General features: G+C 74.4%; 45 protein-coding genes and 1 pseudogene (2 of these 46 running past the window's edge). 23 read left to right on the top strand and 23 right to left on the bottom strand.

Annotation, left to right across the window (positions count from 1 at the left end):
* The 6 genes from WDV06_RS05045 to WDV06_RS05070 all read right to left on the bottom strand — a co-directional run.
* Positions 1–1,217: the 5' portion of an ABC transporter ATP-binding protein gene (locus WDV06_RS05045; protein WP_395508396.1), read on the bottom strand. The gene continues 688 nt to the left of window position 1, outside the view; 1,217 of the gene's 1,905 nt are visible here — the first part of the coding sequence; its start codon is at positions 1,215–1,217; its stop codon lies off the left edge, out of view.
* A complete protein-coding gene (locus tag WDV06_RS05050; protein ID WP_395508397.1) occupies positions 1,214–2,905 on the bottom strand; it encodes an ABC transporter transmembrane domain-containing protein in 1,692 nt (563 codons plus the stop codon). The genes WDV06_RS05045 and WDV06_RS05050 overlap by 4 nt, the downstream gene beginning before the upstream one ends.
* Positions 2,902–4,410 (bottom strand): AMP-binding protein, encoded by a 1,509-nt coding sequence (locus WDV06_RS05055; protein ID WP_395508398.1) that lies wholly within the window; start codon positions 4,408–4,410, stop codon positions 2,902–2,904. Before WDV06_RS05055 ends, WDV06_RS05050 begins: the two co-directional genes overlap by 4 nt.
* Before the next feature lie 32 nt (positions 4,411–4,442).
* Positions 4,443–6,224 (bottom strand): condensation domain-containing protein, encoded by a 1,782-nt coding sequence (locus WDV06_RS05060; protein WP_395508399.1) that lies wholly within the window; start codon positions 6,222–6,224, stop codon positions 4,443–4,445.
* Entirely contained in the window at positions 6,221–7,954 is a 1,734-nt protein-coding gene (locus WDV06_RS05065; protein ID WP_395508400.1) for a carbamoyltransferase family protein, read from the bottom strand. Before WDV06_RS05065 ends, WDV06_RS05060 begins: the two co-directional genes overlap by 4 nt.
* 70 nt (positions 7,955–8,024) lie before the next feature.
* Entirely contained in the window at positions 8,025–8,708 is a 684-nt protein-coding gene (locus WDV06_RS05070) for a helix-turn-helix domain-containing protein (protein WP_395508401.1), read from the bottom strand.
* Between the two features lie 516 nt (positions 8,709–9,224).
* Here WDV06_RS05070 and WDV06_RS05075 point away from each other — a divergent pair.
* The 9 genes from WDV06_RS05075 (at position 9,225) to WDV06_RS05115 (ending at position 20,688) form a co-directional block, all read left to right on the top strand.
* The gene (locus WDV06_RS05075) at positions 9,225–10,616 is read left to right on the top strand and encodes a KamA family radical SAM protein (protein ID WP_395508402.1); all 1,392 of its coding nucleotides are present in this window, start codon (positions 9,225–9,227) and stop codon (positions 10,614–10,616) included.
* A 22-nt stretch (positions 10,617–10,638) separates the two neighbouring features.
* Complete coding sequence (vioD, locus tag WDV06_RS05080; protein ID WP_395508403.1) at positions 10,639–11,799, top strand: capreomycidine synthase; 1,161 nt, start codon at positions 10,639–10,641, stop codon at positions 11,797–11,799.
* Entirely contained in the window at positions 11,796–13,640 is a 1,845-nt protein-coding gene (locus WDV06_RS05085; protein ID WP_395508404.1) for an amino acid adenylation domain-containing protein, read from the top strand. Before vioD ends, WDV06_RS05085 begins: the two co-directional genes overlap by 4 nt.
* Positions 13,641–13,736: 96 nt before the next feature.
* Positions 13,737–14,771: an arginine beta-hydroxylase, Fe(II)/alpha-ketoglutarate-dependent gene (gene vioC / locus WDV06_RS05090; RefSeq protein ID WP_395508405.1), complete on the top strand. Its 1,035-nt coding sequence runs from the start codon at positions 13,737–13,739 to the stop codon at positions 14,769–14,771.
* 7 nt (positions 14,772–14,778) lie between these two features.
* Positions 14,779–15,528, top strand: coding sequence for a hypothetical protein (locus WDV06_RS05095; protein ID WP_395508406.1), 750 nt, complete (start codon positions 14,779–14,781; stop codon positions 15,526–15,528).
* 70 nt (positions 15,529–15,598) lie between these two features.
* Positions 15,599–17,629: an NAD-dependent epimerase/dehydratase family protein gene (locus WDV06_RS05100; RefSeq protein WP_395508407.1), complete on the top strand. Its 2,031-nt coding sequence runs from the start codon at positions 15,599–15,601 to the stop codon at positions 17,627–17,629.
* Entirely contained in the window at positions 17,626–18,327 is a 702-nt protein-coding gene (locus WDV06_RS05105; protein WP_395508408.1) for a PIG-L deacetylase family protein, read from the top strand. Before WDV06_RS05100 ends, WDV06_RS05105 begins: the two co-directional genes overlap by 4 nt.
* Positions 18,320–19,552, top strand: a complete 1,233-nt coding sequence (locus WDV06_RS05110) for an ATP-grasp domain-containing protein (RefSeq protein ID WP_395508409.1) — start codon at positions 18,320–18,322, stop codon at positions 19,550–19,552. Before WDV06_RS05105 ends, WDV06_RS05110 begins: the two co-directional genes overlap by 8 nt.
* Positions 19,553–19,608: 56 nt before the next feature.
* Positions 19,609–20,688 carry a glycosyltransferase family 2 protein gene (locus WDV06_RS05115; RefSeq protein WP_395508410.1) on the top strand — a complete coding sequence of 360 codons (1,080 nt, stop codon included), beginning with the start codon at positions 19,609–19,611 and terminating at the stop codon, positions 20,686–20,688.
* On the opposite strand, the gene WDV06_RS05120 is transcribed toward WDV06_RS05115, so the two are convergent.
* A complete protein-coding gene (locus WDV06_RS05120) occupies positions 20,653–22,272 on the bottom strand; it encodes a CocE/NonD family hydrolase (RefSeq protein ID WP_395508411.1) in 1,620 nt (539 codons plus the stop codon). The two genes, WDV06_RS05115 and WDV06_RS05120, sit on opposite strands and share 36 nt — an antisense overlap.
* A gap of 34 nt (positions 22,273–22,306) precedes the next feature.
* Here WDV06_RS05120 and WDV06_RS05125 point away from each other — a divergent pair, with 34 nt between their 5' ends.
* From WDV06_RS05125 to WDV06_RS05140, 4 genes are all read left to right on the top strand, one after another.
* A complete protein-coding gene (locus WDV06_RS05125; protein ID WP_395508412.1) occupies positions 22,307–23,827 on the top strand; it encodes an AMP-binding protein in 1,521 nt (506 codons plus the stop codon).
* Between the two features lie 170 nt (positions 23,828–23,997).
* A complete protein-coding gene (locus tag WDV06_RS05130; RefSeq protein ID WP_395508413.1) occupies positions 23,998–24,891 on the top strand; it encodes a macrolide 2'-phosphotransferase in 894 nt (297 codons plus the stop codon).
* Positions 24,888–25,754, top strand: coding sequence for an alpha/beta fold hydrolase (locus WDV06_RS05135; RefSeq protein WP_395508414.1), 867 nt, complete (start codon positions 24,888–24,890; stop codon positions 25,752–25,754). The genes WDV06_RS05130 and WDV06_RS05135 overlap by 4 nt, the downstream gene beginning before the upstream one ends.
* On the top strand, positions 25,744–26,529 hold the full coding sequence (locus WDV06_RS05140; protein ID WP_395508415.1) for a nucleoside 2-deoxyribosyltransferase domain-containing protein: 786 nt from the start codon (positions 25,744–25,746) through the stop codon (positions 26,527–26,529). The genes WDV06_RS05135 and WDV06_RS05140 overlap by 11 nt, the downstream gene beginning before the upstream one ends.
* Here WDV06_RS05140 and WDV06_RS05145 read toward each other — a convergent pair.
* The 9 genes from WDV06_RS05145 to dnaK all read right to left on the bottom strand — a co-directional run bounded on the left by WDV06_RS05145 (position 26,505) and on the right by dnaK (position 37,348).
* Positions 26,505–27,074 (bottom strand): GNAT family N-acetyltransferase, encoded by a 570-nt coding sequence (locus WDV06_RS05145; RefSeq protein ID WP_395508416.1) that lies wholly within the window; start codon positions 27,072–27,074, stop codon positions 26,505–26,507. The two genes, WDV06_RS05140 and WDV06_RS05145, sit on opposite strands and share 25 nt — an antisense overlap.
* Positions 27,075–27,212: 138 nt before the next feature.
* A complete protein-coding gene (locus WDV06_RS05150) occupies positions 27,213–28,346 on the bottom strand; it encodes a hypothetical protein (RefSeq protein WP_395508417.1) in 1,134 nt (377 codons plus the stop codon).
* A 119-nt stretch (positions 28,347–28,465) separates the two neighbouring features.
* Entirely contained in the window at positions 28,466–30,226 is a 1,761-nt protein-coding gene (locus WDV06_RS05155) for an FAD-dependent oxidoreductase (RefSeq protein WP_395508418.1), read from the bottom strand.
* Between the two features lie 153 nt (positions 30,227–30,379).
* Positions 30,380–30,838, bottom strand: coding sequence for a thioredoxin (trxA, locus tag WDV06_RS05160; RefSeq protein ID WP_395508419.1), 459 nt, complete (start codon positions 30,836–30,838; stop codon positions 30,380–30,382).
* On the bottom strand, positions 30,835–33,474 hold the full coding sequence (clpB, locus tag WDV06_RS05165) for an ATP-dependent chaperone ClpB (protein WP_395508420.1): 2,640 nt from the start codon (positions 33,472–33,474) through the stop codon (positions 30,835–30,837). Before clpB ends, trxA begins: the two co-directional genes overlap by 4 nt.
* On the bottom strand, positions 33,465–33,872 hold the full coding sequence (locus WDV06_RS05170) for a chaperone modulator CbpM (protein WP_395508421.1): 408 nt from the start codon (positions 33,870–33,872) through the stop codon (positions 33,465–33,467). Before WDV06_RS05170 ends, clpB begins: the two co-directional genes overlap by 10 nt.
* Positions 33,869–34,819, bottom strand: a complete 951-nt coding sequence (locus tag WDV06_RS05175) for a DnaJ C-terminal domain-containing protein (protein ID WP_395508422.1) — start codon at positions 34,817–34,819, stop codon at positions 33,869–33,871. The genes WDV06_RS05170 and WDV06_RS05175 overlap by 4 nt, the downstream gene beginning before the upstream one ends.
* A 6-nt stretch (positions 34,820–34,825) precedes the next feature.
* Positions 34,826–35,443, bottom strand: coding sequence for a nucleotide exchange factor GrpE (locus tag WDV06_RS05180; protein ID WP_395508423.1), 618 nt, complete (start codon positions 35,441–35,443; stop codon positions 34,826–34,828).
* A 9-nt stretch (positions 35,444–35,452) separates the two neighbouring features.
* Positions 35,453–37,348 carry a molecular chaperone DnaK gene (dnaK, locus tag WDV06_RS05185; protein WP_395508424.1) on the bottom strand — a complete coding sequence of 632 codons (1,896 nt, stop codon included), beginning with the start codon at positions 37,346–37,348 and terminating at the stop codon, positions 35,453–35,455.
* A gap of 274 nt (positions 37,349–37,622) precedes the next feature.
* Here dnaK and WDV06_RS05190 point away from each other — a divergent pair, with 274 nt between their 5' ends.
* Positions 37,623–39,407, top strand: coding sequence for a PucR family transcriptional regulator (locus WDV06_RS05190; protein ID WP_395508425.1), 1,785 nt, complete (start codon positions 37,623–37,625; stop codon positions 39,405–39,407).
* 664 nt (positions 39,408–40,071) lie between these two features.
* Positions 40,072–43,812 (top strand): DEAD/DEAH box helicase, encoded by a 3,741-nt coding sequence (locus WDV06_RS05195; RefSeq protein ID WP_395508426.1) that lies wholly within the window; start codon positions 40,072–40,074, stop codon positions 43,810–43,812.
* A 118-nt stretch (positions 43,813–43,930) separates the two neighbouring features.
* Here the strand turns inward: WDV06_RS05195 and WDV06_RS05200 are convergent, their stop codons facing one another.
* Entirely contained in the window at positions 43,931–44,896 is a 966-nt protein-coding gene (locus WDV06_RS05200) for a pirin family protein (RefSeq protein WP_395508427.1), read from the bottom strand.
* 103 nt (positions 44,897–44,999) lie between these two features.
* Here WDV06_RS05200 and WDV06_RS05205 point away from each other — a divergent pair, with 103 nt between their 5' ends.
* The 6 genes from WDV06_RS05205 to WDV06_RS05230 all read left to right on the top strand — a co-directional run bounded on the left by WDV06_RS05205 (position 45,000) and on the right by WDV06_RS05230 (position 49,327).
* A complete protein-coding gene (locus tag WDV06_RS05205; protein WP_395508428.1) occupies positions 45,000–46,202 on the top strand; it encodes a methyltransferase in 1,203 nt (400 codons plus the stop codon).
* A gap of 64 nt (positions 46,203–46,266) precedes the next feature.
* A complete protein-coding gene (locus WDV06_RS05210) occupies positions 46,267–47,025 on the top strand; it encodes a MerR family transcriptional regulator (protein WP_395508429.1) in 759 nt (252 codons plus the stop codon).
* A gap of 212 nt (positions 47,026–47,237) precedes the next feature.
* The gene (locus WDV06_RS05215) at positions 47,238–47,795 is read left to right on the top strand and encodes a DUF6230 family protein (RefSeq protein ID WP_395508438.1); all 558 of its coding nucleotides are present in this window, start codon (positions 47,238–47,240) and stop codon (positions 47,793–47,795) included.
* Positions 47,786–48,223: a DUF6114 domain-containing protein gene (locus WDV06_RS05220; RefSeq protein ID WP_395508430.1), complete on the top strand. Its 438-nt coding sequence runs from the start codon at positions 47,786–47,788 to the stop codon at positions 48,221–48,223. The genes WDV06_RS05215 and WDV06_RS05220 overlap by 10 nt, the downstream gene beginning before the upstream one ends.
* Positions 48,220–48,870, top strand: coding sequence for a hypothetical protein (locus WDV06_RS05225; protein WP_395508431.1), 651 nt, complete (start codon positions 48,220–48,222; stop codon positions 48,868–48,870). The genes WDV06_RS05220 and WDV06_RS05225 overlap by 4 nt, the downstream gene beginning before the upstream one ends.
* A 205-nt stretch (positions 48,871–49,075) precedes the next feature.
* On the top strand, positions 49,076–49,327 hold the full coding sequence (locus WDV06_RS05230; RefSeq protein ID WP_395508439.1) for a DUF2087 domain-containing protein: 252 nt from the start codon (positions 49,076–49,078) through the stop codon (positions 49,325–49,327).
* Here WDV06_RS05230 and WDV06_RS05235 read toward each other — a convergent pair.
* On the bottom strand, positions 49,300–50,064 hold the full coding sequence (locus WDV06_RS05235; protein WP_395508432.1) for a metallophosphoesterase: 765 nt from the start codon (positions 50,062–50,064) through the stop codon (positions 49,300–49,302). The two genes, WDV06_RS05230 and WDV06_RS05235, sit on opposite strands and share 28 nt — an antisense overlap.
* 230 nt (positions 50,065–50,294) lie before the next feature.
* Between WDV06_RS05235 and WDV06_RS05240 the strand changes: the two are divergent.
* Positions 50,295–50,948 (top strand): annotated as a pseudogene (locus WDV06_RS05240) (phosphoribosyltransferase); the annotation flags it as partial.
* A gap of 293 nt (positions 50,949–51,241) precedes the next feature.
* On the top strand, positions 51,242–51,994 hold the full coding sequence (locus WDV06_RS05245) for an SDR family NAD(P)-dependent oxidoreductase (RefSeq protein WP_395508433.1): 753 nt from the start codon (positions 51,242–51,244) through the stop codon (positions 51,992–51,994).
* Positions 51,995–52,007: 13 nt separating this feature from the next.
* Here WDV06_RS05245 and WDV06_RS05250 read toward each other — a convergent pair whose 3' ends face one another.
* The 5 genes from WDV06_RS05250 to WDV06_RS05270 form a co-directional block, all read right to left on the bottom strand.
* Positions 52,008–53,447 carry a dihydrolipoyl dehydrogenase family protein gene (locus WDV06_RS05250; RefSeq protein WP_395508434.1) on the bottom strand — a complete coding sequence of 480 codons (1,440 nt, stop codon included), beginning with the start codon at positions 53,445–53,447 and terminating at the stop codon, positions 52,008–52,010.
* A 43-nt stretch (positions 53,448–53,490) separates the two neighbouring features.
* Positions 53,491–53,901 (bottom strand): thioredoxin family protein, encoded by a 411-nt coding sequence (locus WDV06_RS05255; RefSeq protein ID WP_395508435.1) that lies wholly within the window; start codon positions 53,899–53,901, stop codon positions 53,491–53,493.
* Positions 53,902–54,011: 110 nt separating this feature from the next.
* Entirely contained in the window at positions 54,012–55,451 is a 1,440-nt protein-coding gene (locus WDV06_RS05260; RefSeq protein WP_395508440.1) for an aldehyde dehydrogenase family protein, read from the bottom strand.
* Positions 55,452–55,639: 188 nt separating this feature from the next.
* A complete protein-coding gene (locus WDV06_RS05265) occupies positions 55,640–56,839 on the bottom strand; it encodes a thiolase family protein (RefSeq protein WP_395508436.1) in 1,200 nt (399 codons plus the stop codon).
* Between the two features lie 316 nt (positions 56,840–57,155).
* Positions 57,156–57,671, bottom strand: the 3' portion of a protein-coding gene (locus WDV06_RS05270) for an RNA polymerase sigma factor (protein ID WP_395508441.1). It continues 654 nt past the right edge of the window; only the last 516 of its 1,170 coding nucleotides appear in the window; the start codon falls outside the window, past its right edge — the gene reads right to left on this strand; it ends in the stop codon at positions 57,156–57,158.

The raw sequence follows: 57,671 nt of genomic DNA on the forward strand, positions 1-57,671 counted from the left end.
GACGCCCCGACGACCACCAGCCGTTCGCCGGCGGCGATGTCGAGGTCGATGCCGGTGAGCACCTCACGGCCCGTTCCGTAGCCGAACCCGACCCCTTCGAGGCGCACGGCGTGGCCGTCGGTGGGGGCCGGCGGCCGCGGCTCCTCGCGGGGCAGCCGCTCGACGCCGAGGATCCGGCGCAGCGCGGCATTGCCGATCTGGAGCTCGTCGGTCCAGGTCAGCAGGTCGTTCAGGGGCTCGCCGAGGGCCTGGACGTAGAGGACCACGGCGGTCAGCTCGGCCAGTCCCACCTCGCCCCGCTGGTAGGCGAGTCCGCCGATGAGGAGGGTGAGCGCCATCGGGACCATGGTGGCCAGGTCCAGGCTCGGGAACCAGATGGTCTGGAGCCAGGTGGTGCGCTGACGGGTGCGGACCACCCGGTCGACGGCCGCGCCGTGGCGGGCCGCCTGGCGCGGGCCGAGCCCGAGGGCCTCGGCGGTGGCGGCACCGCGGGCGGTCTCGTGCGTGACGGCCAGGACATCGGCTTCGTGCGCCAGGAGCCGCTCGTACGCGCGGGTGGCGCGCGGCCGGTACCACCACGTGGACAGCACGGCGAACGGCACTCCGGCCAGCAGGCCCAGCGCCAGCAGGGGCGAGGTGAGCAGGATGGCCGCGAAGGTGAAGACGAGGGTGACGGCGGCCAGCGCGATGCGGGGAACGGCCTGGCGGATGCTCTCGCTCAGCCGGTCGGCGTCGGTCGTGGCGCGGCTGAGGAGGTCACCGGTGCCGACCGCCTCGACCTCGGACAGCGGCAGTGCGAGGACGCGGCGCACGAAGTTCTCGCGGGTACGGGCGAGGACCCGTTCGCCGAGGAGGGTGGCCTGGGTGCGGGCGGCCCGGGCGAGGAGGGCCTGGCAGAGGAGGACGGCGACGAAGGCGAGGGCGAGCAGGTCGACCCGTCCGGCGGTGGTGCCGTCCTTGACGGATTCGACCAGGTGGCCCAGCAGTCGGGGGCCGATCAGGCTCGCGACCAGCGCCGCGGCGAACATCCCGAACGTGAGGGCCAGTCGGGGTCCCTCGCCGCGCAGGAAGACCCGGGTCCAGGTGCGGACGTCGGACCGGTCGGCCAGGGGCAGCCGGCCGGCGCCGCCGGGCGGGCCGGCGGCGCCGGGGTCCGCGGTGGCGGCCGGGGCGGTGTCCGCGCCGGCCGCGGCGGACCGGGTGGGGGTGGTGGTCATGAGGGCACTCCTGCGGAGCGGTGGGTGCTGCCGGGGACGGACGGCCCGTCGAGGCGGACCACCTGGTCGGCGGCGCCCTGCCACAGGGGGCTGTCGGTGAGGACCACGGTGGTGCGGCCGGCGCGCAGTGCGGCCACGCGGGCGACGATGCGGGCTTCGGTGTGGGCGTCGACGGAGGCGGTCGGGTCCTCCAGGACCAGGACGTCGGGCGCCGCGAGGAGGGCGCGGGCGAGGATCAGCCGCTGGCGCTGTCCGCCGGACAGGGCGCGGCCGCCCTCGTCGAGGCGGGCATCCAGAGCGCCGGGCAGGGCCTCGACGACGTCGACGGCGTCGGCGGCGAACAGGGCCTGTTCCAGGGCCTGCCCGGACGGGTCGGTTCCGGCGGTCAGCTCCTCCCGTACGGTGCCGCTGAAGAGGATGTCGGCGGGGCCGGAGCGCAGCAGCCGGGTGGCGATCGCGGCGGGGTCGGCCCGGTCCAGGGGGACGCCGCCGAGCCGGACCTGCCCCGCGGCGCCCTGGGCGCCGGGGCGGCTGAGGCGGTCGGCGAGGTCTCCGGCCCGGTCGGCGGGGGCGGTGACCACGGTGAGGCGGCCCGCCCCGGCGGTGATGCCGGTGCCGGCGTCGGCGAGGTCGAGCGGGCCGGCCGGGAGCGGTTCGGGGCGGTCGGGCGGGACCGCCGCGGGGGTGAGCCGCAGGAGGGTGCAGACCCGGCCGGCGGCCACCTTGGCGAGGCTGAGGGTCTCGGCGGCCTCGGTGGCGGTGCTGACGGGCAGGGTGAGGAAGGCGGAGGCCCCGTAGAACGCGACGAGTTCGCCCGCGGTGATGGTGCCGTCCAGGGCGAGGCGGGCACCGAACCAGACGATGCCGACCGTGACCAGTCCGGGCAGGAAGACGCCGGCCGCCTGGAGCCAGGCCTCCATCCGGCCCGCGGACTCGCCGGCCCGGCGCACCTGCTGGCTGGTGCGCCGGAACCGCTCGGCGAAGCCGGCCTCACCGCCGATGCCGCGCAGGATGCGCAGGCCGGCCACGATGTCGCCGGCCTGGGAGGTGGCGATGCCCATCTGCTCGCGCTGCTCCTCGTCGCGTGCCTGGAGGGGGCGCAGCAGGGGTCCGATGCCGAGGACGGCGGCGGGTACGCCGATGAGGACGGCGAGGCCCAGGACGGGTGAGGTGACGGTGAGGGCCACGGCGACCAGGACGGCGGCGACCACCGCGCCGACGGTGCGGCCGATGACCTCGAAGGCGTTGCCGATGCTCTCCACGTCGGCGGCGGCGGAGGCGGCGACGTCCCCGGAACGGGCCTTTCCGCGCAGGGCGGCGCCGAGCCGGACGACCTGCCGCATCAGCACCCGGTGGGTGACCGACAGGGCGTGGGCCTCCGCTCCGACGGCGGCCTGGATCAGCCCGGCGCCGGCGAGGGCCTGCAGGACGCCGAGGCCGAGGGCGAGCAGCGACCACAGGAGCAGCCCGGACGGGTCGGTTCCCTGCCCGGCTTCGTCGATGGCCCATCCGATGACCAGGGGGATCAGCGCGAGGGGGACCATCCACAGGGCCCCGAGCACGGCGGCGAGGACCAGCGGCAGGGGCCGGATCCGCACCAGCCACCACAGGTAGGCCCACGGGCCGCCGGCGTCGGCCTCGGGGACGGCGGCGGGGGCGACCGAGGCGTCGAAGAGTCGGTTGCTCACAGGTACCGGTCCCGGGTCGCGGCGCGGTCGACCTTGCCCGTGCGGGTGTGCAGCAGGGCGGGTACGGCCACGATCCGGTCGGGGACGAGCGGCCCGGGGACGGCGGCGGACAGCCGCTCGCGCAGCGCGGCCGCGGATTCCTGTGCGGTGCCGCGTCCGCTCGCGCCGGGGGTGGGGACCACGAAGGCGAGCAGGACGGTGTGGTCGCCCTTGGTGTGCGCGGCGGCGGCGACCGCGGCCACGCCGGGGAGCCGGCCGACGGCCTCCTCGACGTCGAGGAGGTCCACGCGGTGGCCGCGGATCTTGACCTGGTGGTCGATGCGGCCGTGGAAGACGAGTGCGCCGTCGGCGCCCTCGGTGACGAGGTCACCCGTGCGGTACCAGCGGTCGGTGTCGTCCGGGCCGGTCCCGGTGAACCGGGCGGCCGTGCGCACGGGGTCGTCGACGTACCCGGTGGCCAGCTGGGGCCCGGCCACGAGGAGTTCGCCGGGGCCGTCCGGGTCGTCGGCCCCGGGGGCCACCGCCTGGCGTACGGACGGCAGCGGGCGGCCGATCGGCACCCCGTCGGGGAAGTCCGCGGGCGCTCCGGGGCCGGCGAGGACGGCGCTGTGGGTGACCAGGGCGGTCTCGGTGGAGCCGTAGGTGTTGAGCAGGACGACGTCGTCGGCGCCCAGCCGGCGCCAGCGTTCCAGCATGTCGGCGCGGACGGCCTCGCCCCCGATGACCACGGTCTCCAGGGAGCGGGGCAGGGCGCGTCCGGTGTCCAGCAGGTGGCCGGTGTAGAGGTGCCAGTAGTCCACCGGCAGGTTGACGAGGGTGACCTCGTTGTCGGTCAGGACGCGGTCGAGGTCCGCCTCGCCGTCCTCGTCGAGGACCACGAGCCCGCCGGTCAGCAGGGCCGGGAGGATCTCCTCCAGGCTGGTGTCGCCGTCCAGCCGGTGGAAGTTGAGGGCGACGGTGCCGGGTCCGGCGCCGTACCGGCGGATCAGGTGGGGCAGCACGGCGTGCAGGGCCCGGTGGGGGACGGCGGCCGCCCTGGGTGCTCCGGTGGAGCCCGAGGTGAACAGGACGTACGCCGGGTCCTGCGCCCGTACGGGCTGGCCGGCCTCGCGCAGCGGCGCGCGGGACGGCCCCCAGTGGGGGCGCAGGACGCGGTCGACGGCGGGCAGCCGACCGGTCTCGGCGGTGGCGACGAGCTCGCGGCAGCCGAGGGCGCGCAGGGCCCGGTCGGCGTGGCCCTCCGGTCCGTCGGCGACCGGGACGTAGCCGCGGCCGGCGGCGAGGACGCCGAGGACGGCCGCGATGTCGCGGACGCTGTGGTGCACGTGGACGGCCACCGGCGGTGCGCCCGCCGTGCCGCGGACGGCGACCAGGTCGGCCACCGCCCCTGCCCAGCGGGCCAGTTGGCCGTAGCCGACGGTCACCCCGTTGTCGACCACGGCGGGCCGGTCGGGGTCCGAGCGGGCGATGGCGAAGAAGGGGTCCAGCACGCTGGGCAGGATCATGGCAGGGGTCTTCCGGTCCGTCCGTGGGGCGTTCAGCGGGTGGGGGCCTGGGGCGCGCCGTGCGCACCGGGCCCGGACAGGGCGTCGAGGAGGGTGGTGAGGGCGGCCCGGTGGCGGCCGGCCAGCGCGCGTACGGTGGCCTCCTCGTGGAGGGCGGTGGAGTACCACCACTCGACGCGCAGGACGCCGTCGTCGGTGGTGGCGATCACCTCGACCGGGTGCGGGCGGGTCCAGTGCCCGGCGGTGATGTCGCCGACCGGTTCCGGGGCGATGTCCGGCAGGAGGGTGCCCAGGGGCAGGGTGTCGGCGTCGTCGCCCTCGAAGTCGAAGGAGACGTCGCTGGGCGCGACGGCGCGCAGGGCGGCGGCGATCCGGGGCCGGCCGTGCCGGGCGAGCGCGCCGAAGCCGACTCCGCCGCCGGGGAGGGCCGCGAGGTGGCCGACGGTCCGGGCCAGGCGTTCGGCGGGGGTGCCGGGGGCGAAGTCCAGGCGGACCGGGACGGTGGTGGTGAACCAGCCGGTGGTGCGCGACAGCCGGGTGTCCCCCACGGTCTCCTCCCGGCCGTGGCGCAGGACGTCCAGGCGTACGGCCGGCTCGCCGAGCCGTTCGGCGAGGACCTGCCCGAGGGCGTGCAGGACGAGGTCGCCGGGGTGGGCCCGGTGGGTGCGGGCCGCCGTGTGGAGGCGGGCGGTGAGGTCCTCGGGGAACTCCTCGCGGTGGGTGGCGGCGGTGGCGGCGGTGTTCACCGCCCGCGGGTCGGCCACCGGGTGGTCCGGCGGGAGGCCGGCGGGGGTGCGGGCCACTTCCGTCCACCACTCGGCCTGCTCCTCCGCCTCGGGGGTGCGGGCGTGGGCGGCGAGCGCCCGGGCCCACTCCGGGTAGGAGGTGCCCTCGGCCGGCCACACGTCGCGGCGGCCCGCCTCCAGTGCCGTGTACACCTCCTCCAGGTCGGCGAGGAGCACGGACCAGGACACCATGTCGACGGCCATCTGGTGCACGGTGACCAGCAGTCGGCCGGGGCGGCGGGGTCCGGCGTCGAAGCGGACGAAACGCGCCACGCGTCCGGCGGCGGGGTCCAGGGAGCGCTGCTCCACCGCGCACCGCAGGGTGACCGCGGCCGACAGGTCCGCGTCGGCGAGTTCGCTGACGTCGACGGTGTCGAGGACCGTGCCGAGGGCCGCCTCCGGCGGGCCGTCGGTGGCGAGGGCGGCGGCCAGCTGCCGGGGCCGGCGGGCGGGGCGCTCCTCGACGGCCAGGCGCAGCGAGGCGTGGCCGGCCACGAGCCGCCGGACGGCCTCGGCGAACAGCCCGGGGTCGATGCCCGGCCGGGTGGTGAACAGCATGGCCTGGTTCCAGTGGCCGCGGTCGCCCGTCTGCTCCTCCCAGGCGTGTTCCTGGGCGGGGGTGAGGACGACGGGGCCGTGGGCGGCGCCGGGCGGGGCGGCCTCGGCGCCGCCGCGCCGGGCGGCCCGCTCGGCGACGAGTTCGGCGAGGCGGGCGGCGGTCACCTCGGGTCCGAACAGCTCGCGCAGCTGCACCTGGACGCCGAAGCCGGCTTCGATGCGGCGGGCGGTGCGGATCAGGTCGAGGGAGTCCACACCGAGGTCGCGCAGCGGGGCGGTGAGGTCCGCGTCGGGGGCCAGGACCGCGTCGGCGAGCCAGCCGGCGAGCCGGTCGTACACCTCCGCGGGCGTCGGCCCGTCACCGGCGGTCCGCCCCTCGCCACCGCCCGGCGGCCGGGGCTCAGGGGCGGTGGCGGGATCGGGGGCCGCGGGGTGCTCGCCGGGGGACGCCTGTCGTACGGGGGTGGTCACGCGCCGGCCTCCCCGAGGGATCCGGCGGGGCGGCGGACGAGGAAGGGGCCGAGGGCGAGGGCGTCCAGGGGGAGCCGGTGGAAGGTGGCGAGCGCGTCGCCGGGGCTGCACACGACCGGCTCGTCACGGCCGTTGAAGGAGGTGTTCATGATGACCGGGGTGCCGGTGTGCCGGGAGACCTCGCCGATGAGGCGGTGGTAGAGCGGGTCGACGGCGGGGGAGACGGTCTGCGGGCGCGTGGTGCGGTCGCTGTGGACGACGGCCGGCATGGCCGCGGCCCCGGCCTCGGTCACGGGGGTGGTGACGATCATGTAGGGCAGCGGGGTGGCGGTGCCGATGAGGGCTTCGGCGGCCTCCTCCTGCATGCTCGGGGCGAAGGGGCGCCACGCCTCGCGGTCCTTGATGCGGACGTTGACCCGGTCGCGGGTGGACTCGGGGTCGGGTACGGCGACCAGGCTGCGGTGGCCCAGGGCCCGGGGCCCGCCCTCGGCGCGGCCCTGGAACCAGCCGGCGACCCCGCCGGCGGCCAGCACCCCGGCGGTGGCCGCGGCGATGTCCGAGGGTTCGGTGTACGCCGTCCCGGAGGCCTCCAGCACGTGGCGGATGCGGTCCGGGGACCACTGCGGGCCCCAGGCCACGGAGCCGTTCATGGGCTTGATCCGGTCGCCCTCCTGGGCGGCGGCCCAGACCGCGGCGCCGAGCGAGACGCCCTGGTCGCCGGCGAGGGGCTGGACGAAGAGGTCCCGGACCTCCGGCATCCGCATGATCTTGCCGTTGAGCGTGGCGTTGAACCCGACCCCGCCGGCGATCATCAGGGTGGTCTCGCCGGTCTCCCGGAGCAGGCCGCGGACCAGTCCCATGACGGCGCGTTCCAGGGCGGCCTGGGCCGTGGCGGCGACGTCGCGGTACGCGAAGGGGTCCCGGGCGGTGGCCCTGGCGAAGCGGCCGGTGGCCGGGTCGAAGCGGCGCGTGCTGCGGTTGGGGCCGTCGGGGAGGGCCCCCTCCAGGTGCTCCAGCCAGTGCCGGATGGTGGCGGCCTCCTCGTCGGTGCTGCCCGTGGAGCGCAGGTCGGGCGGGACCACGCCGATGGTGAAGTCCTCGTCGGTGAAGTCGAAGGCACCGCCGAAGGTGAGGTCCCCGGGGGTGCCGTAGGAGGCCAGGCCCATCATCTTGCCGGCGTTGTCGGCGCCGAGGCCGGCGTAGGCGCAGACGGCGGCGTAGAAGTAGCCCAGCGACCAGCCGGGGGTGTGGGCGCGCAGTTTCTTGATCTCGCCGTCGATGCCGACGGCGAGGGTGGTGCTCTCGTTCTCGCCCTGGCCGTCCAGGACGAGGATCGCGCCGCGGTCGCGGCCGGAGAGGTGGTAGGCGCTCGCGGCGTGGGCGATGTGGTGGCCGACGAAGGTCAGCCGGGGGTCGGCGCCGCGCGGGAACAGCTTCTTGGGCAGCAGGTGTTCCAGGGCCTCGGCGTCGCTGCCGAACCACTCCAGGCCCCGGTCCGCGAAGAGGGCGGGCAGGTCCCACCCGTGGGCGACCACGTCGATGTCGTCCAGGGTGAGACCGCCCTCGGCGAGGCAGTAGGCGGCGGCGTTGAGGGGTGCCTCCCCGTAGGCGTGCTTGTGGCGGGTGAAGCGTTCCTCCTCGGCCAGGGCGATGACGTCGCCGTCCACGACGAGGCAGGCGGCACCGTCGTGGCTGGCACCGGGCCAGCCGTTGACTCCGAGCACACGCATGGTCAGTCCCCAAAGGTCGGTCGGATCCTCCGGTTCCGCCTCGGGCCCTGTCGGGGCGCTCGGCGTCCGGTCACGGCAACGGATCTTGTCGGTCCGCCGGGTTGTACACGACCTGGGACTTTGTGCGGAGATCCGCGGCGAAGATCGCGGAGGCCGCTTTCAGCACCTCGTTGGCGTGCCGGAGTTCCTCGACCTCGTCGCGCAGCCGGCGCAGTTCGGCCCGTTCGTCGGGGGTCAGCGCGTCCCCGGCCGGGCGGCGCGCGGCGGCGCCGGCCGAGGCGGCGGCACGGGTGCCGCTGCCGGTCCGGCGGGGACCGCCGGAGCGCGGCCCGGCCGCGGGCGGCGCGGGCTGGCGGGGCAGGGCGCCGGGCGGGGGCGGCGCGGTCGGGGGGAAGGCGGCGGCCCGGGAATCGGAGGCCGGTTCGCCCTGCAGGGGGCCGCGTCCGGCGCCGGGCCGGGCGGCCGCCGGGCCGGCCGCGGTGGATGCCGGGCGGCCTCCGGAGGGTCTGTCGCTCTCCGCCAGTTCGCTGCTGAGGCGGTTCCAGCGGCGGGTCCAGGGCTCCGGATCGCCGCCGCACGCCGCCACGTAGGCGAGGGTCACCTTCAAGGAGGGTTTGTGCAGTCCGCGGGCCGCCTCGGCGAGGGTGGCCACGGAGTAGTGGGCCCGCTTCGCCATCGTCCGGTACGAGGGGTTGCCCGCCTGCCTGCGTAAGCCGCGCAGTTCGTGGGCGAATTCCTCCAGCGGTCCTGCCATGGGGTCCAACAACCGCTCTGGCCTGGGCATGCTTCTCCCCTGGTGGTGGATGGTGTCGAGCGAAGCGCGGGTCTTCGTCGCGCCGTACAACCTGCTGGGCGGCGGACGCACCCGGCGTGACGGCCGGTTGCCGGCCCCCGGGGCGACCGGGGCCGCCGCACCGGGACCTCTCGGACATTGGTACATGCCCCCGGCATATCGATCAATCGCCATCCGAGGAATCCGGCCACCATTCGGCCGGGTTCGTCCAAATAAGGCTGCCCTAACCCACACCAGGGGGCGGGACGTCCGAAGACGTTCGCCGCGCGTTCCGCTTGTCGGCACGCGACGCCGCGCCGCACAAGGCGCCCGCCGTCCCATGCTCAGTACAACTATCCGCCTTCGGCGTGATGTTGTACAGGGCCGAACCCACCCTGCGCCCCGTACAACCGCCCCTCGTGTACAACTCCGGGGCTCTGCAAGATCGGTTGCCGTCAGGCGATAAGGCCGAAAGCGACGGGAATGGGTGGCGGGTTGGTGGACACAGCACGCAGCCAGACGGAATCAGCGGCGATCGAAGGCGTCTACACGTACCGGAGCAACCCCCTCGTGGAACCGGACTGGCGGCGCTTCCCCGGATGGCGGGATGTCACCGAAGCCCAGTGGGCGGACCCCCAGTGGCAGCGCGCCCACTGCGTCAAGGACGCGAGAGGACTGCGCGCCGTCGTCGGCGACCTGCTCGACGAGGAGTTCTACGAGGACTGGGAACAGGACCGCCGGCACCGGGCGACCATGTCGGTGCTGCTGCCGCCCCAGATGCTCAACACCATGGCCCCGGACGCGGCCGCGGCCCGCCCCGGCGAGCTGACCAAGGCCTTCTACGACGACCCGGTGCGCCGCTACATGCTGCCGGTCTTCTCCGACCGGCACCCGCGCTGGCCCTCGCACCCGATGGCCAGCCGGGACTCGCTGCACGAACAGGACATGTGGGTGGTGGAGGGGCTCACCCACCGCTATCCCACCAAGGTGCTGGCGGAGCTGCTCTCGACCTGCCCCCAGTACTGCGGGCACTGCACGCGGATGGACCTGGTGGGAAACTCCACCCCCCAGGTCACCAAGAACCGGCTCCTGCTCAAGCCGGCCGACCGGGCCGAGCGGATCCTGGAGCACCTGCGCGCCTCCCCCGGCATCCGGGACGTGGTGGTCTCCGGCGGCGACCTGGCCAACCTGCCGTGGCCGCGGCTGGAACGGTTCGTGGCCGGCCTGCTGGAGATCGAATCCGTCCGCGACATCCGGCTGGCGAGCAAGGGGCTGGTAGGGCTGCCGCAGCACTGGAGTTCCGGCCCGGTGCTGGAGGGTGTGGAGCGCCTCGCGCGTACGGCCCGCTCGCGCGGCGTGCGGATCGCGCTGCACACCCACGCCAACGCGGCCCAGCAGGTGACGCCCGGGGTGGCGCGGGCCGCCTGGGCGCTGCTGGGCGCCGGCCTGCACGACGTGCGCAACCAGGGCGTGCTCATGCGCGGGGTCAACGACAGCGCGCACGACCTGCTGGACCTGTGCTTCGCGCTCGCCGACCACGCCGGCGTCACTCCGTACTACTTCTACATGTGCGACATGATCCCGAACGCCGAGCACTGGCGGGTGCCGCTGCACCGGGCACAGGTGATCCAGCGTCAGATCATGGGCTACCTGCCCGGGTTCGCCACCCCGCGCATCGTCTGCGACGTGCCGATGGCCGGCAAGCGGTGGGTGGACCAGGCCGACTCCTACGACCGCGAGCTCGGGGTGTCGCACTGGAGCAAGAGCTATCTCACCCCGCTGGAGGCGGCGGATCCGGACGCCCACAGCGGCTCGTACCACTACTACGACCCCATCGACACGCTCCCGCTCTCCGGGCAGCGGTGGTGGCGGGACACCCGCCAGGGGTAGAAGAAGGGACAGTTGCACAGCCATGAGCAGTCTCCGTCCACGGCGTGAAGACCCTCCGGTGCTGGAGGAGTGGTACCGCCGGCACCTCGGCCCCGACATCCACGACATCAGCTCCAGCGGGGTCCATCCGTACACCTTCGCCGAAGTGCGCGACCTCTGCGGCATCCCGGCCGCGGACCTCGACGCGGTCGTCATGGACGACAGCGTCTCCCAGGGCGGGGCCGGCATCCGCCAGGCCATCGCCGACCGCTACGCCGGCGGCGACGCCGACCGGGTGCTGGTCACCCACGGCTCCAGCGAGGCCATCGCGCTGACGCTGGGCGCCCTGCTGCGCCCGGGGGACCGGGTGGTCGTCCAGGAGGGCATCTACCACTCGCTGGGCCACTACCCCCGGGCCGCCGGCTGCGAGGTGGCACGGCTGCCGGGCGGCGCCGTGCGCGACGGGGAGATCGACCCCGACGTGCTCAGCGCCCTGGTCACGCCCGGCACCGCGGCCGTCGTCGTGAACTTCCCGCACAACCCCACCGGCGCCACCCTGTCCCCGCAGGGCCTGAAGGCCCTCAAGGAGCAGGCCGCGCAGGTGGGCGCGGTGCTGGTCTGGGACGCCGCCACCGCCGAGATCACCCACCGCTGGGAGGTGCTCGACGACCCCGGGGCGGACGGCGGCCCCACGGTCTCCTACGGCACCTTCTCCAAGACCTTCGGCCTGCCGGGCCTGCGGGTGGGCTGGGCCGTCGCACCGACGGAGCTGATCACCGCCACCTTCCCGCTGCGCGACCGGACCACGCTGTTCCTCTCGCCGCTGGTCGAGCTGATCGCGGAACGGGCCATGCGGCACGCCGACGCGCTGATCGCCACCCGGGCCGCCGAGGCGCGCGGCAACCTCGCGCACCTGACGCGGTGGATGGCCGAGCACGAGGACCTGGTCCGCTGGACCCCGCCGGAGGGCGGTGTGTGCGCGCTGCCGGTCTTCCGCGAACTGGAGCGGGCGGCGGCGGGACCCGAGGCGGTGGAACGTTTCTGCCTGGAGCTGCTCGACCGCCACCGCACCCTGCTCGTGCCCGGTACGGCCTTCGGCGCGCCGCACGGCGCCCGGCTCGGCTTCGGCGGCCCCCAGGAGGGCTTCCGGGCCGGACTCGCGGGGCTGTCGGCGTTCCTGCGCTCGCGCGGGGGAGGCCGGTGACCGCCGTGGCCGGACCCGAGGTCCTCGGCCTGTGGGACCGCTCGGTGCGCGAGCACGCCGCCGGCCCCGCCCTCGTGACGCCCCGCCGGGTGCTGTCCTACCAGGACGCGGACCGGCTGACCGACGCCTGGGCGGCCGCCCTCACGGCGCGCGGGGCCGGGCCCGGGAAGCTGGTGGGCCTCGCCTTCGGCGACCCCGCCCGCACCGTGCTCGGCATGCTGGCGGCGCTCAAGGCCGGGGCGGGGTTCACCGTCCTCGACGACCGGCTGCCGCCCGCGGCCCGGGCGGCGCTGGTGGAGCGCACGGCGGCCGCGGTGTGGCTGGGCGACGGAGCGCACGCGCCCGAGGGGGCGTTCGTACCGGCCGCCCAGGACCCCGCCGGCGGCGCGGCGACGGCGGCGCCCCGGCCCGGGCGGCCGGCCGACGGGTCCGACGTGGCGTACGTGCTGTTCACCTCCGGGTCCACCGGTCGGCCCAAGGGCACGGTCGTCGAGCGGGACGCCCTGGGCCGGTTCACGTCGGCGGTCGCCGAACGGCTCGGGCTGACCCCGCGCGACCGCTGGCTGCAGGTGGCCTCGCTGGGCTTCGACGTGCTGATCGAGGAGGTGTTCCCGGCCTTCGCCGCCGGGGCGGCCGTGGTGTGCCGGGACGACACCCGGGCCCTGGACGCCGAGGAACTGCACATCACCCTGGCCCGGACCCGGACCACCGTGGTCGAACTGTCCACCCAGTACTGGCTGGAGTACGCCCGCTGGCTCACCGCGAGCGGTACGACCACCCCGCCGCAGCTGCGCACGGTGGTGGTGGGCGGCGAGCGGATGGACCCGGGGCCCTACCGCGCGTGGCAGGCACGGCAGCCGGCCGGCCTCGCCCACGTCTACGGGCTGACCGAATGCACCGTCAGCTCCACCTTCTACACCGGGCTGCTGCCGGCCGACGCGCGGGAGGTTCCGCTGGGCACCCCGCTGCGGGACGTTCTCATCAGCGTCCGGCGCGAGGGCCGCCCGGTGCCGGACGGCGAGACGGGGGAGATCCACATCGGCGGACCGCTCCTGGCCCGCGGCTTCCTCGACGACGAGGCCGCCACGGCCCGCCGCTTCGTCCCCGATCCGTACGCCGCCGAGCCCGGGGCCCGGCTGTACGTCACGGGTGACCTGGGACGGATCGACGCCGACGGGCAACTGGTCTTCCTCGGCCGGGCCGACGACCAGGTCAAGATCCGTGGCCACCGGCTGGAGCCGGCCCGGGTGGAGCGCGCCCTGTGCGAGCTGCCCGGGGTGGAACAGGCGGTGGTCTTCCCCGACCCGGCGACCGGTACCGCCCTGTGGGCCTTCACCGTTGCCGCGGACCCTGCGGCCGCTCCCCTGCCCGGCGAGGCCGTACGGCTGACGGGCCTCGACCGGGACGCGCTCGTGACGCCCCTGGAGGCGCAGCTGCCGGACTGGGCGGTGCCGCGGGTGCTGTACCGGGTGGCGGTCCTGCCGAAGAACCCGCACGGCAAGGTGGACAAGCGCCTGCTGTCCGCCTGGGCCGCCTCGGCCCCCGCCGGCGTACAGGCCGCCGGTGGGCCGGGCCCGGACCGGGCCGTCGACGCCGCCCGGGAGCCGCTGGAGCCCGTCCTCACGCTCTTCCGCGAGGTCCTGGGCGCGCCCGCGCTCGGCCCCGACGACAACTTCTTCGACCACGGCGGCCAGTCGCTGCTCGCCATGCGCCTGCTGGCACGGCTGCGGGAGTCGGACCCCGCAGCCGCCGGACTGCGGGCGAGCACCCTCTTCGCCTCCCCGACCCCCCGGCTGCTCACGGGAGCGCTCGCCGAGCGCCGGGCCGCCGCCCGGACCTGACCACCCCGTCCGACACCGCACCACCGAGGGCCCGCGGCCCCGGCCCCGGCCGTCCGCGGGCAGCACCCATCCCCCGACCACTCAGCGAGAGTTGGCATGTCGAACCTCACCGACCAGTCCACGCCCGGCTACACCCTGACGGCCGCCGAGGCCTCCGCCATCGCGGAACTGAGCCTCGAACTGGCCGCCGCCTACCCGTCCTTCGGCGACCCCGGCCTGCTGCGCGACCTGCCGCGGCTCGCGGCCCGGCTGCCCGAGGGCGTGCAGGACTTCCTGCGCGAGTTCAAACTGGCCGACCGCCACGGCCACACCGTGATCCGCGGGCACGACTTCGACCAGCGGCGCATCGGCCCCACCCCCGGCCACTGGCGGGGCCGCGGCCGGCCCGGCCCGGAGTTCCCCGAGGAACTGCTGCTCATGCTGTACTCGGCGCTGCTCGGGGAGCCCTTCGGCTGGGCCACCCAGCAGGACGGCCACCTCGTCCACGACATCTTCCCGATCCGCCAGCACGAGAACGACCAGCTCGGGATGGGCAGCAAGGAGCTGCTGACCTGGCACACCGAGGACGCCTTCCACCCGTACCGCAGCGACTACCTGATCCTCGGCGCGCTGCGCAATCCCGACCACGTGCCCACGACGGTGGGCGAGCTGGACCTGTCGTCGCTGTCCGACGAGGACGTCGACATCCTCTTCGAGTCGCGCTTCCACATCGCCCCCGACGAGTCGCACCTGCCGAAGAACAACACGATCGCGTCCGAGGAGGAGGCGGCCCGGTTCGCCACCATCCAGCGGATGATCGACGAACGGCCGCTCGGCCCGCTGCTCTACGGCTCGCGCAGGGACCCGTACATGCGCCTCGACCCGTACTTCACCTCCGTGCCGGAGGAGGACACCGAGGCGCGGCGGGCCTACGACGCACTGTTCAAGGTGGTGGACGCCGGGATGCGGGAGGTCGTCGCCGACCAGGGCGACGTGCTGTTCATCGACAACCACCGCGCGGTGCACGGCCGGCTGCCCTTCCAGGCCCGCTACGACGGCACCGACCGCTGGCTGAAGCGGGTGTGCGTGACGTCCGACCTGCGGCGCTCGCGCGAGATGCGGGCCACGGCCCGGACCCGGCTGCTGGGCTGACGCGCCGGTGTCCCCGACCCTCACCGACCTCTCCCGCGACCCGTGGCTGCTGCCCGCCGTGGACGACCTGATCGCCGCCAACATGCCCGCCTTCATGGGCTGGGAGTCCCCCGGGAACTGGCGCTGGCACGGCATGTACGAGCGCTACCCCGCCCACCAGCTGTGCCTGGTGGACGAGGACGGCCTCCTGGTGGCGGCGGCCAACGGGCTGCCGGTCCGCTGGGACGGCAGCGCCTCGTCGCTGCCCTCCGGCAGCGACGAGGTCCTGGTGGAAGCCGTCGACCACGGCCCGCCGGAGCGTCCCGACGCCCTGTGCATGCTGTCGGTGTCCGTACACCCCGGACACCGGGCCGCGGGCCACGCCGAGCGGCTGCTGACCGAGGTGCGGCGGCGGTCCGCGAAGGACGCGCCCCGCGGGGTGGTCATCCCGGTCCGGCCCACCCGCAAGCACCGCTACCCGCTGATCCCGATCGGCGCGTACGCCGCCTGGGTGCGGCCCGACGGGCGCTGCTTCGACCCCTGGCTGCGCACCCATCTCGAACTCGGCGCCGCCCTGCTGGGCGCAGCCGAGCGTTCCCTGGTGATCCGTCAGCCCGTGTCCCGCTGGGAGGAGTTCCTCGGCCATCCGCTGCCCGGCCCGGGGGACCACCTGCTGCCCGGCGCGCTGGCGCCGCTGCGCGTCGGCGAGGACGGCCACGCCACGTACACCGAGCCCAACGTGTGGGTGCACCACCCCGCCGGACCGCCCACGCCGTGACACCGGGGCGGGACCACGGCCCGTCCCGCCCCGCGCCATCCCCTTTCCCGAAACGACCCCTGGAGCACACATGCCTCCCGTACGCCTCGCGATCATCGGGTGCGGCGCCGCCGCCCGCGGCTGCCACCTGCCCGCGCTGCCCCCGCTCAAGGGCGACGTCCAGCTGACGGCGCTCGTCGACCGCGACCCGCGCCAGACCGAGGCCGCCCTGGCCCTCTACCGGGAGCTGGGCGGCACCGACGCCGACCGGGTGGTGCTCGCCACCGATCCGGCGGAGGCCGCCGGCGCCTTCGACGCCGCCGTGGTCGTCGCCCCGCACACCCTGCACGCCCCGATCGTGCGGGAGCTGCTGGCAGCCGGCAAGCACGTCCTGCTGGAGAAGCCGATGACCACCTCGGTCGAGGACGCCGAGGCGCTGGCCGGGGCCGCCGCAGCCGAGGGCGCTCCGGTGCTCGCCATGGCCCACCCCCGGCGCCTGTTCCCCGCCTATGCCTGGATCAAGCGGCTCATCGACGCCGGCGACCTCGGCGAGGTGGTACGGGTCGACTGGTCGGAGGGCCACCCGTACGCCCACGAGCCGGTGTCCTGGTCGATGTTCGACCGGCGGCTGGCCGGCGGCGGGGTGCTCACCGACACCGCCTCGCACGTCTTCGACACCCTGCTGTGGTGGCTCGGCCCCGACGTCGAGGTGGTCCGCTACGAGGACAACTCCCTCGGCGGGGTGGAGACCGACGCCCGCGCCGAGCTGCGCTTCGGCGCCACCGACGTGCGGTGCGACTTCAGCCGGCTGCGCGACCTCGGGATCAGCTGCACGGTCACCGGCACCCGGGCGACCGCCACCATCGGCACCGACTTCCCGGCCGGGGAGTGCACCCTGGTCACCGCGGACGGAGTGGAGCTGCACCGCGGCGACGTGGACGCCGTCGCCCCGGCCCAGGACGAGTGGGAGCTGCTCTTCACCGAGCAGCTGGCCAACTTCGCCGCCGCCGTGCGCGGCGCGGCCCCCGCGCACTCCGGTGCCGAGGACGGCGTCCGCGTGGTGAAGCTGATCCAGGAGTGCTACGCCGGCCCGGCCCGCGAGGCCTCCGCGCAGCCGTGGACCACCCGCGGCGGCGACGCGGCCACCGGGGGCCCGGTGCTCGCCGGCCGTACGGTGGCGGTCACCGGCGCGAGCGGGTTCATCGGCGGCAGGCTGGTCGAACGGCTCGTCCTCGGCACCGAGGCCCGGGTCCGGCCGGTGGTCCGCGGTTTCGGACGGGCCGCGCGGCTGTCGGTGCTGCCGCAGGACCGGCTGGAGTTCCACCGGGCCGACCTGCTGGACGCCGGCACACTCCGGGCGGCGTTCGAAGGCTGCGACACCGTGATCCACTGCGCGTTCGGCAGCTCCGGCGACGAGGCCGGCCGCTGGGCCGCCTCCGTGGAGGGCACGGCGAACGTGCTGGAGGCGGCGCGCGCCGCCGGTGTGCGCCGCGTGGTGCACCTGAGCACGATCGACGTCTACGACCCCGCCGTCACGGGCGCCTTGACCGAGGACTCCCCCGCGCGGCCGGGTGACCCGGCCGACCGCGAGTACGAGCAGCAGAAGCTCGCCGCCGAGCGGCTGGTCGTGGAGGCCCACGGCGACGGCCTGGAGACGGTGGTGCTCCAGCCGGGCGTCGTCCACGGCCCCTGGGGCGGCCAGTGGACCACCGCCCAGCTGCGGCGTCCCGAGGGCGACTTCGCGCAGCTTCCGGCGGACGGCGGCGGGGGCGTGTGCAACGCCGTGTACGTCGACGACCTCGCCGAGGCCGTGCTGCTGGCCGTCGAGAGCGCGGCGGCGGCCGGCGAGCGGTTCCTCGTCGGGCACGCCGAGGAGCTGCGCTGGGGCTCCTTCTTCGACGCGGTCCGCGCGCTGCGGGGCCTGGGCGGGCCCGTGACGGTGGCGGCGGGTGAGCCGGTGGCCGACTGGGAACTCGACCTGTACCGCTCGACGGCCCGCGCCGACGTGGGCAAGGCCCGCCGGGTCCTGGGCTTCACGGCGCGCACCCCGTTCGCCGAGGCCGCGGAGCTGACCGGCCAGTGGGCGCGCTGGGCCGGGGAAGCCCCGGAGGCGGGCGCATGACCGGGGTGAGTGACGTCCTGGTGGTCGCGCCGCATCCCGACGACGACGTCATCGGCTGCGGCGGGTCCATCGCCAAGCACGTGCGCGACGGCGCCCGGGTGACGGTGGTCATCGTCATCGGCCGGGAGCGCAGCGCCCTCGACGACTCGGTGAGCGACGCCGAGTTCGCCGCCGAGACGGAGGCCGCCGCCAAGGCCCTGGGCGTGCACCGCTGCGTCCGCCTGGAGGAGCCCTCACGGGACTTCGCCCTCTCCCGCCGGGTGCACCTGGACCTGGTGCGCGTCCTGCGGGAGGTGCGGCCGCAGGTGGTGTACCTGCCGCACGACAACGACGACGACGTCGAGCACCGCATGGTGCACCAGCTGACCGTCGAGGCGCTGTGGATGGCGCAGTCGGAGTTCTTCCAGGAGACGGGCGGCCGCCCCATGCCGGCGCCGCGGCTGGTGCTCGGCTACGAGGTGTGGGCGCCGATGGCCCGCTTCCAGTACGCCGAGGACATCGACGGGCAGATCGAGACCAAGGTCGAGGCGATGCGCGCGTACGCCTCCCAGCTGCGGCACGCCGCGTGGGACGAGGGCATCCGCGGCCTGGCCCGCTACCGCGGGGCGGTGTCGTCCGGGTCGGGGCACGCGGAGGTGTTCCAGGTGCTCTCCCTGGGCGCCGTACCCGCCGGTCCGGCGGGGGGCGGCCGTGACTGACCGGCTGCTGGTCTGCGGGCTGGGCTCCGGGATGGACCACTCCCTGACCGAACTGCGTTCGCCCCGCCGGGAACTGGTGGTGGCCACCGACCGGCCCACGGACCGGGCCCGCGCCGCCGCCGACGTCCTGCTCGCCGTCGATCCGAACGACGCGGTGGCGGTGCTCGCGGAGCTGTCGGCGGCCGGCATCGACCGGATCGACGGGGTGTTCTCCCTGGGCGCGGACAACCCGCCGGTGATCAGCACCCTGGCGCGGCGCTTCGGCTGTCCGGGGCTGCCGCTGGAGACGGCCCTGGACTGCACGCTCAAGGACCGGCGGCTGCGGATCCTGCGCGCCGCCGGGCTCGACCTGCCGCGGTTCGCCACCGCCGAGAGCGTCGGCGAGGCGGTGCGGGCGGCCGCGGACATCGGGCTGCCGGTGGTCCTCAAGCCCAGCGACCAGACCGGCTCGCTGGGCGTGCTGAAAGCGGAGTCCGCCGATCAGGTGCGCGCGCTCGCGCAGGAGGCGCTGCGGCTGAGTCCCGGCGGGCGGATCGTGGTCGAGGAGTTCCTGGAGGGCACCGAGCACACGCTGGCGGCCTTCATGGCCGACGGCGAGCTGCACCGCTTCGGGTTCGCCGACCGGGAGTACGGCCACAAGGAGCGGTTCGCCCCGCACTTCTTCGAGGGCGGCGACACCCTGCCCAGCCGGCTGACCGCCGAGCAGATCGAGGAGGTCACCGAGACCGTACGCCGGGGCGCCGCGGCGCTGCGCCTGGACCCGGCGGTGGTCAACACCGACATCCTGCGCACCCACGACGGCCGGGTGGTCCTCCTGGAGATCACCTGCCGGCTGACCGGCGCCCGCATCGCCACCGAGGTGATGCGGCTGGCGACGGGGGTGGACCCGCTGCCCAACGTGGTCCGCCTCGCCCTGGGCCGGCCGCTGGACCTGGAGGAGCTCAGGCCCCGGCACGGCCGCGCCGTGGTCCAGCGGTTCCTGCCGGCGGACGGCGGGGTGGTCGAGTGGGCCGGCGACCCGCGGGACGTCGCCCGCCGGACCGGGGTGCACGACGTGTTCTGGGGCCTGGACCTGCGGCCGGGCACCGTGGTGCCGCCCTATCGCGGCGGGGCCGAGGTCCTGGCCGGGGTGATCGCCCACGCCGAGGACCTGCAGGGGGCCGAGGCGATCGCCGAACGCACCCTGAACGCCCTGCCGCTGCGCTTCAAGGCGGGGACGCAGTGACCGGGCCCGGACCGCGGGCCCACCGTACGCACACGAGCCTGCCGAGGGAGAACGACATGGCCACCGACCTGGTGGACGAGGCGGAGGTCGACAAGGGCATCGCCCGGACCAGTGTGGTCATCGCCCTGCGCGACGACCTGCGCATCGCCGACTGCATCGCCTCGATCGACGAGGACGTCGAGATCGTCCTGGCGCTCAACGGACCGAGCGACGCGGTCCTGAAGCTGATCGCCGAGCACCCCCGTCCGCTGACCGTCACCGAGATCGAGGACGTCGGCAACCTGGGCGCCGCCTACAACGCGGGGGCCGCCGCCACGGACCGCCGGTACCTGCTGCTGATGGACTCCGACTGCACCTTCGCCCCCGGCGTGGTCCGCGCCATGGTCCGCGCGGTGCTCACCGCCCCCGTGGTCAAGGGCCAGGTGGTGTACGGGGAGTCGGAGGGGCTGCTGAGCCGGCTGACCGCGCGGGTGAGGGAGTTCGACGAGGGGGACTACGTCAGTGCGCTGTCCCCGCCGCTGATCTACAACCGCGACATCGTCGAGCACATCGGCGGCTACCACTTCGACGAGCTGATCCACTGGTGCGAGGACCGGGAGTTCGACTTCCGGCTCCAGCTGGCGGGCATCCCGGTGGTGTACCTGCCGGAGGCGCGGATCTTCCACGACGCCCAGCACGGCTTCGCCAACATGCGCAGCTACTTCCGCTACGGCGTCGGCGAGGGCATCGCCCAGGAGACCGGTGTCTTCACCACGCCGGCGGTGCCGGTGGTGTGGCGGCTGTGGGAGGCGTCGCGGACGCTCCTGCACTGCGCCCGCGACAAGGGGGTGGGGGCGGCCGCGTACTACGCGCTGCTGAAGGCGGCCTTCCACGTGGGGACCGCCCACCACCTCCTCAACGACCCCTACCGGGTCCGCGAGCGGTACCCCGCCTCCGCCAAGCGGGCGCGGATGGTCCGGTCCATCCCGCAGCACAGCACCAGGCTGACCGGTGCCCAGCTGCGCCGGCTGCGGCGGGCGCACTGGGAGGCGGGCCGGCGGATCGAGAAGGTGGCCGACCTCTCGGTCTTCCACCCGGACGCCGCCGGCCCGCCCGGCCCGTCAGCCGCCGGCCAGGTGCGGCAGCAGCAGGCGTGAGGGGTGGTCGCCGCCGTGGTGGACGGTGTGGCGGGCGGGGACCGGCGGGTGGACGTCGAAGCGCGGCGCGTTGCTGGCCGCGACCTCCAGGCGGATCCGGTGACCCGGGCGGAACACGTGGCCGACCGCGCCCAGCGCGACGGTGACCTCGACCGGTGCGCCGGGGGCGGGCGCGGTACCCGCCCCCGGCGGGAGGCGGCGCACGCCGTCGCACAGCAGCTCGGCCCGGCCGTCGGGGTACACGTCGACGAGCTTGCCCGTCACGTCGGCGCCCGCGGCGTCCGGGGTGACGTACACCGTCAGGACGGTGTCGCCGACGACGGTCAGCGGCTCGGTGAGCTCGTCGCCGGTGAAGCACAGGACGTCGGCGCGGCCTTCGACCTCGCGCTGGTCCAGCGGGCCGCAGTCGCCTCCGGTGAACTGGCCGGGCTGGGCGGTGGCGCCGCCCGTGGTGGGCACCGGGTCGGCCGGGTCGTGGCGGAGCCGGCGGGCGCCGGCGGCCGCGGAGGGGCCGGCGGGCGTCAGGCGGTCGCCGTCCAGGTGCAGTACGAGGTCCCGGGTACCGGGGACGGGCCAGTCGGGGACGGTGCGCCAGGTGTCGGCGCCGGTGAGGAACAGCCGCACCGGCTCCGCCGCCGCCGTGCCGGGCCGCCCGCGCAGATGCCGGTCGAAATGGTCCAGGTGCAGCCCGGTGACGTCGACGCTGCGTTCGTCGGCGGCCAGCCCGTAACGGCGCTGCGGGAAAATTCCGCCCGTGACGCAGTGGGACCACGGACCGACCACCAGCCGCGAGGACCGTCCGCAGTCCCGAATTCCCCGGTAATTCTCCAGGGCGCCGGCCAGGAATATGTCGTACCAGCCGGTGAGATGGAGGACCGGGACGTCGATCGCCGGATAGGAATCCCGCGGGGAGGCTCGCCGCCAGTACGGGTGGCCGGCCGGGTGCGCACGCCACCGCCGGTAGTACGGGGCCAGCCGGTCGAGCAGGTCCGAGGCGGCGTCCGGGTCGCGGTAGAGCTCGTCGATCCGGTCGACCGCCCGGGCCACCTCCTCCCGCTCGGCTCCCTCCAGGCCGGCCCCGTCCAGCAGCAGGTCGTAGAGCACCCAGTACAGGACGAAGCCCAGCTGGAAGGCGCCGCCCTGGCGGGTCCAGCCCTCGTCGAAGCCCGATCCTGCCACGTGGGGAACGATCGCGCCGAGTCCCGGCGGGCGTTCGGCGGCGGCCAGGAGCGCGGCCATCGCCTCGTAGGAGCGGCCGAACATCCCCGCGGAGCCGTCGCACCACGGCTGGCGCACCGCCCACGCGACGGTGTCGGCGCCGTCCTCGGCCTCGTGCCAGTACGGCTCGAAGGCGCCGCCGGAGCCGAACCGGCCGCGGACGTCCTGCACCAGCAGCGCGTAGCCGGCGCGGACCAGGCGCATGCCGTCGACGGAGGCGCCGCCCGGAGCGCCCGATTTCCCGTACGGAGTCCGGCGCACGAGCACCGGAACCGGATCGCCGGTGTCCGGGCGGTAGAGGTCGGCTTTCAATAAGGTGCCGTCGCGCAGGGGTATTTCCAGTTCATGTTCCACAAGAATTCGCACCCGCCCATATTCCATCAGGACGAGGAAGTTCACAATGCATCCCGGCAATTCCGGAATTGATTTCCTGGAACCGTTCTTCGAGACGGCCCGTACCGATCCGGCGCGGCCGGCCGTGGTCGACAACGGGCTCGTGGTCGGCTACGGCACGCTCGCCGCCTGGGTGCTGGAGGTGGCCGGCTCCGTCACGCCGCGCACGGACGGGCCCCAGCCGCCGGTCGGGGTGGTCGTGCACCACTCGGTCCGCGACGTGGCCGCCCTGCTGGGCGTGCTCGCGGCGGGCCGCGCGTACGTGCCGCTGGAGGCCGCGCATCCCCCGGCCCGGCTGGAGTCGATCCTGTCCCGGCTCGGCGTCGAGGAGGCCGTAGCGACGGCCGGCACCGGCTGGCAGCCGCCCCTGGGGCGGGTGGTCCGCCCGCGCTGGGCACCCGCGGCGGCGGCGCCCGCCGCCACCGCCGCCCGGGCCGGCCGCGGCGTCCGGCCCGAGGACCCGGCATACGTCCTGTTCACCTCGGGCTCCACCGGCGAACCCAAGGGGGTCGTGGTGCCGCACCGGGCGCTGGCCGCCGTGGTGCCGCCGCTGCGCGCCCTGTACGGCATCGGGCCGGACGCGACCGTGCTGCACTTCCACGGCGCCGGCGGCGACACGAGCCTGGAGGAGATCCTGCCGGCCCTGACCGGGGGTGCCACCCTGGTCGTCGACGACGCGGCGCGCGAGCGCTTCGCCCAGGTCGCCGAGGACCAGGAGGTCACGGTGGCGGTGCTGCCGACCGGCTTCTGGCACGCCCTGGCCGGTGACCTGCTGCACCAGGGAGCCGCCCTGCCGCCGTCCCTGCGCACGGTGGTCATCGGCGGCGAGGCGGTGCGCGCCGACATGCTGGAGCGCTGGCACCGGCTCGGTGCGGACGGGGTGCGGCTGCTCAACACCTACGGCTCCACCGAGACGGCCCTGGTCACCCACGCTGTGCAGCTCGCCGGACCGGGTGCGCCCGAACTGCCGGACACCGGCGGCGACCTGCCCATCGGGCTGCCCCTGCCGCACGTCGGCCAGCGCGTCGACGACAGCGGTGAGCTGCTGGTGTCCGGGCCCGGCCTGGCCCTCGGCTACCACGCCGCCGCACGGGCCACGGCGGCCCGGTTCCGCGAGGAGGGCGGCGTCCGCTGGTACCGGACCGGGGACCTGGTCACGGCGGCGCCCTCGGGCGCGCTGGTCTTCCGCGGCCGCTCCGACCACCAGGTCAAGATCCGGGGCCACCGGGTGGACCTCGTCGAGGTGGAGGGCCTGGTCGGCGGCTGTGCCGGTGTGCTGGAGGCGGCAGCCGTACGGGTGGACCGCGGCGAGCACAGCACCCTGGCGGCCTTCTTCGTCCCGCTGCCGGACCACGACCCCGCCGAGGTGGCCTCCGGTGTGCGGGCCCGGCTCGCGGAGTCGACGGCCCCGCACCTGGTGCCCAGCCTGCTGGTACCGGTCCCGGAGCTGGAGCGCACCCACACCGGCAAGGTCGACCGGACCGCGACGCGGGACCGCTACCTGGCCGCGACGGGAGGCCCCCGTTGAGCCGGCCGACGGGCACCCCGTCCGGGCCGGCCGCAGCCGGAGCCGGGTCAGCGAGCCCGCCCGTCCCGGCGCACGGAAACCCGGCCGCCCCGGCCGACCACACACACCCGCCCCTCCCGGCACACCCGACCGCCCCGGCGGACCTGGCGGAGTCGGCGGAGCCCGCGGGCGTGGTCGCGTGGGTCTCGCGGCGGCTGGGGGTGGCGCTGGAACCGGCGACCGCCCGTGTCGACGACTCGGGCTGGGACTTCCGGGTGCTGCACGTCCGGGGGGTGGACGGCACCTGGTGGATCCTGCGCCGGCCGCGCCGGGCCGAGGCCTCGGCCCGGCTGGCCTTCGAGGGGGCCGTGCTCACCGCCGTACGCGACCGGATCCCCGTGCCCGTGCCCTACTGGCGCCTGCACACCCCGGGCCTGGTGGCCTACCCGCGCCTGTCCGGTGCCCCGGCCGGCACGGAGGATCCCCAAACCCTGGTCTACGACTGGTCGGTGGACCCGCTGGCCCACCCCGCCCACTACCTGGAGCCCCTCGCCCGGGCGCTCGTCGCGGTGCACACCACCCCGCTGGAGGGCTCCCCGGTCCTGGCGGCCCGCGCCGGGGCGGACCCCGGCTCCGTGCGCGCGCGCATCGCGGACCGGCTCGACCGCGCCCGCGCCGAACTGCCCCTGCCCGCGGCCGGGGTGCGCCGCTGGCGGGCCTGGCTGGACGACGAACGGCTGTGGCCCGACCGGCTGACGCTCGTCCACGGCGACGTACACCCCGGACACACCCTGGTGGTGCGCCCCCCGTCCGGCCCGCCGGTCCTCTCCGGCCTGCTGGACTGGGCCAACGCCGACGTCGGCGACCCCGCGGCCGACTTCGTGGACATGCTGTACGCGGGGGGCACCCCCGTCCTGGACCGCCTCCTGGCGGCCTACCGGGCGGCGGGCGGCGAGGTGCGTCCCGGCCTGCGGGCGCACGTACTGGCGCGGGCCTCCTTCCTGTGGGTCCACGTGGCGCTGCGCGGCCTGGACACCGGCCGCCCGGCGTGGACCGGGACGGCGCTGCGCAGGATGGCGCCGTGAGGGCCGCGCCGCAGCGGACCGAGGGGCACGGGCGCAGGACGGGGCACACGCCCGCCGGGACGGCGTACACCCTCCACCAGCCCGGGCACGTACTGCCCGGGGATGCGCCGCCGGTGGTCCTGGTCGCGGGCGCCGCAGGCTCCGGGCGGATCTGGGAGCACCATCAGGTGCCCGCGCTGACCTCGGCGGGCCACCGGGTGGTCACCTTCGACCACGGACCGGGGACCGGCGGTCCGGCGGACCCGGCCGAGCGGCTGCGGGAGCTGCTGGCGGCGCTCGGCGCGCCGCCCTGCCCCCTGGTCGGCCATTCCCTCGGCGCGCTCGCCGTCCAGGAACTGCTGCTGAGCGACCCGCACCTGGCGAGCGGCGCCCTGCTCGCGGCGACCCGGGGCCGGCCCGACGCGGTGGGCGAGGCGCTGGCACGCGCCGAGGCCGCGACCGCCGCCGCCGGAACCCGGCTGCCCGCCGAGTACGAGGCCTTCGTTCGCCTGGTGCAGAACCTCTCCCCCAGGACCCTCGCCGACGAGGGCGCCGCGGCGCAATGGCTCGACCTGTTCGAAGTCGCCGCGCTGACGGGCCCGTCGGCCGCGGGCCGCAGCCCGGCCGCGCCGGTCCCCGACCGGCTGGCCGCCTACGGCGGGATCGGCGTGCCCGTCCTGGTCGTGGGCTTCGCCGACGACGTGCTGGCGCCCGCCCCGCTGGGCCGGGAGGTCGCCGCCGCGATCCCCGGCGCCCGCTACGCGCAGCTGCCGGACGCCGGCCACCTGGGGTTCCTGGAACGCCCCGACGACTTCAACTCCCTCCTGCTCGACTTCCTCGCCGCCCTGGCCCCGACCGATCCCGGAGCGTCCCGTGTCCCCTGACACCCCCGCACATGCACCCGCACCCGCCTCCGCCCCCGTCTCCGTCCCCCCGGAGGTCGTGGTCGTCCACGTCGGAGAGGAGCCGCCGCGGTCGTGGGCCGCCGCCGTGTACCTGTGCGGCCCGACCCCCACCGACCCCGCCGAGCCGTCGTGGCGGCCGGACGCCGTCGCCGCGCTGCGGTCCCTGTGGTCCGGCGCCGGGCGCCTGGCCGTGTTCCTGCCCGAGCCGGTGCCCGGCGGCTCCTACCCGGCGTACGCCGACCAGATCGTCTGGGAGGAGGAGGCGATGCGACGTTGCGACGTCGTCCTGTTCTGGATCCCCCGCGACATGGCGCGGCTGCCGGGCCTGGTGTCGAACGTCAAATGGGGCGCGTGGTGCGGGTCCGGGCGAGCCGTGCTCGGGGCGCCGCCCCGGGCCGAGCGCATGGACTACCTGCTCCACTTCGCCGAGGCCCTGGGGGTCCCGGTGGAGCGGACCCTGACCGGTGCCGCCGGGGCCGCCCTGCGCGCGGTCGGACCGGGGGCCGTACGCGGGGGCGGCGAGCGGGCGGTGCCGCTGACGGTGTGGCGGACGGACGAGTTCCAGGCCTGGTACGCGTCCGGCCGGGAGGCCGGTGACCGGCTGCTGGACGCACGTGTCGAGTGGTACGCCCCGGCGCCGGAGCCGGAGGGTGCCGCCGCCTGGCTGCTGACCGCCTCGGTCGCGCCGGGCGACGGCCGGGGCCCCGTCGTCAGCCGTCTGCTGGCGGCTCAGGGACAGGGCTTGCTCATGTAGAGCGCGTGCTCGCCTTCGGACTCGGTGCCCTGGTACAGGGCCGTGTCCAGGCCGCAGAAGGCGAAGCCCATCCGCCGGTAGGCGTGGATGGCCGGGGCGTTGACGTTCGTCACCTCCAACCACAGGTGTCCGGCGCCGCGTTCGCGGGCGAAGTCGGCCGCGTGCCGCATCAGCGCACGGCCGATGCCCTTGCCGCGGTGACCGGGGGCGACCTCGATGTCCTCGATGGTCAGCCGCCGGTTCCACGCCGAGTAGGACACGGCGGCGAAGCCGGCGAGGTCGCCGTCGGCGCCGACGGCCACGAACGTGCGGCTGTCGGCGTCCTCGCCCTCCGCGCCGTCCTCCCCGTCGCCTCCGCCGTCGTCGGGGAACACCTTCACCAGCGGCGGGTCCACCGGGACCTCGCGCAGGGCGAACCCGTCCGCGGTGACGTCCACTTCGAAGACGGTACTGGTGGTGAAGGACCCGTCGAGGCCGTCGATGGCCTCGGCGTCCTCGGGCCGGGCGCTGCGGAACTCGTACGTGCTGGCATGCGTCGTGGTCATGACCCGAGGCTATGACCGACCTGCCCCGGTGAGGTCTGGTTTCAGCCGAATGCGCCGCGGGGCCCGGGGCCCGGGAAAGAACGGGTCGACGCACCCTCAGGAGCTCCGGTCGGCGTCAACCGGCGCCCCTGCCCCGGCTCAGGTCATCCGCTGGACGTCGTGGTCGTCCTGCAGCATGTGGAGTCGTTCCTGTTCGCGCTTGGAATAGGCGGCTGCCCGGATGGCCTCGTCGCTCTCCAGGCCGGAGCCCAGCGCGCCGCCCACTGTCGCGGTCGAAGCGACGAACCATGACAACGTCCAGTAGTCCGTCGCGTCCAGCGGTTCTCGTGTCGTGGAGGCGAACACCTGATCATTGAGGATGAACACCGCCCACACCACGTTGATGAGCAGGAGTCCGGCATAGCAGACCAGCACCCCGATCCCTACGGTCAGGACCGTCGACGCGTTGTAGAGCCTCGCCTTCTTCCTCGCCTCCGGCGAACCCTCGGCTGGGCGATGCCACAGCTCCGCGTCCACGATCAGCCAGCCGATCATGAGCGCGACAGATCCGACCGTGGCGATCACGAGGCGCGGTGCGCTCAGGGCCTCGGCGAGAGTCCAGACGGTGGAGTTCACGGTGGCGACGGCCCCCGTGGCGAGTGCGGCCGCCAGAGCCTTCGACAGCCCCGGCACCAAGCGCCAAGGCCGGTTGGCGCGGACCATACCGAGGAGCACCCGTAGGTAGCCGCGTGACCCGCTGACGACGTACCGCAGATCGGCGGTCTCCTCCTCCCCGATCCGGCCCGGACGGATGGGCGTGAGACGACCGGAAAACGGTCCCGGATGCCGCTGCCCCTGGGGAGCCTCCCCGACGCCGGTGTCCTGCGGACCCGCCAAGCCAAGCACGGCTTCCTCCACGGCCCGCCGGGCCCTCGACTGCAGGCGCAGACCCCCGAGAGAAGGGAGCGAAAGCAGCGCCAGCCCGTGCTCGCGACTCAGATCCGCAACGATCCTGCGCCCGTGTGAGTGCAGGGGAAGGTCGGTGAGGGCCACGATGATGTCCCAGTCCTCCGTGCTTCCGCGGTCCTTGATCCGGCGCATCAGGGTGTGCGGGTCCTCGGTCCCCGCGGTGAAGGGCTCACTGACGACCCTGACGTCGAAGCGACGCCCCTGGCCCGAGCGGTCGGCGAGTCGAGTGGCAAGTACCCGGGCCACGCGCCGCGCGATGTCCGTCGGCGCGTACGGATCGGCCAGAAGGGCCACGACCGTGACGTCCTGGGGCGACGTATGCATGACCCGGCCCTTCTCCTCCTCGGCCGCCTCGACGATCGCAGGCGCCCGCGGGACGCCTTCACGGCGACGACGCCGTACGGGTCGGGCCGCGTGTCGGGGGCCGTCAGGGGCGGTCACCGTCAGGGCACCGACCGACCCGCCGCCGGCCGAGGCCCTTCTTCGGGGCCTGCGGGGCCTGCGGGGCGGACCAGGTTGCCCGACACCTCCCGGTGCTCGTGCACGAAGCGGATCGCCATGGCTCCCTCACCGGCGGCCGAGGCCACTCGTTTGACCGAACCGCTCCTCACGTCGCCGGCTGCGAAGACCCCTGGCAGGGTCGTCTCCAGCAGGAGCGGACCGCGGCCGAGCGATTCCCACCGGGATGCGTCGGCCGCTGCCTGAGCGTCGGCGCCGGTGAGGACGAAGCCCTTCTCGTCCAGGGCCAGCACGCCTTGGAGCCAATCCGTGCGCGGCCGGGCCCCGATGAACACGAACAGCGCCGCGGCCCGCAGCTCGCGGCGCTCACCGCTTGCGTTGTCCTCCACGACCAGCGACTCCAGCTTCCCCTCCCCCGAGATGCCCCGGACTTCGGTGTGGAGCAACACGTCGATCTTCGGGTGCCGTTCCACCTGATCCACCAGGTAGCGCGACATGTCCGCGTTGAGGTCGCCGCCCCGGACGAGCAGATGGACCCGGGAGGCGTGGTTCGCGAGGAACAGCGATGCCTGACCGGCGGAGTTCCCGCCGCCCACCACGGCGACCGGATCCGCCCGGCAGAGACCGGCCTCGTGGACGGTCGCCGCGTAGTGGACGCTGATGCCCTCCACGCGGTCGATGCCGGGGACCTCAAGCCTGCGGTACCACACGCCCGAGGCGAGCACCACGGCGCCCGCCCGCGCCGTGGACCCGTCCGTGAAGGTGACGACGTACTCGCCGTCCTGCGGGGTGAGCCCCGTGACCTGGGCCGGCACCATGAGGCGGGCGCCGAACTTGTGGACCTGGAGCACCGCGCGTTCGATGAGTTCGCCCCCGGAGATGCCCGACGGGAAGCCGAGGTAGTTCTCGATGCGGGACGAGGTGGCGGCTTGGCCTCCGGTGGCCACCGCGTCGACGGTGACCGTGGTGAGGCCGTCGGAGGCGCCGTACACGGAGGCGGCGAGTCCCGCCGGGCCCGCGCCGACCACCATCACGTCGCACCGCGTGGCCTCCGGCACCGGGGCGGGCAGCCCGATGAGCCGGGCGAGTTCGGCGTTGCTCGGATTGCGCAGCACCCGCTCGCCCTTCCAGAGGACCACCGGGGTCTCCTCGGGCCGGATCGAGAACCGGCGCAGCAGCGCGTCGGCCTCCCTGTCCTTCTCCAGGTCCACCCATCGGTGGGGCAGCCGGTTGCGGGCGGCGAACTCACGCAGCCGCAAGGTGTCCGGTGAATAGCACGAGCCCAGGATCCGGAAGCCGGCGCCGAGGCCGATGAGCAGATACCTGCGGCCCAGGTAGGCGCGCAGGATCAGGTCACCGAGGACGGGGTCGCGATCGACCAGGGCCCGTTGCCGCTCCACCGGCACGGCCAGGACCTCGCCGCTCTGGCGCATCACGGCGGTGTCGAACGCGGCTTGGCCCTCCAGCAGACCGAGTTCACCGAGGAACCTGCCGGGCCCGTGCACGGCCACCGTGTGCTCCTCGGGCCCACCGTGGTCGTGGAGGATCTCGACGGTGCCGCTGAGGATCGCGAGGAATTCCCGGAACGGCTCACCCTCGCGGTACAGCAGCTCGCCCTCGGCGACCCTGCGGCGTTCGCCCTGCGCGGTCAGGTCCTGAAGCTGCTCCGGTGTCAGACGCGGAAACGCCCCGTACCGGTCGGGTGTCTCGCGGAGCGCACCGTGCTTGTGCTCGGTCATGCTCATCGGACCGGCCCCTCGTGAACGAGGCACCGGCGCCGTCCGGCGTGTTCGAGGGGCGAGGAGCCCTCCGGGGTACGCGGCGTGACCGGGCGCACCATCGCCGGGTGCGGGTGGGGAATCGTGGCCATGAGGGTTCTCCTTCCATGGACGGGATGCTCAGCCGCGGTCGGCGACCGGCCGGCCCGCCATCGCCCGCTCGACCCACGCGCGCAGGACGTGTGCGGGTGCCGCACCGGACTGCCGGGCGATCGTCTCGCCCTTGTCCAGGACGAGGAGGGTGGGGACGGCCTGCACGTCGAACCGACGGCTGAGCAGTGGGTTCTTGTCGACGTCGACCTTGACGAGCTTGATCCGTCCGGCGAGGTCGCGGGCGACCTGTTCGAGGGCGGGGCTGACCATGCGGCAGGGGCCGCACCAGGTGGCCCAGAGATCGACGACCACGGGCACGGAGGCCCGCTCGGCCACCTCGGCGAAGTCGTCGTCGCCGGCGTCCACGAGCCAGGGCAGCGGCTGCTTGCAGTGGCCGCACCTGGGCCGTCCCTCGGCGGCCACGGGAATCCGGTTGCCGCGCCCGCAGTTCGGGCAGGCAACCGTCGTCGTCCGGGTGGTGTTCACGCCGCCCTCGCTTCCCAAGCCCCCTGCTGCCGGTCGTAGGTGACCACCAGCTCTCCGTGCTCGGCGTCGACGCGCACCGTCGCACCGTCCTGGACGTCGCCGCGCAGCAGGGCGCGCCCGACCAGCGTCTCGACCTCGTGGGAGATGTAGCGCCGCAGCGGCCGGGCCCCGTACACCGGGTCGTAGCCCTGGTGGGCGATCAGCTCCCTTGCGTTAGCGGTGAGTTCGACGGTGATGCGGCGCTCGGCCAGCCGCTGCCGCAGCTCGTCGAACTGCAGCTCCACGATCCGCTCGATCTGCCGCTCACCGAGCGGCTTGAACAGCACGATGTCGTCGACGCGGTTGAGGAACTCCGGGCGGAAGTGTCCGCGCAGTTCGCCCATCACCAGGGCGCGGGCCTCCGGCTTGATCTCGCCCTCGGCGGTGGCGCCGTCGAGGAGGTGCTCGGAGCCGATGTTGGACGTCATGATGATCACGGTGTTGCGGAAGTCGACGGTACGGCCCTGGGCATCGGTGATACGGCCGTCATCGAGGATCTGCAGCAGGGTGTTGAAGACATCGGTGTGCGCCTTCTCGACCTCGTCGAACAGCACGACCGAGTACGGCTTGCGGCGTACGGCCTCGGTGAGCTGGCCGCCCTCCTCGTAGCCGACGTATCCGGGCGGTGCACCCATGAGCCGGCTGACGGTGTGCCGCTCCTGGTACTCGCTCATGTCGAGCCGCACCATGCTCTCCTCGGAGTCGAACAGGGCCCGCGCCAGGGTCTTGGCCAACTCGGTCTTCCCGACGCCCGTCGGGCCGAGGAAGATGAACGAGCCGATGGGCCGGCGGGGGTCGCGGATGCCGGAGCGGGCACGGATGATGGCGTCGGCGACGAGCTTGACGGCTTCGTCCTGGCCGATGACGCGCTCGCGCAGGATCTCGTCGAGGCGCAGCAGCTTCTCGCGTTCGCCCTCCTGGAGGCGGGCGACGGGTACGCCCGTCCAGGCGGCGACGATCTCGGCGATCTCCTCCTCGGTGACCACCTCGCGCAGCAGCCGGTTCGGCCCTTGTTTGGCGGCCAGTTGCTCCTCCTCCGCGGCAAGCCGGCGCTCCAGGTCCCGGAGGCGGCCGTAGCGGAGTTCGGCGGCGCGGTTGAGGTCGTAGGCGCGTTCGGCCTGCTCCGCCTCCAGGCGGACCTGCTCCAGTTCCTGGCGCAGCTCCTGCACACGGCGGATCCCCTGCCTCTCGGCCTCCCACTGGGCGCGCTTGGAGTCGGCCTCGGCGCGCAGGTCGGCCAGTTCCCTGCGCAGCTCCCGCAGGCGGGCCTCACTGGCGGGGTCGGTCTCCTTCGAGAGGGCGGCGTCCTCGATCTCCAGGCGGGTGACGCGGCGGGTGATCTCGTCGAGTTCGGCGGGCATGGAGTCGATCTCGGTACGCAGCCGGGCGCACGCCTCGTCCACGAGGTCGATGGCCTTGTCCGGCAGGAACCGGTCGGTGATGTAGCGGTGGCTGAGGGTGGCCGCGGAGACCAGCGCGGTGTCCTGGATCTTCACACCGTGGAAGACCTCCAGGCGTTCGCGCAGTCCGCGCAGGATGGAGACGGTGTCCTCCACGCTCGGCTCGTCGACCACCACCTGCTGGAAGCGGCGTTCGAGGGCGGCGTCCTTCTCGATGTGCTTGCGGTATTCGTCGAGGGTGGTGGCGCCGATCATGTGGAGCTCTCCGCGCGCGAGCATCGGCTTGAGCATGTTGCCCGCGTCCATGGCTCCTTCGGCGGCACCCGCGCCCACGACGGTGTGCAGTTCGTCGACGAAGAGCAGGATGCCCCCCTGGGCGGCCTTGACCTCGCTGAGCACGGCCTTGAGGCGTTCCTCGAACTCACCGCGGTACTTGGCCCCGGCGACCAGGGAACCCATGTCAAGAGCGAACACGATCTTGTCGCGGAGTCCTTCGGGCACGTCACCGCGGACGATGCGCTGGGCGAGGCCCTCGACGATGGCGGTCTTGCCGACGCCCGGGTCGCCGATGAGCACCGGGTTGTTCTTGGACTTGCGGCTGAGGATCTGGGTGACGCGACGGATCTCCGCGTCCCGGCCGATGACCGGGTCGAGCCTGCCGGCCCTTGCCTCCCCGACCAGGTCGCGGCCGTACTTCTCCAGGGCTTCGTAGGCGACTTCGGGGTTGGCGGAGGTGACGCGCTGGTTGCCGCGGACCTGGGTGAGCGCGCCCAGGAACGAGTCCCTGGTGATGCCGGCCTCTTTGAGCAGGCGTCCGGCCTTGGTGGAAGAGCCCTCCTCGGCCAGGGCGAGCAGGAGGTGCTCCACGGACACGTACTCGTCCTTGAGGCGCTTTGCCTCCCGTTCGGCCGCGTCGAGCAGGCGGGAAAGGCGCTGGGTGACGAAGACCTGGCCGGGTGCGGCGCCGGGGCCGGTGACCTTGGGACGGCGGGAGAGTTCCTCGCGCACGGCCTCGCGCAGTTCGCTCGGCTCGGTGCCGGCCTGCTGCAGCAACCCGGGGATCAGACCGTCCTCCTGATCGAGGAGTGCGAGCAGCAGGTGTTCCCCGTCGACCTCGGTCTGCCCCATGCCGACGGCCGCGGTCTGGGCTTCCTGGAGTGCTTCTTGGGACTTCTGGGTCAGGTGGTTCATGTCCATGGGGGTGTTTCACTCCTCGTGCCGCGGCCGCGCAGGGCGGCTTCGAGCAGGCTGATGCGATCGAGCAGGTCGAGCACCAGACCGATCGAGGCGTAGTTGAGGCAGAGTCCGGAGCGCAGCCGCTGGATGCGGGCGAGCACCGCCGGGGCCGTGGGGTCGAACACCAGGTGCCCCGCCGCGTCGCGGTCGGCATCGACCAGTCCGAGGGCGACGAACCGGCGGATCAGGTCGGGGTGGAGGCCCGAGAGACGGGCCACGGCGTCCAGGGAGAGTCTGTGGACGGGCACGAGCGCGTACCGGACGGCCGTCGAGACGGTGATGTCGGCGCCCGTTCGTACCGGACGGGCGCCCGCACCGGCCCGGCCGGTGCCCGGCGCTCCCGAGGGTCGGTCGTTCATCGTGTCCTCCTGGGGTCGAAGGAGGAGGTGGCGGCGAGCTCCTCGAACAGTTCGCGCTCCCGGTCGCCCAGGGTGGGCGGCACCATGACGCGGAGTTCGGCGTACAGGTCGCCGTCGGCGCCGCGCGGGTGGGGCATGCCCTCGCCGCGCAGCCTCAGCCGCCGACCGCTGGACGAGCCCGCCGGCACGGCGACCTTGGCCGTGCCACCGCCAGGGGTGGGCACCGGCACGGTCGCGCCCAGGGCCGCCTCCCAGGGAGTGACCGGCACCTGCACGTGGACATCACGGCCGTCCAGCCGGAACTGGGGGTGGGGCTGGATGCGCACCCGCAGGTAGAGGTCGCCTCCGGGGGCGTCACCACTCCCCCGGCCGCCTTCCCCCGCCAGCCTTATGCGCTGTCCGTCGGTGACGCCCGGCGGCACGTTGATCTCGTACCGCCGCGGCTGACCGGCGGGACCGGCGAGGGTGACGGTGCGACGGCCGCCCCTGAACGCCTCCTCCACGGTGAGCGGCAGCTCGGCCTCCTGGTCGGCTCCCGGTACACCACCGCGGGGGGCGCCTGCTCCGAACATCGAGCCGAGCAGGTCCTCGAAGTCGACGCCGTCCGCACCGAAGTCGTCGCCGAAGCCGGTGGCGTACCGGACGCGGGGGCCTCCCGCGCCCGCCGTCCTCCCTGCGCGGAAGCCGCCCGCGCCGGCCGCGACCCGTTCGTCGAAGTCCTCGGGGACCTTTCGGAAGTCCTCGCCGAAGCGGTCGTAGCGGGCCCGGGTCTTCGGATCCGACAGCACGCTGTACGCCTCGTTGAGGTCCTTGAAGCGTTCCTCCGCCGCCGGGTCCTTGTTGACGTCGGGGTGGTTCTTGCGGGCGAGTTTGCGATATGCCTGCTGGATATCGGCCTGGCTCGCGGTCCGCGACACGCCCAGCACCTCGTAGAAGTCCCGTGCCATGACCGGTCACTCCCGTTTCGCGACCGTCACGGCGGCGGGCCTGAGCTGCCGCTCGCCGTCCCCGTAGCCCGGGCGCAGCACCTCGACGACCGTCCCCGGTTGCGCGTCGGGGTCCTCGACGACGGCGACCACCTCGTGCCGGGCCGGGTCGAAGGCGATGCCGGTCTCCGCGTGCCGCGGGTAGCCGAGCAGTTCGAGGACGTTCACCGCCTGATCGCGTACGGCCCGTACGCCCTCCACGATCGCGCCGGAGTCCGCTCCGGCGTGGGCCAGGGCGAGTTCGAGGTTGTCCAGGACGGGCAGGAAGGCGGCGGCAGTACGGGAACGCTCGACCGCCCGCTCCCGTTCCAGCTCCCTGGCGTGACGCTTGCGGAGGTTGTCGAGGTCGGCAAGGGCGCGCCGCCAGCGGTCCTCCAGCTCCCGGATCGCGGTCGTGTGCTCGTCCTCGGACGGTGCGGGGCCGCCGGCCGCGTCGGGGCCGGGTTCCTCGTCCGTGGCGGGCCCCGCCCCCGCCGGCGGGCCCGAGGGCGGAAGATCCCCGCGGGGACGGCGTTCGGCGCCCTCCGGGGCCGGGCCGGCCTGGTCCCGCACGGCCGGGGCGGGTTCCCTGGGGTGGATCGGCATGGCGGGTCCTCAGGTCCTGTCGAACTCGGCGTCGATGACGTCCTCGTCACCGCCACCGCCGGCCGGGCCGTCCCCGGTGGTGTCCCGGGCCGGGCCGCCGGTGGCGGCACCGTCCTGATGCGCCACCAGCCCTGCCAGGACCTGTTGGAGTTCGGAGGTCAGGGGCCGTACCCGCTCCTCGCCCGCCTCCTCCTTGATCGCCGCCCGGGCGTCCGACACGAGCATCTCGGCGCGGGCCTTCTCGTGCGCGGGTGCGGCGTCGCCCAGCTCGGCGAGGCGCCTCTCGACCTGGTAGGCAACGGCGTCGAGCTCGTTGCGGGCGTCGACGGCCTTGCGGAGTGCCTGGTCCTGGCCCTGGTTCCGCTCGGCCTCCTGGACCATGCGTTCGACCTCGCCGCGGTCGAGGTTGGAGCTCTCGCTGATGGTGATGCCCTGTTCCTTGCCGGTGTCCCGGTCCCGGGCCTTGACTTCGAGGATGCCGTTGGCGTCGACGTCGAAGGTGACCTCGATCTGCGGTTCGCCCCGCGGCGCCTGCCGGATGTCGGTGAGCTGGAACCGGCCCAGGACCCGGTTGTCCGCAGCCCGCTCGCGCTCGCCCTGGAGGACCACCACGTCGACCGCCGGCTGGTTGTCCTCGGCGGTGGAGAAGGTCTCGGAGCGGCGCACCGGGATGGTGGTGTTCCGCTCGATGATCTTCGTCATCACACCGCCGCGCGTCTCGACGCCCAGCGACAGGGGCGTCACGTCGAGCAGCAGGACGTCCTTCACCTCGCCCTTGAGCACCCCGGCCTGGATCGCGGCGCCCAGGGCCACGACCTCGTCGGGGTTGACGCTCATGTTGGGTTCCTTGCCGCCGGTCAGGCGGCGCACGAGGGCCTGGACGGCGGGGATGCGGGTGGAACCGCCGACGAGGATGACCTCGTCGATGTCGCTCTCGCCGACCTTGGCGTCGGCCATGGCCTGCTGGACCGGTCCCAGGCACCGCTCCACCAGGTCGCCGGTGATCTGATCGAACGTGGACCGCATGACCGAGTCGGTGAGGTGCTTGGGACCCGACGCGTCGGCGGTGACGAACGGCAGGCTGACCTGCGTCTGCGTCACCGAACTCAGCTCGGTCTTGGCCTTTTCCGCAGCCTCGAACAGGCGTTGCAGCGCCTGCGGGTCCTTGCGCAGGTCGATGCCGTTGTCCTTCTGGAAGTCGTCCGCGAGGTGGTCCACCAGACGCCGGTCGAAGTCGTCACCGCCCAGGTGACTGTCACCCGCCGTGGACCGCACCTCCACCACGCCGTCGCCGACGTCGAGGATGCTGACGTCGAAGGTGCCGCCGCCCAGGTCGAAGACGAGGACGGTCTCGTGCTGCTTCTTGTCCATGCCGTACGCGAGGGCCGCCGCGGTCGGCTCGTTGATGATCCGCAGCACTTCCAGTCCCGCGATCCGTCCGGCGTCCTTGGTGGCGGTGCGCTGGGCGTCGTTGAAGTAGGCGGGCACCGTGATGACCGCCTCCGTGACCCGCTCCCCCAGCTGCTTGGAGGCGTCGTCGGCGAGTTTGCGCAGTACCTGGGCGCTGATCTCCTCGGGCGCGTACAGCTTGTCGCGCACCTTGAAGCGTGCCGCACCGCCGTCCCCCTCGACGACGTCGTAGGCCACCGCCCTGGCCTCGTCGGAGATCTCGTCGAAATGCCGGCCGATGAACCGCTTGGCCGAGTAGATGGTCCCCTTGGGGTTGAGGATCGCCTGGCGCCGGGCCAGCTGGCCCACCAGGCGCTCGCCGGTATCGGTGAAAGCGACCACGGACGGTGTCGTACGGTTGCCCTCGCTGTTGGGCACGACGGAGGGTTCGCCACCCTCCCACACGGCGATCACCGAGTTCGTGGTGCCCAGGTCGATGCCCACTGCCTTCGCCATGAGGAACTCCTCCCGTGCGACGGCACGCGCCGACACTGCGGATCTGATCGTTCGGGTAGGGACGGGTGGGGCGCCGGCGCCGGTGGTCCGCGCACGCTCGGCTCCCGCACGTTCCACACTGGCGCACCGAGCAGCACGAGAGCCTGAGCCTGGCGGGTCAAAGAACCGCCAGGCCCGTCGCCCTGCGAGCACGACACGAATACTCCGAACGATCTGGGTAGGTTTATCAGGGAAAGGCCCGAGAAGGGACACTGCCGAGGAACGGAGTGATCCCATGGCCGGCAGTCGGCCGCACGACGTGTACCGTCACTGCTCCGATCGAGGGGGAAGCCCTCCGCCGGGCGGTGCCGGGCGGAAGTCCACGGCCGCGCGGAGCGGCCCCCGAGCCGGCTCCGTTCGCACCCCATGCGATGACGCCCTCCACGAACTGCTGGTGCTGTCCAGCGCCCTGTTCGAGACCGGGGACGAAGGCACGATCCTGTGCCTGGCCATGGACCACCTGGCTGCCGCGGGGCCGTACAGCGCCGAGGCCGGATACCTCAGAGTGGACGGTGACCTGGTTCGCTGCCCCAGGGGCAGCCGTGCGCACGCCTTGGCCGTGGACCGGAGGGTGCGGGAGCTGACCGGGCGCGACGGCCCCGTCACGGTACCCGGCCGACCGTGGGGGCGGGCCCTGGGGCTACGCGGGCGAGAGGGGCTCCACGGCTATCTCGTGGTGACGTCCGGCTCCCGGCCCAGCGAAACCGAACGCTTCCTGCTCGCCACACTCGTCCGGCACACCGCTGCTGCCCTGTCGGTCGCGTTCACACACCGCCGGCGGCGCGAGGACGCGCTGGAGCTGCACCTGCTGAGGAAGGAGCGGGAAGCCCTCCGGGAGAAGCTGGACTCCGTGGCGGCCGAGCTCGGGTACCAGCGGGCCGTTCACGCGCTCATGGCCGACGTCGCCGCCTCGGGCGGCGGCGAGGAAGCCATCACCCGCGCACTGCACGAGCTCACCGGGCTCCCCGCGCTGATCGAGGACCGCTTCGGTCGGCTGAGGTCCTGGACGGGCCCCGACCGCCCCGACCCCTATCCGGAACCGGACCCCGTGCGCCGGGGCGAAATGCTGCACGCCATGGCCCGGGAGGTCGGGCCGGTACGGATGAAGGACCGGCTGGTCACCCTGATCCGCCCGCACGGCGAGATCCTGGGCGTCCTCGCCCTGGTCGGTGCCCGGGGCGAGACGGACGAGCACACCGTGCTCGCGCTGGAACACGCCGCCACGTCGCTCGCCCTGGAGCTGGCGCATCTGCGGAACCTGGCCGAAGTGGAACTGAGGCTGCACGGCGAGCTGGTCGACGACCTCCTCGCGGGGACGGACGAGGCGAGCGCCTACGCCCGGTCCGAGGCGGTCGGGCACGACCTGCACCGCAGCAACTACGTCATCGCGGTGCAGTGGTCGAACCGGACCGCGGACGATTCCTTCGCGCAGGCCGTGAGCCGGGCGGCTGCTGCCGTTGGCATGCGCTCGCTGCTGGCCCGGCGTTCCGATCACGTGGTCCTGGTCGCGGACGACAGGCCGGACGCCCACGCCCTGTACGAGGCGCTCGCCCGGGAGACCGGGACGCGGTCCGGGACGATCGGGGTGAGCGCCCCGTGCGAATCCCTGGACGCCATCCCCCACCGCTACCAGGAGGCACGGCGCGCCCTGGAAGTGCGCCGCCACTCCCTGGAGCGCTACGGCACGACGTTCTTCGACGAGCTCGGCCTCTACCGCGTCCTGGGACCCGGCAACGACTACCGGGAGCTGGAAACGTTCGTCCACGAGTGGCTCGGGCAGCTCATCGACTACGACTCCCGGCACCACGCGGCCATGGTGGAAACCCTGTCCCGGTACTTCGACTGCGGCGGCAACTACGACGAGACCGCCGAATCGCTCGCGATCCACCGCAGCACGCTGCGCTACCGGCTCAAGCGCATCCGTGACATCAGCGGCAACGACCTCGCGAACGTCGAGGACCGGCTCAACCTCCAGGTGGCGACCCGAGTGTGGAAGATCGTGCTGGGCGGATCCGGCTGAAACGCATCAGCACCTCCCGCGCCCCGGATGGAAGCGCGGCCACACCACCCGGTTGCCCTGGCGGCTCGTGGGCCGGGCCGGCGGCCACATCGGCGCCGAAGTCGGTCACGCACCGTCCGGCGTCCCGGAAGCGCCGGCCCGAGTGCCCGCGGGATGAAGTGGGTCCCCCGCCCGTAGGTCCGGCCTGCGGGGCACCGTGCTGCCTCCGAGCGAGTTCTCCGAGCTGTTGCCGGCCGTCGGGCCCGCTGGAGTTTCACCACACCCCCGGCACCCTCCCGCCCCGCGCCCAAGCCGGCCGAACCGGCCCTGTGGGCCCAGGCGTTCCGGCGCCGGACACGCCCTGCTGACGGTCCGGTAGATTCAGCGATACGGCTGATCTTCAAGAAGGCGGCAACATGCCGCACGTGCGACACGGGGGCAGTGGGTGCGGAGCGGACACGCGCAGGATCGTCGACGGAAGGCCCTGCTGGAGTGCTGGCGTGCGATCGAGCTGTTCAGTCCGCCAACCATCCCGGCACTGCCTCGCCGGCGCCCCGCCGCGCGCTCCGGGCCGAGGGACGAGTACGTAGTCGACCTGACTCCGGAGCCGGGCCGAGTGACACCGCTCCTGCCGTGGGCTGCGGACCATCCGGAGACGGGGGCACGGCGGGCACCGTACGGACGTATGTGGCGGCACGAGGTCTACTGCGGGGTCTTCGATCTGGAGCTACTCCGCCGGGCGATGATCTCCGTACTGCCCGCGGGGACGGATCCCGACCCCGGCGTGCCTCAGACCGAGCTGGTGCTGTCAGGCCAGAGCGCGATGTTCGCGCTGATCCTGGACGACGAGGGCCGGCCGATCGAGGACACGTCCGTGATCTCTGCGTGCGCTTGGGCGACCGGCCGTCTGTTCGACCCGGGGCCGTCTGCACCGGGGTGGCTGGACGGGTTCGAGGAACTCGACGACGCGTTCGGCACCGCGATCGACGAGCTTACGGCCACCGCGATCCCGTACGGCCCCACCGCCCCGGCCGCCGGAACGTCGTACGAGCAGTGGCCCGGCTCCGCGGCCGGGCCGGGAACTCCGGCCGGGGCCGGCGGCGGAAGCTGGCAGCGGCTGCTCGCCGAGATCCTGGGCGGCGCGGCCGTCGGCGCGGTCGGAGCCCTGTTCGGCGAGGTCGCCGGCGCCGCCGTGCAGGGCGCGGCGGAACCCCTGGTGCGCCGCGCCGCGGACTGGGTCGCCGCCCGCCGCCCCGCCGAGGAGCGGGTGCAGCCCGGGCGGCCGGCCGGCACCTGGGGCGTCCCCGAGCGGGCGGCGGCCGACGGCCCTGACATCTCGACCGAGGCCAGCCACAGGGCCGACGCCGGTGCCCGTGCGCTCGGGTTCGCCGATCTCGTCGCCCTGACCGCGCAGATCGCCGACCTGTGCGGGGTACGGGACCACCTGCGGCCGCAGACGGTCCGGGTGCGCAGCAGGCTGGTCCACCGGCCGCGGGACCCGCGGGCGAAGATCGCCGCCGCCGCGCCGTTCCTGAACAGTCTGCTTCCCCCTGATCTGGCCCGGGTGTCCGCGACCATCGGGAAGGGGTTCGGCCCGGCGCTGGAGGCGTACCTCACCGAGCTCGACGCCGTCGACGTGGGGGCGCGGACGGATGTGCGCCGGGAGCGCGGGGTCGTGCTGGAGGGGGTGGCTCCGGACCTGGTTCCGGCCGGCCGCTGGCCCGCACCGGCGCGGTTCCCGCTCGCCCTGAGCCAGCAGTTCGCGATCGACCGCATGCTCGCCGACCGGGCGGGAACCGGGGGTGGGATGTTCTCCGTGAACGGTCCGCCGGGCACCGGCAAGACAACGATGCTGCGTGACCTCGTCGCCGCCCTGGTCGTCGAGCGGGCGGCGGTGCTGGCCACGTTCGACCGGCCCTCGAAGGCGTTCACTGGTCCGGCGTGGCGGGGCAGGGACCGTCAGGGGCAGCACCCCCGCTTCGTGTCGCGGCTCGACCCTCGGCTGGCCGGGTTCGAAATCGTGGTCACCTCCTCCAACAACGGCGCCGTGGAGAACATCACCGCCGAACTGCCCGGCATCGACGCGCTCGACGAGCACTGGCACGACGGCCCCGACCACTTCTCCGACCTCGCCTCCGCGCTCCTCGGCGGGCCGGCCTGGGGGCTGGTCGCGGCGGTACTCGGCAACAAAGCCAACCGCAGGGAGTTCGGGGAACGGTTCTGGTGGGGACGGCTGCCCGAGAAGGAGACCCAGGCCCGCTCCGCTGCGGGACTGCCGCCGCTGCGCGGCATGCAGGAGGTCCTGCGGGACTGGCTTCCGCCGAAGCCCCCGCCGGGGGGCCGGCGTCCCGTCACCCCGGCGGACCAGGCCGGGGCCGCGGCCGCGGGGCCCGCCCAGCCCGTGCCGTCGTGGACCGACGCCGTCGCTGCGTTCCGTACCGCCCAGGCCGAGGTGGAGCGGCTGCGCGCCGGACGCGTCCGGCTGGCCAGCGCCCTGACGGCCGTCGAGTCCCCGTCGGCCGGACAGCGGATCGCGGACCTGGAAGCCGCCGTGTCCCGGGCCGACCAGCAGGTCGCCACCGCCACGGCGGTCCTGGACCGGACCGCCGCCGCCTCGGCCACCGCCCGGACGGCCGTGATGGTGGCCGAGGCCGGATATGGGACGGCCTCCGAGCATGTACTGCAGGCCCACCAGGAACTGGCCACCGCCCGCGCGGACCTGTCGGCTGCCCGTGAACTGGCTGCGCACCACCGCGAGTACGTGACCGCGCTCACCGCCCGCCAGGACGCGCCCCCGACCGTCGAGCGGGGCCTGCGCGGCAGGCTGCGCCGCCTGCTGCAGAGCGCGGCCGACCGGCAGGCCGCCGAACGGCGGCAGGAGCACACCCAGGCCGAGATCGCGCACCTGCTCGTCCAGCAGCGCACCGCGCTCGCGGACTCCCTGGAGCAGGTCGCCGCAGCCGTGCGCGCCGAATCCCTGGCCGCCGGCCGGCACGCCCGGTCCGGTACCGACGTCGACGAGGCCGCCGCCCGCCTCACCGCCGCCCGCGACCACGAACGGGCCGCGAGCGCGCGGGAGGCCGTGGCAGCCTCCGACCTGCGACACGCCCGGCACAGCGCAGGCGGGGCCCGCCGCAACCTGCGGGCCGCCGTGGCCGAACTCGACCGCCGCCACGGCGAACTGCGGGAGGCGGCCCGGACGCTGCCGTCCCTGCCGATCGGCTGGGCTCACCTCGACGAAGCCGACCAGGAACTCGGCTCGCCCTGGTCCGACGAGGCGTGGTCCACCGCGCGCAGCGACCTGTTCCTGCGCGCCCTCGACCTGCACCGTGCCTTCATCGCCGGGGCCGCGAAGAAGGTCCGCGGCAACCTGCAGGTCCTCATGGAACTGATGGCCGGGACCAACGGGCCCGTCCCCGACGAGGAGGTCGAGCGGGCCTGGCAGACCCTGTTCCTCCTGGTGCCCGTCGTCTCGACCACCTTCTCCTCCATCGGCAGCATGTTCGCCCGCCTCGGCCGGGAGTCGATCGGCTGGGTCCTCGTCGATGAGGCCGGGCAGGCCACCCCGCAGGCCGCCGTCGGCGCACTGTGGCGGGCCCGCAGGGCCGTGCTGGTCGGCGATCCGCTTCAGCTCGAACCCGTCGTCACCATGCCCACGGCCCTGCAGCTCCGGCTGCTGCGCGCCTACGGCGTCGACGAGCACTGGCTGCCCTCGGCCACCTCGGCCCAGGCCGTCGCCGACCGGACCAACCGCTACGGCACCTACCTGCCGGCCCCGGACACCGGCGAAGAGCACGTATGGGTGGGCTCGCCGCTGCGCGTGCACCGCCGCTGCGAAGAGCCGATGTTCACGGTGAGCAACGAGGTCGCGTACGGCGGCCTCATGGTCTTCGGCACCCCACCCAAGGCGTTCCCCGAGGCGGAGCGGGACGGCCTGCTGCCCAGCCGCTGGCTCAACACCGACGACCCGGCGCGTCCGTCGGAGGCCGCATGGGGCGAACGCGACCGCCGAGCCTTCGAGTTCGTCCTCGACGTCCTGCATCGGCACGGCGTCACCGTCGAGCGGGTGCGCGTCATCGCCCCCTTCCGAGCCCTCGTTGCCGAATGCCAGAAGGTCTGCCGCGGCCGCGACGGCTGGACGTCCGAACTGATCGAGGAGCGCTGCGCCACCGTCCACCGGGCCCAGGGCAAGGAAGCCGATGTCGTCGTCCTCGTGCTCGGCGGCGGCCGCCCCGGCGCCCGCGAGTGGGCGGCCCGCACCCCGCACCTGCTCAACGTCGCTGCGAGCCGCGCCAAACGCCGCCTCTACGTCATCGGCGAGCGCAGCCTGTGGGCCCCGCTCCCCCACTTCGACGTCCTCGCCTCCGAGCTGACGGAGTTCCACCACCTCCGCGACCACGCCACCTGGCCGCCGGACGGCGAGTGACCGCCGACGGAACACCAGAGCAGAGGGCTACGCGGGCGTCACGATACGACGCGCACCAACCGACGATCAGATGATCCGAGAGAAACGGCCCAGTCGACCCACTCTGGAAAATCGCAGGTCAGCGCACCCTTCCCCGCGCCTTCAGGTGGGTCGGGGGGAGTTCCGGGCACGGGATCGGGGGGCCGTCGTAGCCCTTCACCTCGCCGAATCGGGTTCCGTTCATCCAGTCCTCGCGGGCCTGGGCGATCTCCTCGTGGGAGCGGCCGATCCAGTTCCAGAACATGACGATCTCCTCGTCGAACGGCTCGCCGCCCAGCAGCATCAGTCCCGCGTCCGAGGAGGCGCGCAGGGGGAGTTCGGTGCGGCCGCAGCCCAGGTAGAGCATCGAGCCCGGTAGGAGGGGGACTCCGTCGACGTGGGCCTCGCCGGACATGGAGAGGACCGCGTACTCGAAGTCCGGGTCGAGGGGCAGGCGGCTCTCGGTGCCCGCCGCCAGGGCGAGGTCGGCGCCGACGATGGGGGTGTACGCGGTGCCCGGGGAGGTGGCGGTGTCCAGGGTGCCGAGGATGACCGTGGCGTTCAGGCCGGGGGCCGTGACCTGCGGGAGGTCCGGGTGGTGCTGGAAGTGCGGCTCGACGTCGCGGTGGGCGTCGGGGAGGGCCACCCACAGCTGGGCGCCGTGCAGGAAGCGGGCGTGGGGGCGGGGGCTCTCCTCCGAGTGGCTGATGCCCCGGCCGGAGGTCATCAGGCCCAGCTCGCGCGGCCGGATCGTGGCGAGGCTGCCCACGCTGTCGCGGTGCAGGACCTCGCCCTCGTGCAGCCAGCTCACGGTCTGGAGACCGGCGTGCGGGTGGGGCGCGACCTGCATGCCGGGCTCGTCGGCGATGTCGTCGGGGCCGTAGTGGTCGACGAAGCACCAGGCGCCCACCATGCGGCGGCCCAGGTTCGGCAGGAGTCGGCGGACCTCGGTGGATTCCCCGAGCCGGACCGTGCGCGGGCTGAGGAGCTCCCGCACCGGTTCGGCCACGACGAAGCCGCGGCCGCCGCAGGAGGAGAGAGCGGGCTGGCGATCGAGATTGCTCATACGGGACAAGGTAGCCCCGCCGGGTGCGGTTGCCCCCGTCCTTTCGGCGCCGAGGACGCGGCGTGCGGGGCCCGGCGGCCGCCTCGGCTAGCCTGGGTCCGATATGAACCGCCTGACCACGCCTTTCGGCTCCTACGAACTCACCCGCTTCCCCGCCGACCCGCGCGACCGGCTCCGCGCCTGGGACGCCGCCGACGAGTACCTGCTGCGCCACCTCGACGCCGGTACCGGCGAGCACGGCCCGGTGGACCTGGCCGGCGCCGGGCAGATCACGGTCGTCGGCGACCGCTGGGGCGCGCTGACCACCGCCCTGGCCGCCTACCACCCGGCCCAGATCACCGACTCCGCGCTGGCCCGGGCGGCCACCGAGGCCAACCTGGACCGGGCCGGCATCGGCACCGCCAAGTCGACGGTGACCCTGCTGACCACGCGGGACGCGCCGCCCGCGCGGATCGATGTGCTGCTCGTCCGGGTGCCCAAGAGCCTGGCGCTGCTGGAGGACCAGCTGCGGCGGCTGGCCCCGCACCTGCACGGGGGCACGGTGGTCGTGGGCACCGGCATGGTCAAGGAGATCCACACCTCCACGCTGGACCTCTTCGAGAAGATCATCGGTCCGACGCGCACCTCCCTCGCGGAGAAGAAGGCCCGGCTGATCTTCTGCACCCCGGACCCGGCGCTGCTGGCCTCGGCCGGGGAGTCCCCCTGGCCGCTGACGTACACGGTGGACCAGGACGGCGGCTCGGGCGCCGGGCTGACGGTGGTCAACCACGCCGGGATCTTCTGCGCCGACCGGCTGGACGTCGGCACGCGCTTCTTCCTCCAGTCCATCCCCACCAACACCGACGGGGCCCGGGTCGTGGACCTGGGCTGCGGCAACGGCGTCGTCGGCACGGCGGTCCAGGTCGCCGACCCGGACGCCGAGGTCGTGTTCACGGACGAGTCGTACCAGGCCGTCGCTTCCGCGCGGGCCACCTACGAGGCTAACGTCCGCCCCGGCCGCCGGACGGCGGAGTTCCTCGTCGGCGACGGCGTGGCGATGCTGCCGCCCTCCTCGGTGGACCTGATCCTCAACAACCCGCCGTTCCACTCCCACCAGGCGACCACGGACGCGACGGCGCTGCGCATGTTCGCGCAGTCGCGCAAGGCGCTGCGCCCGGGCGGGGAGCTGTGGGTGGTGGCCAACCGCCACATGGGCTACCACACCCATCTGCGCCGGCTCTTCGGCAACTGCGAAGTGACCGCCAGCGAACCGCGGTTCGTGGTGCTGCGGGCCGTCAAGCGCGAGGAGCGGCCGCGCAGCCGCTGACGCGGCCCGCCCCGCCCCATGTGACCTGCCGGTACACCCGCCGGTAGGTCCTACACTCGGCCGCGTGAGCACTGGGGCGGGGACGTACGGCGGAGACGGGCGGCGGCGCTGGCGCCGGGAGGAGGTGGCCCGGGAGGCCGGGGTCAGGGTGCGCAACCTGCGCTACTACCAGGAGCGCGGGCTGCTGCCGCCGCCGCGCCGCGAGGGCCGGATCGCCTGGTACTCCGACGACCACCTCACCCGGCTGCGGCTGATCAGCGACCTGCTGGGGCGGGGCTACACGGTCAACGGCATCGGCGAGCTGCTGGCCGTCTGGGAGCAGGGCGGCGGGATCTCCCAACTCCTGGGCCTGGAGCAGGAGATGACGCGGGACTGGGTGCGCGAGGAGCCCGTGACGATGACCCGGGCCGAGCTGCGCGAGCTGTTCGGCCCGGGGGCGACGGCCGAGCACACCCGGCGGGCGGCCGAGCTGGGTTACGTACGGGTCGACGGGGACCGGGTCACGTATCCGAGCCGCCGGCTGCTGGAGGCGACGGTGGCGCTGGTGCGGCAGGGCATGCCGCTCGGGGAGATCCTGGACGCCGGGGAGTTCGTGCAGGAGCAGGCGGCGGCGCTGGCGGACCGGTTCGTCGGACTGTTCCGGAGGCATGTGATCGGTACGGAGGCGCTGGGGACGCTTTCGGCCACCCGGCTGGATCACATCCGGGAGGCGGTGGCGGCGCTGCGGCCGGTGGCGGGCGAGGTGGTGGCCTCGGAGTTCGCCCGGGCGATGGGGCGGCGGGTGGAGGCGGAGGTCGCCGAACTGCTGCGTACGGAGCAGTAGGAGTCGGCCTAAAGGGTGCGCTCGCACAACCTTGCCAACCGTGATTGGCACTCTTACATTCAACTCGTCGGTAACAAAGGTGCACAGCCGAGATAAGGGACGATCTCATGGCAGAAACACCGCACTTACCCGCATTCGATTCCGAGGGCGGAGTCGGGGACGAGTCCGCGAACAGAGTGGAGGGCAGGGTCCGGTGGCGCCGCTTCGCGCTGCTGACCGTGCCCGCCGTGGCGGTGACCGCCGGGCTCGGTATCGCCCTCGCGCAGGGCGCGCTCGCCGCCTCCTTCGCGGTGTCGGGGCAGCAGTTCAAGGTGTCGGCGCAGAGCCTGGAGGGCGAGGGCTTCGCCCAGTACGGCAGCGTCGACGTCAACGCCCGCCAGGAACTGATCCCGGTGGCCGTCACCGCCATCAAGCAGGCCAAGCTGCACAGCCTCTGCCAGTCGGTGGTCACCACCCTCCCGGTGATCGGGGACATCTCACTGAACCTGACCGCAGGTCAGAAGACCCCTGTCGAGGCCTCCAACCTGTTCGTGGACGCGACGCAGCTCGCGGGCGACGCGGAGTTCACGAACATCGAGATCGGGCGCGACGCCTCCACGCTGGACAAGGGTCCGGCCGAGGCGCAGGGCATGCAGGACCTGTTCGCCCAGCAGGCGGACAAGGTCAGCATCAGCAGCCTCCAGCAGACGGCGTGGGCCACCAACGCCGGCACCTTCAAGCTCTCCGGGCTGAGCATGAACATCAGCAAGGGCAAGAAGGAATGCTTCTGAGCCGCTGGCGGCGGTGGCGGCGCGGCAGGCCCTTCTGGGGCGGGCTCTTCGCCGTCCTGGCCGGGGCGTGGATCTGCGTCCTCCCGCTGGCACCACTGAAGATCATGCTCCAGCAGGGCATCGCGGGGATCCCGTCCGTCCTGATGGGCGTCATCATGATCGTCCTCGGTCTCACCGCCTGGCTCTCGCCCCGCCAGCGCGCCCTGGCCGGGGTGCTCACCACCCTGATCGCCACCGCCGCGCTGGTCCTGTCGAACCTCGGCGGGTTCCTGATCGGCACCCTGCTCGGCATCCTCGGCGGCGGGCTGATGTTCGCCTGGCAGCCGTACGCCGCCCCGCGCGCCGGGGGCTCCGCCGCCCCCGCCCGGCCCTCCCCCGCCGGGAACTCCCCCACTCCGCACCCCGATCCCCAAGGAGCACAGCCATGAGCCGTACGCGTACCGCGCTCGCCGTCGGCATGGGGGCCGCGGCCGCCCTGACGGTGGCCTCCGCCACCGCCGACGCCGCCCCGTTACCGCTGGCCGGGTCGACGACCGTCACCCCCGCCGGGCACGCCTTCAAGGCGTCCCTCAGCGGAAAGGCCACCCTCAAGGCCGGTTCGGTCACGGTGACCTGCTCGGTCTCCGTCTCCACCGGTTCGGTGCCGGCCGCCCCCGGCAACCAGAACCCGGCCGGGGCCGTCTCCTCGCCGATCTCCCCGCCGACCTACAGCTCCTGCACGTCGAGCATGCCGGGCGTGACCCCGACGGTGACCACGAGCGGTGCCTGGTCGGTCTCCATGCAGAACGGCTCGCCGATCACGGCCACCATGACCGTGCCCGCCGGCGGCCTGGTCGTGCACACCTCGGGCCTGGCCACCTGTACGGTCACCGCGGCCCCCGGCGGCCCGGCGAGCGTCCCGGGCAGCTGGGCCAACGGCGCCCCGTCCAGCCTGACCTTCTCGGGCGCGTCCGTCCCCGTGACGGTGACCGGCGGCTTCGGCTGCCCGACCAGCGCGACCTCGTCCGCCTTCACCGCGGTCTACCTGGTCTCCGACACCACCGACCCCGCCCAGCAGATCACCGTCACGTCCTGACGGCGGCCCTGCGGTCCGCCGCCGCCCCCGGCAAGCGGGGGCGGCGGCGGATATTGCGTTGCCCGGGGCGCCCGGCCGGGGCGAAGCTCGGGACATGTCACAGACCACCGGCCGGCACATCGCCGACCAGCACAGCACCGACCAGCAGGGCACCGACCAGCAGGGCGCCGCAGGCGGGGAACCGGCGCACCGTGCCCCGCGCGGGGTGTCCGACCTGTTCTCCGGCGGCCGCCTCGTCGCCATCCCGCGCAAGGCTGCACGGCGCGAGCAGTTGCTCGCGCACCTCACCGGGACCCTGTTCGCCCCGGACCGGGAGTACTCCGAGCCGGAGGTGAACGACGCGCTGCGGACCGTCCACGAGGACTGTTCCGCGCTGCGGCGCCATCTGATCACCTCGGGGCACCTGACGCGGACCCGGGACGGCAGCAGCTACCGGCGGGCCGTGACCACGCGGTAGTGGGTGGTCAGCCGCCCGTCCTCGCCCAGGACGTGGAAGGCGAGGGCCGGCGGCTCGTCGAGGAAGACGTGCTCGTCGGGGCCCGACGGCGCCTCCCAGGGAAGCCGCAGGGTGGACACCACCCCGGGGGCCACGAGCAGCGGCCGGCCCGCGAAGGTGGTCGCCGCCGCCGTGTGGGCGTGGCCGCACAGGAAGGCCCGCAGGTGGGGGTGGCGTTCGGCGAGCGCCGCGAGCCGTTCCTCGCCGAACAGCCGGATGTCGTCCACGTACGGGGTGTGGAGCGGGACCGGCGGGTGGTGGAAGGCGACCAGGACCGGCACGTCGTGCGGGGTGCCGGTGAGGATCCCGTCGAGCCACTCCAGGGTGGAGTCCTCCAGGCGGCCGTGGTGCTCGCCTGGCACGGAGGAGTCGCAGACGGCCAGGACGAAGCCGTCCCCGCGCAGCGCCTGGTCGACGGGGCGCGCAGAGGGCTCCTCCTCGCCCAGCAGGACGCGCCGGAAGGCGGTGCGCTCGTCGTGGTTGCCGGGGCAGACGACCATCGGGTGCCGCGAGACGAGGTGCCCCCGGGCCTGCTCGTACTCGGCCGGGGCGCCGTTGTCGGCGATGTCCCCGCTCACCAGGACCGCGTCCAGGTCGTACGGGAGGGCGTCCAGGTAGTCCATCACCGCGCGGGTGCGCTCGGCGGCGCGGGGGCCGCCGTCGAAGTGGACGTCACTCAGCTGCGCTATCACGATCACGGACGGTGTCTCCTCCATCGCGGGTACGGGACCGTCTCCGGCGGCGGGGGTGACGGTCGGTCATCCGCCGCTCGCAGAAGGCCCGTTCAACCTATCCGACCAGGGCGGGAGGGCCGGATGGGCCATCCCCGGACGCCATCCGCGACGGGGGGCGGGCGCCCCGGGTTGCGGGAGCGGCCCGCATGGGGTTCGTTCGAAGGAGGGGTTCCCCGGGACGGGGGTGAGCGGTGATGGCCTCCACGGGCCGGTTCTTCGCCGACCGCGCCGACGCGGGGCGCGCGCTGGCGGAGGCGCTGCGGCACCTGGCGGGCGCGCACCCCGTCGTGCTGGGACTTCCCCGGGGCGGGGTGCCCGTCGCGTACGAGGTGGCGCGGGCGCTCGGGGCCCCGCTCGATGTGATCGTGGTCCGCAAGCTCGGCGTCCCCGGCCACCGGGAGCTGGGTTTCGGGGCGATCGGCGAGGGCGGGGTGCGGATCGTCAACGAGGAGATCGTGCGCCGCAGCCGCGCCTCCCGGGCCGACCTGGACGCCGTCGAGCGGGCCGAGGAGGCGGAGCTGGAACGGCGGGCCCTGCGCTACCGCGAGGGCCGGGGCCGGGTGCCGCTCGGCGGCCGGACGGTGATCGTCGTGGACGACGGCATCGCGACCGGTGCCACGGCCGCAGCCGCCTGCGCGATCGTCCGGGCGTCGGGCGCGGTACGGGTCGTGCTGGCCGCGCCGGTGGCACCGCCGGAGGCGCTCGCCGCGCTGCGCGGGGCGGCGGACGAGGTGGTCTGCCTCTCGGTCCCGCCCGGGTTCCGGGCCGTCGGCGAGTGGTACCGGGACTTCTCCCAGACCCCTGACGAGGAGGTCGTCGCCGCCCTGTCCCGCCCGACGGACGGCCCACCGCCCGCGCCCTGACCGGCCCGGCGGACGACCCGCCCCCCTGACCGTCCCGCGCAGCGCATACGGCCGGAGGGCGGCCCCGGGCGGGGCACGGGAGCGGGCGCGGGGCCCGCCGGGGGAAGGCGGGTGGCTCCGGCCGGACGGAATTCGGGTGAGCGGGGCCGGGGTTCATGATCGGATGGCGGTGTCAGCGGGCCCTCGACCGGCCCGGAGCCCGACATCGAAGGAGTCCCGATGCCCCAGTACGAAATCACCGGCGCGACGGCCGGCGCAGCGGCCCGGGAGCGCGCGGCATGAGCCGGGGCGTGCTGGTCACCGGCGCCTCCCGGGGCATCGGGCGGGCCGTCGCGGCAGCGTTCGCCCGGCAGGGCGACCGGGTCGCCGTCCACGCCTCCGCCCCGCACGCCGAGGCCCGCGCGACCCTGGCCGGCCTGGAGGGCGAGGGCCACGCGCTCGTCACCGGCGACCTCGGCGACCCGGCCCGCGTCGAGGAGCTGGTCGCCGAGGCCGCCGAGGCGCTCGGCGGCGTGGAGGTCCTGGTGAACAACGCCGCCGCGTTGGTCGCCCACCCACTGCCCGGCACCTCGTACGCGCAGTGGCAGGAAGCCTGGCGGCGCACGGCGGCGGTGAACCTGTTCGGCGCGGCCGACGTCACCTACTGCGTGGCCCGCCGCATGATCGACGAGGGCCGGCCGGGGCACATCGTCAACGTGGGCTCGCGCGGCGCGTTCCGCGGCGAGCCCGACCATCCCGCGTACGGGGCCACCAAGGCGGCCCTGCACGCCTTCGGCCAGTCCCTGGCCGTCTCCCTGGCGCCCCACGGCATCACGGTGGCCTCGGTGGCCCCGGGGTTCGTCGCCACCGAGCGGGTCTCCGGCCGGCTCCGGGGCGCGGAGGGCGAGGGGATCCGCGCCCAGAGCCCCTTCGGCCGGGTCGCCGAGCCGGAGGAGATCGCCTCGGCCGTGCTGTACCTCGCCTCGCCCGCGGCCGGGTGGAGTTCGGGCGCGGTCCTTGACGTCAACGGGGCCTCGTACCTGCGGACCTGACGCCCCGGCGCGCTCAGCCCCGGTAGGCCTCCAGGAGCCGCAGCCAGACCTCGCTGATGGTCGGGAACGCCGGCACCGCGTGCCAGAGCCGGCCGATCGGCACCTCCCCGACGACGGCGATCGTCGCCGCGTGCAGCAGCTCGGCGGCGCCCGGACCGACGAAGGTGGCGCCGAGGAGGACCTCCCGGTCGAGGTCGACGACCATCCGGGCCCGGCCCCGGTAGCCGTCGGCGTACAGGCCCGCCCCGGAGACCTTGCCCAGGTCGTGGTCGACGGCGCGCACCCGGCGCCCGGAGCGCTCGGCCTCCGCCAGGGTCACGCCGACCGCCGCCGCCTCCGGGTCGGTGAACACGGCCTGCGGCACGGCCTCGGTGTCGGCGGTGGCGGCGTACGCGCCCCACCGGCCGCCGTCCGGGGCCGGGGCGCCGGTCCCCCGGCCCGCGCGGGCGGCGATGGCGGCTCCGGCGATCCGGGCCTGGTACTTGCCCTGGTGGGTCAGGAGCGCCCGGTGGTTGACGTCTCCGACGGCGTAGAGCCAGTCGTGGCCCTCGACCCGGCAGCTCTCGTCCACGCCGATCCAGTCGCCGGGGGTCAGCCCGACGGTGTCCAGCCCGATGTCCTCGGTGCGCGGGGCGCGGCCGGTGGCCATCAGCAGTTCGTCGCCCTCCAGCAGTTCGCCGCCCTCCAGGACCACGGTGACGGGGCCTGTCGGACCGTCCCGTACGACGGCTTCGACGGCCACCCCGGTGCGGACGACGGCGCCGGCGGCGGTGAGGGCCTCGGCGACGAGCTCCCCGGCGAAGGGCTCCATCCTCGGGAGCAGCCCGGAGCCGCGGACCAGGACGGTGACCTGCGAGCCGAGGGCCTGCCAGGCGGTGGCCATCTCGCAGGCCACGACGGAGCCGCCGACGATCAGCAGCCGGCCGGGGACGTGCCGGGCGGAGGTGGCCTCGCGGCTGGTCCACGCGCCGGCGCCGTGCAGCCCGGGGAGGTCCGGGACGACGGCCCGCGTGCCGGTGGCGACGACGACGGCGTGCCGGGCGGAGAGGACGTGGTGCACGCCCTCGGGACTGGTCACGGCGACCTTGCGGATCCCGTAGAGCCGGCCGTGGCCCCGGTAGAGGTGCGCGCCGGTGGACTCGACCCATTCGGCCTGGCCGCCGTCCTTCCAGTCGCCCGTCCAGTAGTCGCGGTGCGCGAACACCGCCTCGGCGTCGAGCGGCCCGGAGACGGCTGCGGCGAGGCCCGGCACCCGGCGGGCGTCGGCGCGGGCCAGTGCCGGGCGCAGCAGGGCCTTGCTGGGGACGCAGGCCCAGTACGAGCACTCCCCGCCGACGAGTTCGCTTTCCACCAGGGCCGTGCTCAGCCCCGCGGCACGGGTGCGGTCGACGATGTTCTCGCCTGCCGGGCCCCCGCCGAGCACCACGACGTCGTACTCCACCGGTTCGGTCATGCCGTCCAGTGTCCCCGCGGGACGGGGGCCGTGTCCGGCAATCTCAGCCCTCCGGCGTGCCGGAGGCCCCGCCCTGCGCCTCCCCCGGGCCCGGCTGCCGCTGCGCGGCGATCTTCTCGCGGACCTCGTCCATGTCGAGGGCGCGGGCCTGGCCGATCAGGTCGGTCAGCGCGGCCTCGGGAAGGGCGCCGGGCTGCGCGAAGATGGCCACCTGGTCCCGGACGATCATCAGCGTGGGGATCGAGGTGATCTGGAAGGCCGCCGCCAGCTCCTGCTGGGCCTCGGTGTCCACCTTGGCGAACACGAGGTCGGGGTGGGCCTCGGAGGCCTTCTCGTAGACCGGGGCGAACTGGAGGCAGGGGCGGCACCAGCCCGCCCAGAAGTCGATCAGCACGAACGGGTTCTCGCTGACCGTCCGGTCGAAGTTCTCCTTGGTGAGCTCGACTGTAGCCACGGTTCCTGACCTCCTGGTCGCTGCGTCCTGATCGCCGCTTCGCTGTGTGTCCTCGGTGTCCTCGTGGAACGAACGGCCGCCCCGTGGCATTCCGCCGGGGCCCGCGGTCCCTAGAACGGGTGACCCGGCGGGGTCCGGCGGACGGTGGTCCAGCGCAGTTCCGTGAAGGCGTCGAGGTTGGCCTCGCCGCCGAACCGGGCGCCCGTACCCGAGACGCCCACCCCGCCGAAGGGGGCCACCGCCTCGTCGTTCACGGTCTGGTCGTTGACGTGGGCGATCCCGGTCGGTATCCGGTCCGCCAGTTCCAGGCCGTGGGCGGCGTCGCGGGTGACGATGCCCAGGGAGAGCCCGTACGGGCCCGCCGCGGCCAGCTCGACGGCCTCGGCCTCGGTCGTGAAGGAGCGTACGGGCGCCACCGGGCCGAAGACCTCCTCCGTGTAGGCGGGGGTGTCGTCGGAGACGCCCGCCAGCACGGTCGGCCGGTAGAACAGGCCCTCGTGGGTGCCGCCGGCGACGAGTTTGGCACCCCGCTCCACGCTCTCCTCGACCAGGCCGTGCACCCGCTCCAGCTGGGTCCCGTCGAGCAGCGGTCCCAGATGGACGGGCTCGCGGTACGGGTCGCCGACGGCGAGCGCCTCGGCCCGGGCGGCGAGCCGCTCCACGTACTCGTCGTAGAGCGAGGCGTGGACGAGGTGGCGTCCGGCGGTCATGCAGATCTGGCCCTGGTGGAAGAAGGAGCCCCAGGAGGCCTGCGCGACGGCGGCCTCGACGTCGGCGTCGGCGAGCACCACGAGCGCCGAGTTCCCGCCCAGTTCCAGGTGCGCCCGCTTGAGGTGACGGCCCGCCAGCTCGCCGACGGCCCGGCCGGCGGCGGTGGAGCCGGTGAAGGAGACGATCCGTACGCGCGGGTCGGCCACCACCGCTGCGCCGGTCCCCGCGTCGCCGGGCAGGACGTGCAGCAGCCCGGCCGGGAGTCCGGCGGCCGCGAACACGGCGGCCAGGGCGAGTCCCCCGCAGACGGCGGTGCGGCGGTCCGGCTTGAGCAGGACGGCGTTGCCGAGGGCGAGGGCGGGGGCGACGGAGCGGATGGAGAGGATCAGCGGGGCGTTGAACGGGGCCACGACCCCGACCACCCCCGCCGGGACGCGGCGTGTGTAGGAGAGCCGGGGCGCCTCGCTGGGCAGCACCTGCCCGGCCGGACGCGAGGCCAGCGCGGCGGCCTCGTAGCACTCCTGGGCGGCGACGTGCAGTTCGAAGTCCGCCTTGCCCGGGATGGACCCCGACTCCCGGACCAGCCAGTCCCGCAGCTCGTCGGCGTGCGCCGCGAACAGGTCACCGGCCCGGCGCAGCACGGCCGCCCGCTCGGCGTGGGTGGCCCGTGCCCAGTCGCGCTGCGCGGCCCGTGCCCGTACGGCGGCCTCCGCGACGTCGGCGGGGGCGGCCAGGTCGAGGGTGGCGAGGGTACGCCCGGTCGCGGGTTCGACGACGGGGGCCGTACCGCCGGTGAGGGTCGGTCCGTCCTGCCAGAGTGTCGGGTCGAGCAGCGGCATGGCGCGGGGCCTCCGGAGGGTGGGCGCGGTGGGGTGGGCCGTGCCGGTGGCGGCGGCATCGGCCGTGGCAGGCGCCATCGTGCCAGACCCTGGTCTCCGGATTCTGTTCAGTTATTGGGCAGTTGGGACCCGGCCCTGTCCGGAAACCATCGCCGCCGGGGCGGCCGTGGGCCGCCCCGGGCTCGCGGTCAGCGTTCGAGGACCAGGGCGATGCCCTGGCCGACGCCGATGCACAGCGCCGCCATCCCGGTGCCCGAGCCCGCGGCCGCCAGCTGGTGGGCGACCGAGCCCGCCAGACGCGCTCCGGAGGCGCCCAGGGGGTGCCCGATGGCGATGGCGCCGCCGCGCGGGTTGACCACGGCCGGGTCCAGTTCGGGCCAGGCCGCCAGACAGCCGAGCGCCTGCGCGGCGAAGGCCTCGTTGAGCTCGAAGGCGGTCAGGTCGGACAGCTCGCGGCCCGCCTTGGCGAGCGCCCGCTGGACGGCGTCCACCGGTCCGAGGCCGAAGAACTGGGGCTCGATGCCGGTGACGGCCGAGGCGCTGATGCGCGCGAGCGGCTCGCGGCCGGTGGCGGCCAGGCCCTCCTCGTCGGTGAGCAGCAGGGCCGCGGCGCCGTCGTTGAGGGGGGAGGCGTTGCCGGCCGTCACGGTGCCGGTACCGTCGGTCCGGAAGGCCGGCTTGAGGCGGGCGAGGGCCTCGGGGGTGGAGCCCTCGCGGATGCACTCGTCGCGGAGCAGCTCCACGCCGGGGTAGGGGACGACCTCGTCGGCGTAGAGGCCGGCGTTCCAGGCCGCGGCGGCCTTGCGGTGGCTGTCGAGGGCGAAGGCGTCCTGGGCCTCGCGGGTGATGCCGTGCTTCTCCGCGATGAGCTCGGCCCCCTCACCGAGGGAGCCGGTCCACTCCGCGGGCATCCGGGGGTTGGTCATCCGCCAGCCGAGGGTGGTCGACCACATCTGCTGGTGCCCGGCGGGGTGCGCGCGCTCGGGCTTCTGCACCACCCAGGGGGCGCGGGTCATCGACTCGACGCCGCCGGCGATGGCGACGGAGGCGTCACCGAGGGCGATGGCGCGGGCGGCCTGGATCACCGCTTCGAGGCCGGATCCGCAGAGGCGGTTGACGGTGGCGCCGGGGACGGTGACGGGCAGCCCGGCGAGGAGCACCGCCATGCGGGCCACGTCGCGGTTGTCCTCGCCCGCGCCGTTGGCGTCGCCGAAGACGACGTCGTCGATGCGGGCGGGGTCGAGGTCGGGGGTCCGGTCGACGAGGGCGCGGACGACGTGGGCCGCGAGGTCGTCGGGGCGGACTCCGGCGAGGGCGCCGCCGAACTTGCCGATGGGGGTGCGGACGGCGTCGACGACGTAGACGTCGCGGACGGTGCGGATGCTCATGGGGGCTCTCCTGGGCGGCTCCGTACGATCGGCGGCGCGCCGGCGCCGATGTGGGCACCGGACCACACCACCGGGCACGCCCGGTGGGGCGCGCCCGCAGTCTCCGCCGCGGCGTCGCCGCGTGTCAACGGTGTCCCTGGCCAGGCCGTGTGCCGCCGCCCCGGCGGGGCGTTCACGGGGTCGGGGTGGTTGCCGGGGCCGCGCGGTCCGGAGCCGGCGGGCTGCTCGGCAACCCCGCCCCGCTCCGAGGCGGGGCGGGGCGGTCGGGCCGGTCGCGGGGAACGGCCTCCTCCTCCAGCGGCTCGTGGCGCGCCGGTCAGGCGCCTCCGGGCCAGGGTTCCGCGGGGCCGCGGCGGTCGGGCGGGGCGGCGTTGAGGCGGGCCGCCTGGCGGGTGAGGTGGGTGCGCTCGGCCAGGTTGGGGGCGCGGTGGGCGGCCTCGGCGTAGAGCTGGGCGGCGTCGGCCCGGTCGCCGGCCCGGTCGTGCAGCCAGGCGGCGACGGCGGTGTACCGGGGCAGGTCCGGGTCGAGCCCGGCCAGCGCGGCGAGCCCCGCGCGCGGCCCGTCGGCCTCTCCGACGGCCACCGCCCGGTTGAGCCGGGCGACGGGGCTGCCGGTGAGGGCGACGAGTTCGTCGTACCACTCGACGATCTGCGGCCAGTCGGTCTCGCGCGCGGTGGGGGCGTCGGCGTGCAGGGCGGCGATGGCGGCCTGGGCCTGGTACTCGCCGAGCCGGTCGCGGGCCAGTGCCCCGTGCAGGATCCCGATGCCCTCGGCGATGGCCGCCGTGTCCCAGCGTCCGCGGTCCTGTTCGGCGAGCGGGACCAGGCTGCC

This window comes from Streptomyces racemochromogenes, from assembly GCF_044129415.1.
Lineage (GTDB): Bacteria > Actinomycetota > Actinomycetes > Streptomycetales > Streptomycetaceae > Streptomyces > Streptomyces racemochromogenes_A.

Coding starts and splice junctions, on each gene's coding strand:
- WDV06_RS05205 (WP_395508428.1), top strand. CDS start 45,000: ATGAACCGCCTGACCACGCCTTTCGGCTCCTACGAACTCACCCGCTTC.
- WDV06_RS05155 (WP_395508418.1), bottom strand. CDS start 30,226: ATGAGCATGACCGAGCACAAGCACGGTGCGCTCCGCGAGACACCCGAC.
- WDV06_RS05200 (WP_395508427.1), bottom strand. CDS start 44,896: ATGAGCAATCTCGATCGCCAGCCCGCTCTCTCCTCCTGCGGCGGCCGC.
- WDV06_RS05260 (WP_395508440.1), bottom strand. CDS start 55,451: ATGCCGCTGCTCGACCCGACACTCTGGCAGGACGGACCGACCCTCACC.
- WDV06_RS05115 (WP_395508410.1), top strand. CDS start 19,609: ATGGCCACCGACCTGGTGGACGAGGCGGAGGTCGACAAGGGCATCGCC.
- dnaK (WP_395508424.1), bottom strand. CDS start 37,348: ATGGCGAAGGCAGTGGGCATCGACCTGGGCACCACGAACTCGGTGATC.
- clpB (WP_395508420.1), bottom strand. CDS start 33,474: ATGGACATGAACCACCTGACCCAGAAGTCCCAAGAAGCACTCCAGGAA.
- vioD (WP_395508403.1), top strand. CDS start 10,639: ATGAGCAGTCTCCGTCCACGGCGTGAAGACCCTCCGGTGCTGGAGGAG.
- WDV06_RS05100 (WP_395508407.1), top strand. CDS start 15,599: ATGCCTCCCGTACGCCTCGCGATCATCGGGTGCGGCGCCGCCGCCCGC.
- WDV06_RS05170 (WP_395508421.1), bottom strand. CDS start 33,872: ATGAACGACCGACCCTCGGGAGCGCCGGGCACCGGCCGGGCCGGTGCG.
- WDV06_RS05070 (WP_395508401.1), bottom strand. CDS start 8,708: ATGGCAGGACCGCTGGAGGAATTCGCCCACGAACTGCGCGGCTTACGC.
- WDV06_RS05225 (WP_395508431.1), top strand. CDS start 48,220: ATGAGCCGTACGCGTACCGCGCTCGCCGTCGGCATGGGGGCCGCGGCC.
- WDV06_RS05175 (WP_395508422.1), bottom strand. CDS start 34,819: ATGGCACGGGACTTCTACGAGGTGCTGGGCGTGTCGCGGACCGCGAGC.
- WDV06_RS05105 (WP_395508408.1), top strand. CDS start 17,626: ATGACCGGGGTGAGTGACGTCCTGGTGGTCGCGCCGCATCCCGACGAC.
- WDV06_RS05055 (WP_395508398.1), bottom strand. CDS start 4,410: ATGATCCTGCCCAGCGTGCTGGACCCCTTCTTCGCCATCGCCCGCTCG.
- WDV06_RS05150 (WP_395508417.1), bottom strand. CDS start 28,346: ATGCATACGTCGCCCCAGGACGTCACGGTCGTGGCCCTTCTGGCCGAT.
- WDV06_RS05180 (WP_395508423.1), bottom strand. CDS start 35,443: ATGCCGATCCACCCCAGGGAACCCGCCCCGGCCGTGCGGGACCAGGCC.
- WDV06_RS05145 (WP_395508416.1), bottom strand. CDS start 27,074: ATGACCACGACGCATGCCAGCACGTACGAGTTCCGCAGCGCCCGGCCC.
- WDV06_RS05220 (WP_395508430.1), top strand. CDS start 47,786: ATGCTTCTGAGCCGCTGGCGGCGGTGGCGGCGCGGCAGGCCCTTCTGG.
- WDV06_RS05245 (WP_395508433.1), top strand. CDS start 51,242: ATGAGCCGGGGCGTGCTGGTCACCGGCGCCTCCCGGGGCATCGGGCGG.
- WDV06_RS05195 (WP_395508426.1), top strand. CDS start 40,072: ATGTGGCGGCACGAGGTCTACTGCGGGGTCTTCGATCTGGAGCTACTC.
- WDV06_RS05125 (WP_395508412.1), top strand. CDS start 22,307: ATGCATCCCGGCAATTCCGGAATTGATTTCCTGGAACCGTTCTTCGAG.
- WDV06_RS05065 (WP_395508400.1), bottom strand. CDS start 7,954: ATGCGTGTGCTCGGAGTCAACGGCTGGCCCGGTGCCAGCCACGACGGT.
- WDV06_RS05250 (WP_395508434.1), bottom strand. CDS start 53,447: ATGACCGAACCGGTGGAGTACGACGTCGTGGTGCTCGGCGGGGGCCCG.
- WDV06_RS05265 (WP_395508436.1), bottom strand. CDS start 56,839: ATGAGCATCCGCACCGTCCGCGACGTCTACGTCGTCGACGCCGTCCGC.
- WDV06_RS05190 (WP_395508425.1), top strand. CDS start 37,623: ATGGCCGGCAGTCGGCCGCACGACGTGTACCGTCACTGCTCCGATCGA.
- vioC (WP_395508405.1), top strand. CDS start 13,737: ATGTCGAACCTCACCGACCAGTCCACGCCCGGCTACACCCTGACGGCC.